Consider the following 57671-nt stretch of genomic DNA (forward strand, 5'->3'; position numbering starts at 1 on the left):
AGAACCGCGCCATGGCCGACTGCTGCGGCGTGCCCACCGGACGCGTGGATATGCTGGCCTTCGGCCTGGGTTCCGGCATTGCCGGGCTGGGGGGCGTGGCGCTTTCACAGCTGGGCAACGTCGGGCCCGAGCTGGGTCAGGGCTATATTATCGACTCCTTCCTGGTGGTGGTGACCGGCGGCGTTGGCCAGCTGGCCGGCACCGTGGTGGCCGCGCTCGGCCTGGGTATCCTCAATAAAGTACTGGAACCGCAGATCGGGGCCGTGCTTGGCAAAATCCTGATCCTCGTGCTGATCGTGCTGTTTATCCAGAAGCGGCCGCAGGGGCTGTTCGCCTTTAAAGGAAGGGTGATTGACTGATGACGCAACCCATGACGCTAACCGTGGCGCAGAAAGCGCCGCGTCTGACCCTCGGGCTGGGGGCGGTGCTGCTGCTGGCTCTGCTGGTGCTGCCGTTCCTCGCGCTGCTGCCGCAGGATAACCCGCTGGCGCTGTCAACCTATACGCTGACGCTGGTCGGCAAAATCCTCTGCTACGCCATTGTCGCCGTGGCTCTGGATCTGGTGTGGGGCTACGCCGGGCTGCTCTCGCTCGGCCACGGCCTGTTCTTCGCGTTGGGCGGCTATGCCATGGGTATGTACCTGATGCGCCAGGCCGCCGGTGATGGCCTGCCCGCCTTTATGTCGTTCCTGTCGTGGAGCGAACTGCCGTGGTTCTGGGCCGGAACGCAGCACTTCGCCTGGGCGCTGTGCCTGATCGTGCTGGTGCCGGGCGTACTGGCGCTGGTGTTCGGCTGGTTTGCCTTCCGCTCGAAGATCAAAGGGGTCTACTTTTCAATTATGACCCAGGCGCTGACCTATGCCGGTATGCTGCTGTTCTTCCGCAATGAAACCGGCTTCGGCGGTAATAACGGCTTCACCGGTTTTACCACCCTGCTCGGCTTCCCGATTACCACCACTGGCACGCGCATCGGGCTGTTTGTCGCCACAGTGCTGCTGCTGGTCATCAGCCTCGGCATTGGCTTTGCGCTGTCCCGCAGCAAGTTTGGCCGCGTGCTGACCGCAGTGCGCGATGCGGAAAACCGACTGATGTTCTGCGGCTACGATCCGCGCGGCTTCAAGCTGTTCGTCTGGACGCTGTCGGCGGTGCTGTGCGGGCTGGCCGGTGCGCTGTATGTGCCACAGGTCGGCATTATCAACCCTGGCGAAATGTCGCCGACCAACTCGATTGAGGCCGCCATCTGGGTCGCCCTGGGCGGTCGCGGAACGCTGATTGGCCCGATGCTGGGTGCGGCCATCGTCAACGGTGCGAAAAGCTGGTTTACCGTCGCCTTCCCGGAATTCTGGCTGTTTTTCCTCGGCCTGATGTTTATCCTCGTTACGCTGTTCCTGCCGCGTGGCGTGATTGGCCTGCTGCGCAGGAGGAAACATGACTGAACAACTGTTTACCCAGCCCCATCCGTCCGATCGCCACCGTGCGCAAACCGATCCGGTCCTCCAGTTGGATAAGATCAACGTTTCCTTTGACGGCTTCCGGGCGCTGACCGACCTGTCATTGCAGATTGGCGTGGGCGAGCTGCGCTGCATCATCGGCCCCAACGGCGCAGGAAAAACCACGCTGATGGACGTGATCACCGGCAAGACCCGACCGGATACTGGTCGGGTTTTCTATGACCAGGATACCGACCTCACCACGCTATCGCCGCCGGAAATCGCCCGCGTCGGCATTGGCCGCAAGTTTCAGAAGCCGACGGTATTTGAGGCGCTGACGGTGTTTGAAAATCTGGAAATCGCGCTGAAAACCGATAAATCCGTCTGGGCCTGCCTGCGGGCAAAGCTGAACGGCGAGCAGCAGGATCGGATCGATGACGTCCTTAAGCTGCTACGCCTCGGCGGCAGTCGGCAGCGCACCGCCGGGCTGCTGTCCCACGGTCAGAAACAGTTCCTTGAGATCGGCATGCTGCTGGTGCAGGAGCCACATCTGCTGCTGCTGGACGAACCCGCGGCGGGAATGACCGATGCGGAAACGGAGTACACCGCCGAGCTGTTCCGCAGCCTCGCCGGAAAACATTCGCTGATGGTGGTGGAACACGACATGGGCTTTGTAGAAACCATTGCCGACCACGTGACGGTACTGCATCAGGGCCAGGTACTGGCGGAAGGATCGCTGCGTCAGGTGCAGGCCAACGAGCAGGTTATTGAAGTCTATCTGGGGCGCTGACATGTTAAAAGTATCGGAACTGAATCAGTACTACGGCGGCAGCCATATTTTGCGCGGACTGTCGTTTGAAGCCCGCCCCGGCGAGGTCACCTGCCTGCTGGGCCGCAACGGAGTGGGGAAAACCACCCTGCTGAAATGCCTGATGGGACTGATCCCCGCCAAATCCGGCACCATCAGCTGGCAGGATAAAGCGATTAACAATCGTAAGCCACACCAGCGGGTGCAGGCCGGGATCGCCTACGTGCCGCAGGGCCGTGAGATCTTCCCCCGCCTGACCGTGGAAGAGAACCTGCTGATGGGGCTGGCGCGTTTTTCCGGCGCGCAGGCCGCCAAAGTGCCGGAGGAGATCTGGCAGCTGTTCCCGGTGCTGCTGGAAATGCGGCAGCGGCGCGGCGGCGATCTTTCCGGCGGCCAGCAGCAGCAGCTGGCAATCGGGCGAGCGCTGGCCTGTAAACCACAGCTGCTGATCCTTGATGAACCCACCGAAGGGATCCAGCCTTCGGTGATCAAAGAGATCGGCGCGGTGATAGCCGGGCTGGCGAAACGCGGTGATATGGCGATCCTGCTGGTGGAGCAGTTCTACGACTTCGCCGCTGAACTGGCCGACAGCTATCTGGTGATGTCGCGCGGGGAGATTATTCAGCGCGGTCGCGGCGAGGATATGGAAGCGGACGGTGTACGCGGGCTGGTAGCGATCTGATGCCCGCCCTGGCCGCGCCTGTGTGCGGCCAGGATTGGCTTTCCGGCAGGTTTGCGTGGAATTTGCGGCGCTATCCTATTGAAGGTACACTCCAAATTGTCTGAAATGGCCAGGTTAATGTTGACCTTTACCGTCATTCGCCACATTGGAAGAACCATCATGGAAACCCGGCGCGACGAGCGCATAAACAAGCTGGCCCAGGCGCTGAAGCGCACCGATAAAATCCATCTGAAAGAAGCCGCCCGGCTGTTGGGCGTCTCTGAGATGACCATCCGCCGCGATCTGAATGAAGGTCCCGGTGCGGTGGTGCTGCTCGGCGGCTATATCGTTGCCGATCCCATCCGCAATCAGAGTCACTATTTTGTCTCCGACCAGATGAGCCAGCACGTTGAACAAAAACGGCTACTGGGTCTGCGCGCGGCGGCGCTGATTAATCCCAATGAGACAATTTACTTTGACTGCGGCACCACTATTCCGTGGATTATTGACGCGATTGACGACGATATGCCGTTTACCGCCGTCTGTTGTGCGGTGAATACTTTCCTCGCCCTGAAGGAAAAACCGGCCTGCCGGGTTATCCTCTGCGGCGGTGAATTCCACCCGGACAACGCCATGTTTACCCCACTGGGTCAGCTGTCGGTGATGGATAACCTCTGCCCGGATAAGGCGTTTATTTCCGCAGCGGGCGTAGATATCAAACAGGGTGCCAGCTGCTATAACCTGAACGAGCTGCCGGTAAAGCTGCTGGCGCTTCAGCGTGCACGCCAGCGGCTGCTGGTGGCTGACAGCAGCAAATTCGGCAAGGTGCTTCCGGCGCGCATCGCCGATCTCAGCGCCTTCGACGGTCTGATTAGCGATGCCGCTCCGCCGCAGGACCTGGGAATTCCGGTGATCTGCCCGTAAAGCGGGCATCCCTCCCGGCAGCCATTTACTCCCTGCACGCTAAAAAGCCTGATTTCCAGGGAGGCTTATCCGCAACTGAAGGTCGCCCCGGCTTTACGGCACGGCGACCGCCAGCCCCTCAGGCGTTAAGATTGATCGTTAAGGATCGCCTCGCCGTCTCGCAGACGGCGCAAATTCTCGCACACCCCGGCCACGATCCCGCTGATTGAAATATCGGTCACGCCACCGATATGCGGCGTAGCGATTACGTTGTGGCGGAACAGCACATCCTGCGGATCGGGCGGCTCCTGCCAGAATACGTCCAGCCCTGCACCGGCCAGCTGCCCGCTATCCAGCGCCGCCAGCAGTGCGCCCTTCTCAATCAATCCACCGCGCCCCACGTTAATCAGGAAGCTGCCGGGCTTCATCTTCGCCAGCGCAGGTTCATCGATAATATGGTGGGTTTCCGGGTTATCCGGCAGGCTCAGCACCACAAAATCAGACTCGGCCAGCAGCTGCGGGAGCTGTTCCATAGTGCCCAGCCAGTCCAGCCGATGGCGGCGGGCAAATTCTGCGTCTACGCTGCGCTTTACGCCGATCGTCCGCATCTCAAACGCCGCCAGCCTCTGCGCCAGCGCCTTACCGATGCCGCCGAGGCCCACCAGGCCCACGGTTTTTCCCTTCAGCCCCAGGCCTATGGGCTGCCCAAGCCGACGATCCGCCAGCATCTGCGGCACTTCGCTGGCTTTACGCGCCAGGCCCAGCATCATCCAGATTGCCAGCTCGGCAACCGAATCCGCATTGCCGGAGATATCGGTCGGCACGTTGGCGACCGCGATGCCGCGAGCGCGGGCGGCGGCGATATCCACCCGCTCCAGTCCGGCACCCGACTGCTGGATCAGCTTCAGCCGATCGGCCGTTTGCAGCAGCGGCTCGCTGACCTGGGTCATGGTCGGGATCAGCGCATCAAACCCGGCCAGGCTCTTCCCGGCCTGCTCTGCGGAAGCGACAAATTCAACGTCGGGCAGCGTCTCTCGTAGCTGCTGGATCATACCGCCCCAGGCATTTTCTTGCGCCGCGATCAGGACTCTCATCGATATCTCCATAATTTATAAGGCAAAAAAATTAGCATAACGTTACATGGTGAGAAATCAAACAGATATCCGCTTGTTGGGGTGATATCGGGATAATCCGCTGCAAGGTGGCTGTGATTAAGTGGGGAAAACAGCTAAACTCCGTGGTTTGAAGGGGCAACAGTGCGCCCTGCTATTAACTCAGACCATAAGAGGCTCAATCTACGTGGCTCAATTCGTCTATAGCATGCATCGCGTCGGCAAAGTCGTGCCGCCGAAGCGTCATATTCTAAAGAACATCTCACTCAGCTTCTTCCCGGGTGCCAAAATCGGCGTGCTCGGCCTGAACGGTGCGGGTAAATCTACCCTGCTGCGCATTATGGCCGGTATCGATAAAGACATCGAAGGCGAAGCGCGTCCACAGCCGGGGATTAAGATCGGCTACCTGCCGCAGGAACCACAGCTGAACCTGGAACACACCGTGCGCGAATCGATGGAAGAGGCCGTTGCCGAAGTGGTTGGTGCACTGAAAGGTCTGGACGAGGTATACGCGAAGTACGCAGAGCCGGATGCAGACTTCGACAAACTGGCCGCACAGCAGGGCAAGTTTGAAGAGATTATCCAGGCGCACGACGGCCACAACCTCAACACCCAGCTGGAACGTGCTGCCGATGCGCTGCGCCTGCCGGACTGGGATGCCAAAATCGCCAACCTGTCCGGTGGTGAACGCCGCCGCGTGGCGCTGTGCCGCCTGCTGCTGGAAAAACCAGACATGCTGCTGCTGGACGAACCAACGAACCACCTGGACGCCGAGTCCGTGGCCTGGCTGGAACGCTTCCTGCACGACTTCGAAGGCACCGTCGTAGCGATTACCCACGACCGTTACTTCCTGGATAACGTGGCGGGCTGGATTCTGGAGCTGGACCGTGGCGAGGGTATCCCATGGGAAGGCAACTACTCCTCATGGCTGGAGCAGAAAGACGCGCGTCTGGCGCAGGAAGCCTCAAGCGAAGCCGCACGCCGTAAATCGATTGAGAAAGAGCTGGAGTGGGTGCGCAAAGGCGCCAAAGGCCAGCAGTCGAAAGGTAAGGCTCGTCTGGCACGCTTTGAAGAGCTGAACAACACCGAATACCAGAAGCGTAACGAAACCAACGAGCTGTTTATTCCACCTGGAGCCCGTCTGGGTGACAAAGTGCTGGAAGTCAGCAACCTGCGTAAATCCTACGGCGACCGCCTGCTGATTGACGATCTGAGCTTCTCCGTACCGAAGGGTGCGATTGTCGGGATTATCGGCCCGAACGGCGCGGGTAAATCCACGCTGTTCCGCATGATGTCCGGTCAGGAACAGCCTGATTCCGGCGAAATCGTGCTCGGTGAAACCGTTAAGCTGGCCTCGGTCGATCAGTTCCGCGACAGCATGGACAACTCCAAGACCGTATGGGAAGAAGTGTCCGGCGGGCAGGATATTATGCGTATCGGCAACACCGAGATGCCAAGCCGTGCCTACGTGGGTCGCTTTAACTTTAAAGGCGTCGACCAGGGCAAACGCGTGGGCGAACTGTCCGGCGGTGAGCGCGGTCGTCTGCACCTGGCGAAGCTGCTGCAGGTTGGCGGCAACATGCTGCTGCTCGATGAACCGACCAACGACCTGGATATCGAAACCCTGCGCGCGCTGGAAAACGCCCTGCTGGAGTTTCCGGGCTGTGCGATGGTTATCTCGCACGACCGCTGGTTCCTGGACCGTATCGCGACCCACATTCTGGATTACCAGGATGAAGGCAAGATCGAGTTCTTCGAAGGTAACTTCACCGAATACGAAGAGTACAAGAAACGCACGCTGGGCGCCGACGCGCTGGAGCCGAAGCGTATCAAGTACAAGCGTATGATTAAGTAAAACGAAACCGGCGGATTCTCCAGGACTCTGCCATTTCAACGCCTTCAAGCCACGGCCTTAGACCGTGGCTTTTTTTATCTGTACCGGAAATCCTTCCCCCTCTTTTGAACATCATCCTGTAAAAATATTTATTACACGTTTTCTGTTTGTAAAAGTTAACGTCTATTTAAGCATTATAAGTATAATCTCAATAATCTCCCATATCGCTGGAGGTGGGGGTCCTGCTAATTATGCGATGTAATCATCTTTAATTCAGCGAATTTTCACTATAAAGAAAGAATAATACACCGCCCCACTCGAACTTCTAACACCACGTAGAGGCATCTCGTTGAATTTAATGAAAAACATATATCGAACATTTCTTTAGTAATATTTCTTATTTTTTTATTTTCTCAAAATTATTAGTAATACAGCTATTGTTTTGCTAATTGAATTGATTTAACATTCTCACCCTAGAAGATTGTTAAATAACACACCTGATTTATTGCAAATCTGCGTATCATATCCAGGGTGCATTTTTAAAAATGGATGTTTAGCTATCTTTTGCTTTGACGTATTTACAGGGAAAGTTTTATGAAGGAAAGATTTTTTGCCTCTTCCCCTTTTATGAAACGCAAAGCCGGATTGCTTGCGTTAACATTATTCTCTCATCCTTTTCAAACATTTTCGGCCGAAGTTGGTTCTGTTAGTGGTCAGTTATTACAAAACAACCCTGTATTAACAACCCCCCCCCCTTTGCCTACAAAAAACACGGAAAAACTTTCTTCACCGACGGAAAAACAGGTTGAGGAAGATGAAGGGGGGCCAACCGTATTTATATCCGAAGTGGTCGTTAAAGATGTATCGGAAAACGCTAAAAGTGATGTTCAACAGTTAGTCGATCGTTACAAAAATAAAAATATGACGTTTCCCGCATTAAAAAACCTCGCTATTAATATTACCAACCTGCTTCAGAAACACGGTGAAAGGTTAAGTTACGCCTATATTCCAGAGCAAAAAATGCAGAATGGAATACTGACAATGAACGTCATGAACGGTCATATTGAAGCCATTAAAATTAATCAGAATAGCTCGCTGGTTAATGATAAAACGGTTAACCGTTATGTTGCACAGATGTATGAATTAAAAGATAAAATTAAAGCATTAGAAACATCCATGTCACGTATTTCCGATCTGCCCGGCGTGGATAATCTTTCATCTTTTCTTAGTGCGGGTAACGAAGCTGGCGGCAGCATATTGGCCCTTGACCTCACTGCCGCGCCGCGTTTCAACGGTACGGTGCTGTTTGACAATATGGGATCACTTTCCAGCGGACGCAGTCGTCTGGGAGTGCAGCTGAACGTCAACAGTCCGTTAGGAATAGGGGACAGGCTCCAGGCTCTGGCCTATGCCGCACCGGACTTTCTGCAGACAAACAACGACAGTAAGCACGGTAATACGCTGATAGGCCGTTTGTCCTATGATGCACCGGTTAGCGTTAAGGGATGGCGTTTAGGTGCCGCCGTATCCCGCGTGAGTTATCGGCTAGGCGGGCCGGTTTTACACGGACTGGGGGATGGCTTTGCCGACGTCGCCTCACTCTATAGTAGCTGGACTCTGTTACGCCGTGAGAGAAGGACGATCAATCTTGGCGCTACGTTTGACTACAAGCGCATGCAGGATAAGTTCTGGGGGATGAAAAACATTCGCCACGCACCGATATTGTCGTTACAGCTTTCCGGTGACAATCAGGGTGAGCTTTGGAACAGACCGAATATTTTGCAGTATCAGTTATCCCCATCCATTGGGAGATTGACCAATCTGGATGACTGGAACGGCAATCATACCCGGGGCCGTTTCGTTAAGCTGACTGAAAATGCCACTTTTATGCAGGCGCTTTACCCCCGCATTAGCTTCACCCTGAATTTTTCGGGGCAGCAAACCAGTAAAAACCTGGATGGGGCTGAACAAATGTCGCTGGGCGGGCCCTACGCCGTTCGGGCATACAGCAACTCTGCTGCCAGCGTGGACAGCGGCTGGGTCGCCTCCCCCGCGCTGAATCTGGCACTGCCCTGGTTCGAGAATGCCAGCCTGAATCTCTTCTACGATTATGGCAAAGGCAAAATTCAAAAATTCGCACCCTCAACGCAAAAAATAGTGCTTAAGGGTTATGGCGTGGGGTTGAATTATCAATTGAATAGCCGGTTCTTTATTAATGCCAGCTATGCATGGCGGCAGGGGAAAGATGAACTTCTCGGCCCACAAAATAAATCCACTGGTTGGATAACCACAGGCATTAATTTCTAAAAGAAAATTTTAGACAAAAAATGCCTTTACTATAAATATGCACAAAGGGAATGTTATGGAAAACAAAAATGCAGTAATCAGACCGCTTGCTTTAGCCGTCGCGCTATCGTTTGTTGGTGGGGCAAGCGCTGTAGGTTCGGGTATTGTGGTTTCCGGTTCAGGCTCCATTATCAAAAATGGAAACCAGGTAAAGGTTCAGCAAAATACTGACAAAATGATTGTTAACTGGAACAACATGAACGTCGGAAAAAATGAAAGCCTGAATTTCAATCAGCCTAACGCAAACGCTGCCGTCCTCAATAAAATCAATAATATTGATCCAACGGTGATTGCTGGTGCCTTGAATGCAAATGGTAAGGTGTTTATTGTCAACCCTAACGGGGTGCTCATCAGTAAAGGCTCATCAGTCAACGTGGGCAGCCTGATTGCATCGTCCCTGGATATCAGCAACAAAGATTTTCTTAGCGGAAATATTAACCTGAAAGGCGATGGAAAAGGAAAAATTGTTAACGAAGGGGATATTACCGCCGCAAAAGAGGTAGCCCTGGTGGGTGGCGGTGAAGTCACGAATAACGGTAAGATTTACAGCAAGTACAACGGTACCGCCCTCGCCTCAGGAAGCGATATCACTCTGTTATTCCCGCAAATGGGTAAGATGTCCGTTAGAGTTAACAAAGGCAGCCTGAATGCGTTAATTAACAACGGCGGCATTATCATTTCTGACAGGGGCAATGTGACGCTCACTGCCTGGGCTACGGATACCTTAACGCGCGGCGTCATTAATAATACCGGCGTACTGGAAGCAAGAGGTTTCCAGTATATTCTTGATGGCGGCGTTTCCCTCTCCACCAACGGCGATATTAACCTTGGCGGACGGGTAACCGCTCAGTATGCCAGGAAAATCGACGCTGTCGGTAAGAATATTAACGTAAGCGATGGGGCTGAACTTAGCGCAGACTCTACCATACTGAGCAGCACCCGCGAAAATGGGTATGTTAAAGTTGGCCGTATCGACTCTAAAAGAGGAACCACTGCGATCTCCGCCGACAACGTCTTGACTACGGCAACAGGCCACCAGTCAGCGTTTTCCGGTGATGTTGAGGTGTATGCACGCACACCAGGCAAAAATATTGACATCGCTGATACCTCGGTAAAAACTGAAAATCAGATCCGTAACGAAAAAGGTGTGGTGAGCGCCGGCTTGATAGAAGCCGTTGCTAAAAGTGGAAATTCGTTAAGAATTCAGAATACCAACGGTGATATTAACGTCAATAATGCTCAACAAGATTACGGCAATCTGACGTTAAATAGTGATAAAACAGTCAATATCAACAGCCAGATGAAGGGTGAAAGTCTTCTGGTTTCTGCACAACAGGTTAATCAGGCCGCCGGTGCAAAAATCAACATGGAGAATTTTACCCAACTGCACAGTGGTTCAGACCTGAGACAGAACGCAGATATTGTGTCTGATAGTATTATCTTAAGTGGCAATAATTTCCAGCAGAGTGAAGGCACCAATACTGTAGGAAATGATGTCAACTATCAAGCAGTTAAGATGGATCTTTCCGGAAATACGCAAGCCGACACGCTGAATGTGTATGCTAGTAAAGCATCAGAAAGCGCGAAGGGAAAAATCTCAGCAAACAGGCTTGAACTGAATAGTGGGGATTATGATTTTAGCGCAGGGAAAAACCGTATTGATACAGTTCGCACCAATGTGAATTCGTTAAACCTGTCAAACACAGAAGATATTTCTTTAGATTTAAACTCATCCGTTGATAAAGATCTTAATATCAAAGGGGATAAGAATGTTTATCTCAATGGTGATAGCAATCTATATGGAAATAGCAATATAACTGCAGCCAAAGATGTCATCGTTAAAGGACGAGTTCAGGTTGGTGGTGACCTCACGGTTTCTGGTAATAACATCACTTCTGAATCTCCATTCGAATGGGATAACGAAGCTTTTGGCTCCCTTAATTCGAATAAAAGCATCACGTTAGTGGCGAAAAATGACATTTTTATGCCAACCATCAGCGTCAATGACGGTAATTACTCATTCTGGGGCGAATCACAAAGTAATGATATTAACAATTTGAATGTCACTGCGAAAAACATTAAACTTGATAGTGTCAATGTTAAAGGAAATACTAACCTGACTGCCACCGATGGCTCAATCACCCTGGGAGATTCTGACCTCAAGGGTAATTTGACCGTAAAAGCATTGGGGGATATGACTCTCAATCAAAACCTGGTAGCGGGGGGTGACATCAACATCAATGCGAAGAATCTGTTATCAGATTTTTCGGAAGGGCCGTATCCGTGGTTACCAAAAAGACTGAGTAGTCTCACCGGTAAAAATGTCAACGTTCAGGTTGACAATGATATTAAGCTTGGCGGGATTACAGCAGACCCTGATGATTATTATTCCACTAAAGATGGTAATGCCTTGATCACCGCAAACAATGTTACTCTGGATAGTTTAAGTACCATGTCCAACCTGACAGTTTCCGCTAAGGATAACGTATCGATAGGAACATTCAGGCCACTCGGATATTCCTTCAATAGCAGCGATAATGGCGCTGTTGCCAAAATCAATGCAAATACTGTCAACATTGATTCGTCCTCTGCCTCTGCTAAGGTTGAGATAACAGCTAACAAAGATATTCATTATAATAACAGTGCAAATACGGAAGGCACTTCGCTGACATCAAAAAATGGCAGCGTGTACCTTGGAAAAGGAAACTATGGCGATGGAGCCAGTCACAAAACGCTGACTATTAATGCTGCGAATAAGGTTGACATTAAAGATAATCTTTCTGTTTTTGGTGACTTATCCGTAACCGCAGGAAAACCCGGCATCTCCCTGCCATATGATTTAAATGTATATGGCAATACTGTCTTCACAACCCCGGGAGATATTACCTCTAGTACTTTCTTTACAAGTCATAATTTCAACGAAAACTTAACGTATATCCTGAGTAAGGACAGTAAAATTACTGCCTATAATCAATATACAAAACCGTGGGTTTTTGGAAAAAACCAAACAATCATTAAAAAATAAGTTAACGAAAGGGCGGGCCATTATGGCCGCCTTTTTTTAAAATGCATAAATCCACTGGTTGGATAACCATAGGCATTAATTTCTAAAAGAAAATTTTAGACAAAAATGCCTTTACTCTGTATAAGCACAAAGGGAATGTTATGGAAAACAGAAATGCAGTAATCAGACCGCTTGCTTTAGCCGTCGCGCTATCGTTTGTTGGTGGGGCAAGCGCTGTAGGTTCGGGTATTGTGGTTTCCGGTTTAGGCTCCATTATCAAAAATGGAAACCAGGTAAAGGTTCAACAAAATACTGACAAAATGATTGTTAACTGGAACAACATGAACGTCGGAAAAAATGAAAGCCTGAATTTCAACCAGCCTAACGCAAACGCTGCCATCCTCAATAAAATCAACAATATTGATCCAACGGTGATTGCTGGTGCCTTGAATGCAAATGGTAAGGTGTTTATTGTCAACCCTCACGGGGTGCTCATCAGTAAAGGCTCATCAGTCAACGTGGGCAGCCTGATTGCATCGTCCCTGGATATCAGCAACAAAGATTTTCTTAGCGGAAATATTAACCTCAAAGGGAATGGAAAGGGCAAAATCGTTAACGAAGGGGATATTACCGCCGCAAAAGACGTTGCCCTGGTGGGTGGAGGTGAAGTCACGAATAACGGTAAGATTTACAGTAAGTACAACGGTACTGCCCTCGCCTCAGGAAGCGATATAACTCTGTTATTCCCGGAAATGGGTAAGATGTCCGTTAAAGTTAATAAAGGCAGCCTGAATGCATTAATTAACAACCGTGGTATTATCATTTCTGACAGGGGCGATGTGACGCTCACTGCCTGGGCTACGGATACCTTAACACGCGGCGTCATTAATAATACCGGCGTACTTGAAGCAAAAGGCGTCCAGAGTCTTCTTGATGGTGGTGTTTCCCTCTCTGCCAACGGTGATATTAACCTTGGCGGACAGGTAACCGCTCATGGCAATAGCAGTATAACCTCGACCAAAGACGTCAACGTCATGGGAAGTGTTAAAGTTGATGGTGACCTCAATGTTTCTGGTAATAACATTATCTCTAAATCTCTGGACAACGGGAACGAACCTCATGGGGCCCTGACTTCCGGTAAAAACATGACGTTAGATGCAAAAAATGAAATTATTATGCCATACATCAACGTCACTGATGAAACTTACTCATACGAGCCACAAAGTAATAACACTAACAATCTAAATGTTAATGCTAAAAATATCACTCTGAATAATGTCAATGTTAAAGGTAATACTAACCTGACTGCTATAAAGGGTTCATCCGAAAAAAATTCCCCATCCGGAAATATCACCCTGGGAGATTCTGATCTTGAGGGTAATTTGACCGTAAAAGCATCGGGGGATATGACTCTCAATAAAGACATGGTGGTAGGCAGTGACGTCAACATTACTGCGAACAATCTTCTATCAAGTTCTTCGGCAGGGGAGTATCCGTGGTCACCAAAACAGTTGAATACTCTCAGCGCTAAAAATGTCAACATTAAAGTTGACAACGACGTTAATATTGGTGCAATTGTAACGACTCTTAAATATAATAATTTTGATACGGACATTAACAGTGGTAATGCCTCAATCACCGCAAAAAATGTTATCCTGGATCGTTTAAATACCATGTCTAACCTGACAATTTCTGCTGATAAAAACGTAACGATAAAACAATTCAATCCACGGGCTGACTATGGTTCCGATATTATCCCTGTTGCCAAAATCAGTGCAGATACTGTCGACATTAATAAGTCTTATGCTTATTCCAATGTTCAGATAACTGCTAACAAAGACATCAATTATAATAATAGCACGAATAATATGCGTGACACTTCGCTGACCTCAAAAAATGGCAACGTGTACCTTGGACGTCTTAATGGCATCGGCGGCACTCACAAGAATCTGACCATCAGTGCCGAAAATGGTTCTATTGACATGAAAGATCAGTTCACTGTAACTGGTGACTTATCCGTAACCGCAGGGAGATTGGGTATGTTCCTGCCATCTTCATTGAGTGTATATGGCAATGCTGTACTTACAACTCCGGGAAGTATTCGGTCTAATGCTTATACTTCTGCACATCTTTTTTTCAACAAGAACTTAACCTATATCGTGAGTAAAAACAGCACAATAGCCCCTAGCTTTATGGGTCCAACCGTTAGAGGATTCACCAGAAAAATTATTAAAAACTAAGTTAACGAGAGGGCGGGCCATAATGGCCGCCCTTTTTTCAAATGCGGTTATCTGTAGACGCATACTGGCAAAATTGTTTTTAATTAGTTGCCAATGCCCCATCCAGAACATTCACTGCCTTCACTAGATGTAGAAAGATTTGAATACCTCAGAATGCATGGCGAATTCAATAAATGAAGCCAGCGCAGGCGTATTCAGTTTACGTCCCGGATACACCAGCCATAATTCATTCCCTTCCACCTCCCACTCAGGTAATACCTGTTTCAGAATCCCTGTATTTATTGCCTCTTCCGTCAGAAAGCGCGGCAGCAGCGTGATGCCGGCATGGTTTATCGTACACTCGCGGGCATAAACCAGATTATCAGTGATATGAGTGGGCGGCAGCAGCCAGCGATAATAGTCATTCCCGCGCTTCAGCCCCCATTCGCTCCAGGCATGATGGGCAATGCAGCGGTGCTCTGAAAGCTGTCCGGGATCGCACAGTGGCGCATGATGCGCAAGATACTCGGGCGAAGCCACCAGCAGCCGCTCACAGTAGCCAATCCGGCGGCCAATCAGCGATGAATCCTGCGGCTGTCCAGTTCTCAGCGCAATATCAAATCCTTCCTGAACCAGATCGCGGATTTGATCGGAGACCAGCACCTCCAGCGTAACGTCGGGGTAAGCCAGCTGAAATGCGGCGTTAAACCGCGCCAGCAGCGTCGCACCGATGCCAGCGGGGGACGTGATGCGCAGCCGACCGCTGGGGTTTTCCCGCAGGCGCTCAATTGCCTGCCCGGCACGTTCACTGGCCTGCAACATCTCCTGACAGTGCACCAGATAGCGCTCCCCGGCAAAGGTCAGATTCAGCTGACGGGTGGTGCGATTAAGTAAGCGCAGGCCCAGCGCCTGCTCTAACTGGCTGATGCGCTGGCTGACGCTGGATTTCGGCAGACCGGCGCGTTTCGCCGCGGCGGTAAAGCTGCCGCATTCGGCCACCAGCGCAAAGAGCGCCATATCCTGAAGCTGTCTGAACATGATTGTTCACCTGAGAAGAACACTGAGTGCGTTATTGTCCATCTTATCATCATCGCGCTGAGCTTCTACACTGGTGTTAACTCACTAAGGAGAACAGTATGACCATTAAAGCGATTGCCATTAACCCGGAAAACCCGCAGCAGTTTATTGAAATTCAGCAGCCGCAGCCGACGCCAGGCGAGTATGATCTGCTGGTGAAAGTGAAGGCCGTCTCGGTTAACCCGGTCGATACCAAAGTACACAAAGGCGCGCAGAAGAACGGCCTGCAGCAGCCGCGTATTCTCGGCTGGGACGCCAGCGGTGTAGTGCTGGCCGTTGGCAGCAAGGTCAGCGGTTTTAACATCGGTGATGAAGTTTATTACGCGGGTGATATCACCCGCCCCGGCAGCAACGCCACGCATCAGCTGATTGACGCACGTATTACTGGCCACAAGCCGCGTAACCTCGACTGGGCGCAGTCGGCGGCGATCCCGCTCACCGCGCTGACCGCGTGGGAAGGTCTGTTCGATCGTCTGCAGATCGACAAGGCAGCAGAAGGTAAAACGCTGCTGATCGTCGGCGGTGCGGGCGGCGTGGGATCGCTGGCGATCCCGTTTGCCAAACTGCACAGCAAAGTCAAAGTGATCGCCACCGCTTCGCGCCCGGATTCCGCACAGTGGTGTAAAGATCGCGGTGCCGACCTGGTGATTGATTACAAAGATATGGCGGCGGAGCTGGAGAAGCACGGCCTCAAATATGTCGATTACATCTTCTGCCTGAACGACACCGACGGCCATTGGTCAGCGATGAGCCAGATCGTCGCGCCGCAGGGGCAGATTTGTACCATCGTGGAAAATGAGAAACCGCTCAGCATGGATCAGCTGAAGCTGAAAAGCGCAGCGCTGCATTTTGAGTTTATGTACACTCGCAGCATGTTCACCACCGACGATATTGCCCGCCAGGGCGAGATTCTGGATGCCACCGCGAAGCTGCTGGATGAGGGTGAAATTGCCACCTCGCTCAGTAAAACGCTGCATGGCCTGAGTGTGGAAACCCTGACCGAAGCGCATCAGCTGGTGCTGGAAGGCCATATGCGTGGCAAAGTGGTGATTGTGTATTGAGTCTCGGCGGGGCCAGCATCCGGATCGCACCAATTGCCGCTCGATAGCTTGATGCCGGGCTCAGTGACAAGTGCATCATGATGCGCAATCCGTCTCTCTCCACCGTTACAGTGCGGTGGAGAGAATTCACGACAGCAGTGACACCCTTCCACCGCCGCCGGTTGCAGCAGGAAACGTTTACAGCCCCTGCCGCCTTTACTGCGCGCCCAGCATCTCCTTCACCAGATCCACACAGCGCAGGAAGCGTTCGTCATAATTATCCTGCTCGACGTGAACAAAGCTGATGCCGTTCTCATTCAGCATCGATACCAGCAGTTCCTGGAACTCTTTGCGATCGACCGAACTGCCCAGGCTGCGCAGGCCGTCGGCCACCCACGGTACATTGTTCTCCACCAGAATCACCAGATCGAAGCGGTACTCATCGATCAGCGCCTGTACAAAGGGATGTTCACGCCCTTCATACTTCTTACAGAAGGCCTGAGTAGTGACAAAATCGGTGTCGATAAAAGCCACTTTATTGGCGTATTTCACCGCGAAATCAATGTACTGAGCCTGCCCCAGCGCAATTTTATCGTAGTCGGAATACTGTAGCGCCATCTCATCGCCGCCAAGGTGCGAGAAGACATAATCGCGGCCAAACTCCCATGCGCTGGTCGTGTTGAAGATGTTCGCCAGCTTGTTGACCAGCGTCGATTTCCCGCTGGACTCGCCGCCGAGGATCGCCACGGTGCGCACGAAGAACGGCTTCACTTCGGTGGGAATGTATTCCCAGTAGCGGAACGGGTCCTGGCGGATCTGCCCGCCGCTGATGCTCATAAACGATCGCTGCGGGTCGATAACCACCGTGTCCACGCCCAGATGCGTTTTAAACTGCGGCGCATCTCCCTCTTCGCTGGTATAGATGCGGTCGGGCACGATACCACGATCGTCCATAAAGGCGCGCACGCCTTCACTCCACACGTCCCAGCCGTGGGGATAAGGCTCCATCCCCTCTTCGTTAAACGAGTGAATGCGAATGTTTTTCTGGTACTTAAAGGTCTGCAACAGCCAGCGCAGGCGGTCGCTGACGGTAGGCTGCTGCGACATCGCACTGTCTTCAAACAGCTTTTTGTCGCGCGGTTCGTCGTAGCCCATGATGATATGCAGCTCGTCCACCTGGCTACAGGCGCGCTGGATCAGATAAATATGGCCGGTATGCAGAGGATAGAATTTGCCGAACACCACGCCGATGGTTTTTTCACGGCGCGGAAACTCCAGGCCAAGGAAGCGGTGCAGCGCCTCCAGCTTTTGCGCGCTGGGGCTTTTAATTTTGGAATTCAGCAGCTGGCTCAGGTAGCCCTTGGTCATGCCGCTGGCGTCAGCAACCTGCTGCAGCGTGCAGCCCTGCTGGCGAATGGCGGTTTTCAGATAATCAAACGACGACACAACATGCCTCCTGCGCGATCGGCGGGCCAGTTCGGCCCGTCCTGTCTCATTATAGGTCGTCAAGAATCGCCAGCGCATCCGCCAGCTTCTTCACTCCGTAAACCTTCATATTTTCCGGCATTTTCTTCGGTACGTTGGCAGCGGGAACGATAGCTCGGCGGAAACCATGCTTTGCCGCTTCAGAAATTCGCTCCTGGCCGCTCGGCACCGGACGGATCTCCCCGGCCAGGCCAACTTCACCGAACACCACCAGATCCTGCGGCAGTGGACGATCGCGCAGGCTGGAGACCATCGACAACATCAGCGCCAGGTCGGCGCTGGTTTCAGTGACCTTCACGCCGCCCACCACGTTAACAAAGACATCCTGGTCGGCCATTTGCAGACCACCGTGGCGATGCAGCACCGCCAGCAGGATCGCCAGGCGGTTCTGCTCCAGACCCACCGCCACGCGGCGTGGATTGCCCATCATCGAGTGATCGACCAGCGCCTGAATCTCTACCAGCAGCGGCCGCGTTCCTTCCCACAGCACCATTACCGAGCTGCCCGAAGTGACTTCATCACCGCGACTGAGGAAAATCGCCGACGGGTTGCTGACTTCACGCAGGCCCTGCTCGGTCATGGCAAACACGCCCAGCTCATTCACCGCACCGAAGCGGTTTTTATGGCTGCGTAGCGTACGGAAGCGTGAGTCGGCATCGCCGTCCAGCAGCACCGAACAGTCGATGCAGTGCTCCAGCACCTTGGGACCGGCCAGCGATCCATCTTTGGTGACGTGGCCGACCATAACGATGGCCACGCCGCGGGTTTTGGCGAAGCGCGTCAGATAGGCGGCGGTTTCGCGCACCTGCGCTACGCTGCCCGGCGACGACTGGATGTCCGCCATATGCATCACCTGAATGGAGTCGATCACCATCAGCTTCGGCTGTTCCTGCTCGGCGATCAGGCAGATCTGCTCGATGCTGGTTTCCGACAGCATATTCAGATTTTCGGTCGGCAGCCCCAGGCGATGCGCACGCATCGCCACCTGCTGCAATGACTCTTCCCCGGTAACGTAGAGGGTTTTCATTCCCTCCGACAGCTTACAGAGGGTTTGCAGCAGCAGCGTACTCTTGCCCGCCCCCGGATTACCGCCGATCAGAATCGCACTGCCCGGCACCACGCCGCCGCCCAGCACGCGGTCAAACTCTTTAAACCCGGTGGTAAAGCGCGGCAGCGCCTCAAGGCTGATTTCCGACAGCTTCTGCACGCGGCTGGTCCCGGCACTGCCGGCGTAGCCTGACAGGCGCTCGTTGCGCGCAGCAGCAGGAGACGCGGCCAGCCGCACCTCGGTGATGGTGTTCCAGGCATGGCAGGCGCTGCATTGCCCCTGCCAGCGCGGATAGTCTGCGCCACATTCATTACAGACAAAGGCGCGTTTTACCGCTTTAGCCAAAACTTCCCCTTAACGCTCTTCGTGAACCAGGCTGCCGCTGAGAATACAGAACACGCCCATCAGATCCGCATGACGAATGGTCACCGCGGCCTGTTCATTAACTTTTGGCTTCGCGTGGTAGGCAATACCCAGCGCGGAGGCCTTAATCATCGGCAGATCGTTCGCGCCGTCGCCCACCGCCACCGTTTGTTCCGGCGCAATGTTAAACCGCTCGGCCAGACGCTTCAGCGTGTCGGCTTTATACTGCGCATCAACGATATCGCCCAGCACTTCACCGGTCAGTTTACCGTCGCGGATTTCCAGCACGTTAGCGGCAACGGCCGACAGGTGCAGGGTGTCGCGCAGGTGCTCGGCATAATAAGTAAAGCCGCCGGAAGCGATCGCCACCTCCCAGCCCAGCGCCTGTAGCTTCTGCACCAGCGAAGTCAGACCCGACATCAGCGGCAGCACATCGCGCACCTGCTTGAGGATATTGGCATCGGCATCTTTCAGCGTGGCCACGCGCTGGCGCAGGCTGGCGGCAAAGTCCAGTTCGCCGCGCATCGCGCGTTCGGTGACTTCGGCCACCAGCTCGCCGCTGCCAGCCAGCTTGGCAATCTCATCGATGCACTCGATTTCAATCGCCGTCGAATCCATATCCATCACCAGCAGGCCCGGCGTTTTCAGATGGGGAATGCGGCCCAGCGGCGCAACGTCCAGACCCAGTTCATGGGCAAGCTTGGTGGCGCGCGGGGTCAGGGAACCCGCCAGGCGCAGCACCTGATAATCTTCCACGCCCCAGGCACTGACGATCACCATCGCCGCACCCAGACGGTGCTGATAGTCCGTCAGGCGGGCTTTGTCGAGCTGACGCCCATACAGCAACCAGCCGGTTTGGCCCGCGCGGTAGTCCAGCGGCATCACTTCATCACCGCTGAGAGAAAGAGGTAACCCCGGCCAGAGAGAGACATCGGAAGGCAGGTCGCACCAGGTCAGACTATTTGGCATTACAGCTCCTGTAGGGACTTAATAACTTCGACAGAACGACGATAAAGCTGGCAAGAGGCTACCCTGTTAGCCCGCCTTCTGGCAACATAAAGCAGGTCTGTCTGTCTATTTTTTGAAGGGTCACGATGGCAAAAGCCAAACTTAAATTCCGCCTGCACCGAACGGTGATTGTGCTGATCTGCCTGGCGCTGCTGGTGGTACTGATGCAGGGCGCATCCTGGTTCAGTCTTGGCCGCCAGATGGCCCGCTCGGGGCAGGTTGAAGAACTGGCCCAGACGCTGACCCGTCAGGTGGCGTGGACCCTGACGCCGCTGATGGAAAACGCTGACGATAATCACCAGAAAATCGTTGATACCCTCGACCAGCTGACCCATGAAAGCCGTATTCTCGACGCGGCGGTCTACGATGATGACGGCAGCCTGATCGCCCGCAGCGGCGAAACCATCAATGTACGCGACCGCCTGGCGCTGGACGGCCAGCGTGCCGGTAGTTACTTCAATCATCAGATTGTCCAGCCGCTGACCAGTAAAGATGGCCCACGCGGCTTTCTGCGCGTTACCCTGGATACCCACGTACTGGTCACCGAAGCCAAGCAGGTGGATAACACGACCAACATCCTGCGGCTGATGATGCTGCTGGCACTGGCTATCGGCATTATTCTCAGCCGCACCCTGCTGCGCGATCGCCGCACCCGCTGGCAGCAGTCGCCGTTCCTGCTGACCGCGAATAATCCCCTCCGTGAAGACAGCGACGGCGATACTGAAAGCGAAACCGAGAGCGATTCTCCCGCCTCCGATGACGTAAAAGACTCACCAAAAGTCCCCACCAACAAATAGAGCTATTCCTCTGGAATAGCTCTTCGTGTCCTGTACAGATTCCCTGTTCCGCAGCATGTTGTTTATCGGTAAGGCGCATAAGCGCCGCCTTTGTGCACCCAGTAAACTTAAGGAGAAACATATGCAACGGAACTCTCTGATCGCCATTCTGATCGCCACAGCAGGCTTGTATTTTTCCAGCTCGGCCTTTGCTGACAGCGTTCCAAAAGGTCTGACCGTCTACGCGACCGAGAAAGAACAGACCTCAAGGTCTGAGGGCGATCTTAACAACTACGGAAAAACCTTCGAGGTCACGTTGGAAAATCTGACGTCAAATTCGGTCGATCTGAACAGTATCTGCCTGCGCGGTTATTCCCACGAGGGCAAAGAATTTCCGGTTGCCCGGGTTCAGGACGTTCTGACCAAAGGGAAGCTTAAACCGCAGAAAAAAGTGACCGGTCTGGCGGTATTCTCCGCGGCTGATGACAGCGTTTTCGATGTCAACCAGTTGAAGATTGCACATAACTGCAGCTAAAAACGCGCAAGAAAATGGGAAACAGCGAGGCTGGCGAATGCCAGCCTCAGCGGGGAATTACTCTTTATCACCCAGCAGAACCGACTCCAGCGCGATCACAACCATATCGCTGAAGGTCGTCTGGCGCTCGGCAGCAGTAGTCTGCTCGTGAGTGCGGATATGATCGGACACGGTACAAATCGCCAGCGCTTTTGCGCCGAACTCGGCGGCAACGCCGTAGATACCGGCCGCTTCCATTTCCACGCCCAGGATGCCGTATTTCTCCATCACGTCAAACATCTGCGGGTCCGGTGTGTAGAACAGATCGGCGGAGAAGATATTCCCCACGCGGGCATCTACGCCCAGCGCCTTCGCTGCATCTACCGCGTTACGCACCATATCGAAGTCAGCAATCGCTGAAAAATCGTGGTCTTTGAAGCGCATACGGTTCACTTTGGAATCGGTGGAAGCGCCCATACCAATCACCACATCGCGCAGTTTAACGTCGGCGCGTACCGCACCGCATGAACCTACGCGAATGATTTTCTTCACGCCGAATTCCGTGATCAGCTCTTTCGCATAGATTGAGCAGGACGGGATACCCATGCCGTGGCCCATTACAGAGATTTTGCGGCCTTTGTAAGTACCGGTGTAGCCCAGCATGCCGCGCACGTTGTTCACTTCTACCGCGTCCTGCAGGAAGGTTTCCGCGATATGTTTCGCGCGAAGCGGGTCGCCCGGCATCAGAACCACGTCAGCGAAATCACCCATCTCAGCGTTAATATGAGGCGTAGCCATATTTTAATCCTTATTTATCAGGCCAGGCTGGTGCCTGGCCGGTTATGAGTAGTATTACGTGTTGCCGCCCGTTGGAGCGACAGCATTACTTCAGCAGGTTTTTACCGTATTCCATCGGCGACAGGCCAAAATAGCTGGCAACCGTCTGACCAATGTCGGCAAACGTATCGCTATAGCCCAGATAGCCCGGCTTCACGCCAGGTCCATAGATCAGCACCGGGATATGTTCGCGAGTATGTTCGGTTCCGGTCCAGGTCGGATCGCAGCCGTGGTCGGCGGTGAGGATCAAAATATCGCCCTCTTTCACCAGCGCCATCAGCTCCGGCAGACGGCGGTCAAACAGCTCCAGCCCGCCCGCGTAGCCCGGAACGTCGCGACGGTGACCCCAGGTGGAGTCAAAGTCGACGAAGTTGGTGAACACGATGCTGTTATCCGGTGCAGTGGTCATTTCCGTCACGGTGGCGTCAAACAGCGCGTCCAGACCGGTGGCTTTCACTTTTTTAGTGATACCAACGTGCGCATAGATATCGGCAATTTTACCCACCGAAATCACTTCTCCCCCCTGCTCATCCACCAGTTTTTTCAGGATGGTTGGTGCAGGTGGCTCTACCGCCAGATCGTGACGGTTGCCGGTACGCTCAAAGTGCCCGGCCTTATCGCCTACAAAGGGACGCGCGATCACGCGGCCAATGTTGTAGCCGCCTTCGGTCAGCACTTCGCGGGCGATTTCACACAGCTCGTAAAGACGATCGAGGCCAAATGTCTCTTCGTGGCAGGCAATCTGGAACACCGAGTCGGCAGAGGTGTAGAAAATCGGCTTACCGGTTTTCATGTGCTCTTCGCCCAGCTTGTCGAGGATCACCGTACCGGACGAGTGGCAGTTACCGAGATAACCCGGCAGGTTGGCTTTTTCCACCAGCAGATCCAGCAGATCCTGCGGGAAGCTGTTTTCCAGATCGCTGAAGTAGCCCCAGTCAAACAGCACCGGCACGCCGGCGATTTCCCAGTGGCCGGACGGCGTATCTTTACCGGAGGAAAGCTCGCTGGCATAGCCGTAAGCGCCGATGATTTCCGCGTCTTTATCCAGTCCCAGCGGGAATTTACCCGTGGAGGCCTCTGCGGCTTTGCCCAGACCCAGTTTGGTCAGATTAGGCAGGTTTAGCGGACCTTTACGCCCTTTATCGGCTTCACCCTTGAAGCACGCCTCGGCAATGTGTCCGAGGGTATCCGAGCCTTTATCACCGAATTTGTCGGCGTCTTTACTGGAGCCTATTCCAAAGGAATCAAGCACCATAATAAATGCACGTTTCATCCTGATCTCCTGCGCGATTTTCGCGATGAGCGTTAAAAAAATGCGATCAGAACAGAATACCGCTTATTGCGAGATTCTGCGATAGATAACCGGTGTTTTCTCGGGCTGCGTCTCAGACAGCGTGACCGCCGCTTTGACGGCGGCAGCGGCTTCCTGCCAGCTCTCTTCGCTGGAAGCGTGGATCACCGCCAGCGGCTGCTGGCCGTCCACCACCGTGCCAAGGGCCGCGACGCCGCTCAGTCCAACGCTGTAGTCAATACTGTCGCTGGCGCGGCGGCGACCACCGCCCATCGATACGACCGCCATGCCCAGCGCACGGGTATCCATGGCGCTGACGATACCGGCCCGATCGGCGTAAACCGCTTTGCTCAGCATCGGCGCAGGCAAATAGCTGTCCATACGCTCGATAAAATCGGTCGGTCCTTTCTGTGCGGCCACCATGCGGGCAAAGATTTCTGCGGCGCGGCCGTTATCCAGCACGGTCTGCAGTTTGGTTTGCGCCTCTTCATCCGACCCGGCAAGGCCACCGGAAATCAGCATCTCGGCGCACAGCGCCATGGTGACTTCCAGCAGGCGTGGGTTGCGGTATTCTCCGGTGAGGAACTGCACCGCTTCACGGACTTCCAGGGCGTTACCGGCGGTCGAGGCCAGTACCTGATTCATATCGGTCAGCAGCGCGGTGGTTTTACAGCCCGCACCGTTTGCTACGCCGACGATCGACTGCGCCAGCAGTTCGGACTGTTCGAAGGTTGGCATAAACGCACCCGATCCCACTTTTACATCCATCACCAGTGCATCCAGCCCTTCGGCCAGTTTTTTCGCCAGGATCGAGGCGGTGATCAGCGGGATCGAATCCACCGTCGCGGTGATATCACGGGTGGCGTAGAAGCGCTTATCCGCCGGGGCCAGCGAGTTGGTCTGGCCGATGATCGCCACGCCAACCTCTTTGATGATCTGCCGGAAACGATCGTCCTGCGGGAAGATATCAAATCCGGGGATCGCTTCCAGCTTGTCCAGCGTGCCGCCGGTGTGGCCGAGGCCGCGACCGGAGATCATCGGCACATAGCCGCCGCACGCGGCGACCATCGGTCCGAGCATCAGTGAGGTCACGTCACCGACACCGCCGGTGGAGTGTTTGTCGACGATCGGGCCGTTGAGGTTCAGCGACTGCCAGTTCAGTACCGATCCGGAGTCGCGCATGGCCATGGTCAGCGCCACGCGTTCCGGCAGCGACATGTCGTGGAAATAGATGGTCATTGCCAGCGCGGCAATTTGTCCTTCAGAGACCGTATTGTCGCGTACACCGTTGATGAAGAAGCGGATTTCTTCTTCGCTCAGCGCCTGTCCGTCACGTTTTTTTCGAATAATTTCCTGTGGCAGAAACACGGTAACCTCCAATAAGTTTAGTGTGGCCGGTATGACGATCGATGCCGATGTCGTTGCCTGCCGGAATAGCGGTCTACGCTGGCTGCCGGTGTCTGTGTCCAGGGCGGGTCCTCGCGCCGCTTTGCGGTGCCTTCACTCCGCTCGTCAGCCTGCCGGACCGGCTCAGACGGCACATCCTTGTGCCGACCGAGCCTTGCGCCCGCGTCCTGCGGGCGCATCCTGGCTTCCTCTCTCCGTTCAGCGCTGCGGATTGCCCACAGACACCGCCAGCCCGCTTAGTTTCGTTAGTGTCGTCTTTGCGAAAACACCGGGTCTGATGTTTGTTTATATGCTGTGTCTGCTGCATCCAGCGTCTATTGCGTTCAATGCTGTGGCCACCAGATTGACACAGCCAGCCCGCGTTGTTCCGTTAGTGTCGTTTTTGTGAAACACCAGACCTGCTGCTTGTTTGAATACTATGTCTGCTGCATCCGGCATCTATTGCGTTCAATTGCTATGCACATCGGATTAACCCGAGCACCAACACCTCCAGCCTGCTTTGTTCCGTCAGTGTCGTCTGCGAAACGCCAGAGCTGATGCTTGTTTGAATACTATGTCTGCTGCATCCGGCATCTATTGCGCTCAATTGCTATGCACATCAGATTAACCCGACCACCGACACCGCCAGCCCGCTTTGTTCCACTGGTTTAGCCGTTGAAAACAGCAATTGGAATGCCTGAGAGTAAAGGGCCTCTGCGGTGGCTTGATGGCAATCCGCAGCGCAGAGGCGAAGGCAGCTGGCCCGGAGACGGCAGCAGGGACGCTGACGTCAGGCAATGCGCGGGCAGGACGCCCGCTCATTGCCGATCCGTAAGGCCGGATGCCGGAGCCGAAGGCACCGCGCAAAGCGCGGCGCGAGGACCGCCATCAAGCCACCGCAGAGGCCCGAAACACCCACGACAACCAAAGCGGCTAAAGCGACTAAAGCGACTAAATCGACTAAACCAACCTTTCGTCCCAAAAGCCTTAACGCTCCAGCCACGACCTGCCGTATCCGCTACGCCAGCAAAACCCGCCCCATCAAAGCGAATACACTATTAATATTTGCTATCGCTGCTCGCCCCGGCAAAACCCGCCGCATTCAGCAGACTGGCCAGCAGGCTCGATGCACCAAAGCGGAAGTGACGCGCGTCAGCCCAGCCGCTGCCGAGAATGTCATCGGCCAGCTTCAGATACAGCGCCGCATCATCGGCAGTGCGCACGCCGCCCGCTGGCTTAAAGCCAACCTGCTGCTGCACGCCCTTCTCGGCAATCACCCGCATCATAATTTCCGCCACTTCCGGCGTGGCGTTCACCGGCACTTTACCGGTTGAGGTTTTAATAAAATCAGCACCGGCATCGATCGCAATCGATGACGCTTTACGGATCAGCGCCGGGTCTTTCAGCTCACCGGTTTCGATAATCACTTTTAACAGCACGCCCGCCGCCGCGCAGGCCTCTTTACAGGCTTTTACCAGCTCAAAACCGACGGTTTCGTTACCGGCAATCAGCGCGCGATACGGGAAAACCACGTCGACTTCATCTGCACCGTAGGCAATCGCAGCGCGGGTCTCCGCCAGGGCAATCTCAATATCATCATTGCCGTGCGGGAAGTTGGTCACCGTCGCGATACGGATTTCAGGAGTGCCCTGCTCACGCAGCGCCTTACGGGCGACAGGAATAAAACGTGGGTAAATGCAGATCGCCGCCGTGTTACCCGCCGGGGATTTCGCCTGATGGCAAAGGGCAATCACCTTCGCATCGGTGTCGTCATCGTTCAGCGTGGTTAAATCCATCAGTTTTAGCGCGCGCAGCGCCTGGGTTTTCACATCGGACATGGTTCTCTCCAGAAATGGGAATTAAGGGTCAGGCCTGACGCAGCAGTCACCCTACAATGTTAGAATAGTAACACTACGATAGAGTAATTTTTGCAGCACAGGTCACAATAAGGCGTTTTATCTTTCAGGATTATTGCATTTAATGTTAGATAAATCACACATTATCCGTGTGCGATCCTTGCCATCGGTCTGTTACAGGCAGCATATCACTGTAATGTTACAATAATAACATTTAGTGTGACGAGGGAAGTGAATTGCGCTGCGCCTGCTATCAGGATAGTTCGTTTACAGGGCAAACAGCGCGCGGGTCGTTTCTCTGATGGTTTCAGCGATCAGTTCGGGGGGTTCAGAACGCAGTTCGCACAGGCTCTGCCAGACGTTTTTCACGCGTTCAGGCCGGTTAGGCTGACCCTGAAAGCCCTGCAGCGGCATATCCGGCGAATCCGTTTCCAGCAGCAGCGAACTCAGCGGCAGGCGAGCGATAGCATTGCGCGTTTTACTGGCGCGGGGATAGGTGATGGTGCCGCCCACGCCGATGGCGTAGCCCGCACGGATAAACGCCAGCGCCTGCTGCTCGCTACCGGCAAAACCGTGGACCACACCACGGCGCGGCACTTCAATGCGGCGCAGATGCTGCGCCAGCCGGTCGTGCGTTCGGCGTGAATGCAGGATCACCGGCAGATCGTAATCACGCGCCAGACGAAGCTGAGCATCCAGCACTGCCTGCTGGCGTTCAAACTGCGGATTCTCAATATACAGATCCAGCCCCATTTCACCCAGCGCCACCAGCTTGCCAGGCCGCTGGCGCAGGATCGCCTCCAGCGCGGCCAGTGCGCTCTCGTCGTGCTCGTCAATCGCCATCGGATGCAGCCCCAGTGCGGCATAGATCGAGGGATGCTCAGCGGCCAGCACCATAACGCGATCGAAGCGCTCGGCTGACACGCTGACGGCGATAATTTTCTCTAAGCCCGCCTCCGCCGCCAGCCGCAGACTTTCCTGCTCATTTCCAACAAACGGAGGAAAGTCAAAATGGCAGTGGGTATCAACAAATTGCAGACTCATGCCAGAGATCCTTTATCCAGTTCGCTGTCAAATCCCGCGGCAGGATCGATGATGATCCCCTGGCGATCGGGTTCGTTTGCCACCGGGGCAGGCGGCACCACGGCTTTCGGATGCAGCTGACTGCCGCCCAGCCACTGGCCGAGCGTGGCGAGGAAATAACGCCCGCAGCGGCGGCCCAGATGATAGTCCTGGTTCAGTGACACCACCCGACTGCCCAGCGCGTTGCTGGCCAGTGCGCGCGGCGGATAAATTTCAATCACACGCAGCCCGCCGGGTGGGGAATCAATAAAGCTCTGGATCTGATGATAGCTATCCTCGTGCAGCTGCAGGATGTTCACCAGCGGCTGGAGCGCACTGTCGCTCAGCCAGCGCTCAATGCGCTTCACCCACTGTGGCGTATAGGTCATCTGCGACGGCACGGTACGGATCACCACAATGGTGTCCGCCCCCAGGCGCGCGGCTTCGCGCACCGGGATCGCATCAGTGATGCCGCCGTCCAGGTAGCTTACGCCGGACAGATCCACCCCATTGCGATACAGGCCCGGGATCGCGCTAGACGCTTTAATAATGTCATGCCAGCTGTCAGCATCGGGCGAAAAGTAGTTCGCCGCGTAGTCGTCGCTGCGGCATGCGCACATATAAAACTCACGGCCGGAGCGGAACAGTTTTTCCCCGGCATCCAGCGCCAGCGGAAACTCCTTGCGGGTGATATCCACCAGCCAGTCGAGATCGATCAGATTGCCGCCGCGCACAAAGCGCAGTGGATTAAAGAACTGGCTGCTGGTGGTGTAGCGGGTGATCACCCGTCGGGCATAGCCGGGCTGACCGCAAACGTAGGCAGAAAGATTCTGCGCACCGGCGGAGGTGCCAAGCAGGAGGTCGAAAGGATTGAAGTGAGCACGTTGGAATTCATCCAGTACGCCAGCGGTGAAGATACCGCGCTGCCCACCGCCTTCACACACCAGGGCCATCGTGCCCGGTCGGAAAGGTTTGAGACCCAGCGGCGCGATGTTGCCGAGGGTTATCGGGATGCGTTTGCCCAAGTCAGGTATCCTCTTAACACAAGAACCTCAGAGGATACCTGGTCTCAGTCACGCCCGTAAGGCGCTTTTTGCTTTTTGTTGCAATTCGATTTAATTGTTTCGGCTGCTAGAGCTTCTTACGTCCGGTAAACAGACTTACCAGGAAGATAATAATACCCACGACGAAGACGAGTTTTGCCGCCCACGCCGCAGTACCAGCCAGACCACCAAAACCTAACGCGGCTGCAATCAGCGCGATAACCAGAAAGATAATGCCCCAACGAAACATAAGCTTCTCCTTACCACCAAAGTTGAAATCGAACGGCTTGCATCTCTTCATCATCCGGCATCGGTTAACCTCCGCCGGAATCAGTCCGGGATGTTTTTCAGCTCAGCAACAGCAGGCTGACTGAATGTCTTCTTTGCTATTTAACGCTCAGATCGTTCTTCACACTTTTTACGCCATCAATGGCTTTGGCAATTCCTTCAGCGCGCTCAGACTGCGCCTGTGTTTTCACCGTACCGGAAAGCTGGACCACGCCGTTGGTGGTTTCAACCTTCACGTTGCGCGACGGCACGATGTCATCAGCTAAAAGTTTAGCTTTAATTTCACTGGTCGTTGCCGCATCACCGGCATAACCACTTACGCTCTGCTTAGTGCTGTCTTTTACATGCAGTTTATCGCTGACGGATTTCACCCCTTCAATTCCCTTCGCAAGCGCGACCGCTTTTTCAGCCTGATCCTGTGAGGACACAAAGCCGCTCAGCGTCACTACGCCTTCATGGGTTTTGACGGAGATATCCGTGCTTTTGATCGCTTCGTCATCTACCAGCGCCGCTTTAACTTTCGCCGTTACGCCGCTGTCATCCATGTAGTTACCGACTTTTTTCATAGAGCTATCGATTTTTGAACCCGCACTGTCGGCTGAGCTTTGCGCTTTGTTCATCATGGACTCTTCCGCCATTGCAGAACCGCCCACCAGCGCAGAACCTACCAGTACAGCCATCAGAGTTTTAGCAATCTTAGTCTTCATCATCGATTCGTTCCTTTTCGTCTTCATCACTCACAACGGTGAGCTTTTCAGCTACAAACGGCGTAGCTGTAGATTTGGTTTCGGTTGTCCATAACCGTCAATCTCGCAGCAGTCGCTGCCGTCCGTTTTGCGTCCTTTAGAAATGAATATAGTCAGGAATCAGGATTTCACCGGATAAGACGGAAGAATTGATGGCTAAAGCAGCAAAATAGCGGGGTTTTAGGAGTAGTCTGTAACGAAAAAGGGGGACGACCTGCTGTGCAGATCGTCCCCCATTATGATGGTTTCCTGCTAACGAGCAGGTGCGCAAATCCCGGGATTAGTGCTCGCGGGTTTTGCGGAACACCACGTCAGGATAGCGCTCCTGGGTGATATTCAGGTTGACCATCGTCGGCGCGATATAAGTCAGATTATCACCACCGTCGAGCGCGAGGTTAACCTCGTTCTTACGCTGGAATTCATCGAATTTCTTCACGTCGCTGCACTCTACCCAGCGGGCGGTAGAGACGTTCACCGATTCGTAAATCGCTTCAACGTTGTATTCGCTTTTCAGGCGCGCAACCACCACGTCAAACTGCAGCACACCCACCGCACCCACGATCAGGTCGTTGTTGTGTACCGGGCGGAAGACCTGCACGGCACCCTCTTCCGACAGCTGAACAAGCCCTTTCAGCAGCTGCTTTTGCTTCAGCGGATCGCGCAGACGAATACGGCGGAACAGCTCCGGCGCGAAGTTCGGAATACCGGTGAACTTCATGTTCTCACCCTGGGTAAAGGTGTCACCAATCTGAATCGTGCCGTGGTTGTGCAGGCCGATAATATCGCCCGGATAGGCTTCTTCCACGTGAGAGCGGTCACCGGCCATAAAGGTCAGCGCGTCGGCAATCACCACATCTTTGCCCAGGCGAACCTGGCGCAGCTTCATGCCTTTTTCATATTTGCCGGACACTACGCGCATAAACGCCACGCGGTCACGGTGTTTCGGGTCCATGTTGGCCTGAATCTTAAACACGAAACCGCTGAATTTCTCGTCGGCGGCGGTGACGGTGCGCTGATCGGTTTCACGAGGCATCGGTGATGGTGCCCACTCAACCAGACCATCCAGCATATGGTCGACGCCGAAGTTACCTAACGCAGTACCGAAGAAGACCGGCGTCAGCTGGCCTTCAAGGAAGGCCTCACGATCGAACTCGTGGGATGCGCCCTGCACCAGCTCCAGCTCATCGCGCAGCTGCGCGGCCAGGTCTTCACCGATGGCGGCATCCAGATCCGGGTTGTTCAGACCTTTGACGATGCGAACTTCCTGAATCGTATGGCCTTTACCGGTCTGATACAGATAGGTTTCATCTTTGTACAGATGATAAACGCCCTTAAACAGCTTGCCGCAGCCAATAGGCCAGGTGATAGGCGCGCAGGCAATTTTCAGCTCGTTTTCCACCTCGTCCATGACTTCCATCGGGTCGCGGATATCACGGTCCAGCTTGTTCATAAAGGTCAGGATCGGCGTATCGCGCAGACGGGTCACTTCCATCAGCTTACGGGTACGATCCTCAACGCCTTTCGCGGCGTCGATAACCATCAGACAGCAGTCCACCGCCGTCAGGGTACGATAGGTATCTTCCGAGAAGTCTTCATGCCCCGGGGTGTCCAGCAGGTTAACCAGGCATTCGCGATACGGGAACTGCATCACGGAGGTGGTGATCGAAATACCACGCTGTTTTTCCATCTCCATCCAGTCCGATTTCGCGTGCTGGCTGGAGCCGCGGCCTTTTACCGTACCGGCAGTCTGGATCGCCTGTCCGAACAGCAACACTTTTTCAGTGATGGTGGTTTTACCGGCATCCGGGTGGGAAATGATGGCAAAAGTGCGGCGGCGGGCCACCTCTTGCATAAAGGGTGCATTAGACATGAAGTTCTTCTGAGCCAATTAATCGTTAATGGCCGGCATTTTCGCCGATTCTGCCGTCAGAAACAATGCAGAACGCCGCTTAATCGCCGGAAAGACTCCCCGCTGCTCAACCAGGCCGTTTCAGCCGCCCTCTTTCTGCTTCGCAGATATCGCGCACGCAGCAGCCCTGAAGGTGGTCATTCACCAGCCCCAGCGCCTGCATCAGCGCGTAAGTGGTTACCGGTCCAACCCAACGCCAGCCGCGTTTTTTTAACGCTTTCGACATCGCTTCCGCTTCCGGCGAAGTGTTATTGCCCTGCCAGTAATGGATATCGACCGTCTGCGGGCGCGCTTCCGGCTTTGGTTCAAACTGCCAGAACCAGGCGGCCAGCGAACCCGCTTCGGCTACCATTTCAATCGCGCGCTGCGCATTGTTGATAGTCGCGAGAATCTTCGCCCGGTTGCGGACGATGCTTTTATCCGCCATCAGCCTGGCGATATCGTCCTCGTTAAAGCCCGCCACGATTTCGAAGTCAAATCCGGCAAAGGCCCGGCGGAAATTTTCCCGCTTGTTGTAGATCATCTGCCACGACATGCCGGAATGAAAACCCTCCAGGCAGACCTTTTCGAAAATCAGCCTATCGTCAGTGACCGGCCTGCCCCATTCCCCGTCGTGGTAATCGGGCATCTGCGGCTGCCAGTAGCAGCAGGTACGGCCTTGTGCATCAACGATCAGGCCCGTTTCATGCTGCGCATCGTTCTGTTCGTGTTTCATCTTCACCTCAATCCATTACGGTGCTCGTTGCGGATAAACGCAACCCGGTTAGCAATGCTATATCTAAGCAGCGAAAAATGCGGCATTTGGCTTTTAGCGCGGCCGTCCGCTATTTTTACTTCACCTGCGGCATCACCGCCGATTCACTTCTTAACAAGGGTATATCGCGTTATGAGCACCAACGACTATCAGCCAGCAAAAGTCTGGAGCGAAAATAAGGCGCTGGGCGGCACCTGGGGCAGCATCAACCGTCCGACGGCGGGCGCACGCCACGAGGCCACTCTGCCAACCGGTAAACATCCTCTGCAATTGTACTCTCTGGGTACGCCTAACGGCCAGAAAGTGACGATTCTGCTGGAAGAGCTGCTGGCTCTTAACGAGCAGGGTGCTGAGTATGATGCGCACCTGATCCGTATTGGCGAAGGCGATCAGTTCTCATCCGGTTTTGTTGCGGTGAATCCGAACTCCAAGATCCCGGCGCTGCTGGATACCTCTACCACACCGGCAACCCGGGTGTTCGAGTCCGGCGCCATTCTGGTCTATCTGGCGGAGAAGTTTGGCCATTTCCTGCCAAAAGATCCGGCCGGACGCACCGAGACGCTGAACTGGCTGTTCTGGCTGCAGGGCGCGGCACCTTACGTCGGCGGTGGTTTCGGCCACTTCTATCACTATGCGCCGGTGAAGATCGAATACGCCATCGATCGCTTTACGATGGAAGCCAAGCGCCAGCTCGATCTGCTGGATAAACAGTTGGGTGAGCATCGTTATATCGCGGGTGACGAGTACAGCATTGCTGATATCGCGATCTGGCCGTGGTACGGCACGCTGGTGCAGGGTCTGATGTATGAGGCGGCGGAGTTCCTGGATGCGGCGTCGTACAAGAACGTGGTGCGCTGGGCGGACGAGATTGCGCAGCGTCCGGCGGTGAAGCGCGGTCGGATTGTGAATCGTACCTGGGGTCCGGAGGATCAGCAGCTGGCCGAGCGCCATGATGCGTCGGATTTTGCGAAGCTGGGGCTATAAGTTGCGGTGAGATCCGTGAACGGGGTGACCGTTTCGGGGCAGGTCGCGGTGGGATCTGCGAATGGGGCTACCGTTACGGGCAGATCGCCGGGTCGCCGTAAACCCCTCCCTGGGGGCTTGGCTGCCGCATCCTTGCGGCAGACACCCGGCTAACCTGTCCCGTAACGGTTCCCCTTTCAAATCATTGCGTTGCGGCCAGAAGAAATCAGTTCCTCCAGCAGCAACACCAAAGCATGCAGGCAATCGGGGGTATCCGGATAAGCGGACCGTCCGAGCACAGGGAGGTGCGAGGCCGAGCGGACAGGGATGTGACAGCGGGTCTGCGTTCCGGCCAGCCCCGATACGCCAGGCGCAGAACATGCAGCGCGTTAATCTACCCGCGATTCGCCAGGCGGTGAAATTGAAGCGTCTTAATCCAACCTTAACTCAATAACTTATCCTGCAACTCACGCAACGACGCCACCTGCCACATCGGATGAATCCCCTCCGGCTGAGCGCGCCCGTCAGCATTCAGCCAGCAGGTCGCCATCCCGGCATTGATCCCGCCGAGAATATCCGAATCCGGATTATCCCCCACCATCATCACCCGATCGCGCGGCGGATTACCCATCTGCGACAGCGCATAATCAAAAATCGCCGGGTGCGGCTTAGCGTGGCCCACTTGCTCGGAAATCACCAGCAGATCGAAATAGCCGAGGAAGCCGGTGCGCTCCAGCCGCGCCTGCTGAAGCGCGGTAAAACCGTTGGTGATGATGCCCATTTTCACCCGGCCCTTCAGCGCATTAAGCAGATCCGTTGCCCCCTCCAGCGGCAGGCAAATCTCAGCCATGGCGGTCAGAAAACCGCTATTCAGATCGTGCGGCGTCACCTGCAAACGATCCGCCCAGCCCTGGAAACGCTGATGCTGCAACTGCAGGGCGCTAATGACGCCATTCTGATAATCCACCCACAACGGCTTGTTAATCGCCTGATAATCATCGAAATCAGCATGGCTGAACTGCACGTCGTATCGCTCAAAAAGCCGCTGTAATCCGGCAAAAGCATCGAAGTGAAACAGCGTGTCGTCAGCGTCAAATAAAATCCAGTCCCATTGGGTAAGCATCGGTCATTCCCGGTTAAATCGTTAAGGCCATAATCACGGCATCTTCTTTGCCGTCTGCGGTCGGGTAGTAGTTGCGTCGGATCGACACCTCATTGAAATCCAGCTGCTCGTACAGCGCGATAGCCGGCCGGTTAGAGGCGCGAACCTCCAGCCAGAGGGTCAGAATACCGCGCTGCTCCAGCTCGGCGATCAGGTGCTGCAACAGCTCACGGCCAAGGCCACGGCGCTGGAATGCCGGATCGACGGCCAGATTAAACAGCGTGGCTTCGTCCAGCACCACCTGCGTGATAGCGAACGCGGCCAGTACGCCATCCACTTCCAGACGGAAGTTCAGATAGCGTTCGCCCTGATTGCTGGCAAAGGTTTTTTCCGACCAGGGAAAAGCGTGACTGCGCTGCTCAATAGCAAACGCGGCATCAAGATCGTGCGTGGTGAGTAAAGAAATCTGATTCATGTTGGCAAATCTGCTGCCATAGCGCCCGTTTGGCACCGGCATTGTGATAAAGCTCCGCCAGCACCGGCGAAACAAGGTGGGTTCCGGCAAGCGTGCCCGGAGCATCTAATCCTAAGCACCAGCTATGGCAGCGGGTGTCATCCGGCAGCATCGCCAGCTGTTCAGGCGTAAGCATCTGCACCTGCGGTTCGCGCAGTTCCAGCGCACGCAGCACATCCGCGACCAGCGGGTCCTGCATAGCGGGTAGCACCTCGGCAATAATTACCAGCCGGGTTTCTGCGGGTAAGGTCACCGCAATCTCTCCCTGCAGGGCACGCGGACGCCGCAGCGTATACTGCGTAATACCCATTTGCTGTAATAACCAGTCGCGTCTGGAAGACATCATTTTTCCTGTCTGGCTGCCCGTGTAACCGGCATAGGGTAACAAAGCCTTCGAAACTGCGCCAACAAACAACTATAATCGCCGCTCTGATTTTTAAGGAGTGACCGATGTCCGCATTTACCCCGGCCAGTGAAGTGATACTGCGCCACAGTGATGAATTTTCCCAACGCCGCGTGCTGTTTGCTGGCGATCTGCAGGATGACCTGCCCGCACAGCTGGAAACCGCACAGAGCCGGGCGCATACCCAGCAATATCATCACTGGCAGATCCTGAACCGTGCGATGGGTGAAAACGTTCTTTTCGGTCTGGTGGCTACGGCAGAGATCGCCGAGGGCTGCGACACCCTGGTGTACTACTGGCCGAAAAACAAGCCGGAAGCCCAGTTCCAGCTGCAAAACCTGCTGGCCCTGCTGCCGGTTGGCAGCGACATCTTTGTGATTGGTGAAAACCGCAGCGGCGTGCGCAGCGCGGAACCGATGCTGGAAAACTGGACCAAACTGGAAAAAATCGACAGCGCTCGCCGCTGTGGTTTATACCACGGCCGCCTGGAGCAGCAGCCAACGTTTGATGCCGACGGTTACTGGGAAGATTATGCACTGGGCGATCTGACCATCAAAACCCTGCCGGGCGTATTCAGCCGCGATGGACTGGATGTCGGTAGCCAGCTGCTACTCTCCACGCTGACGCCACACACCAAAGGCAAAGTGCTGGATGTAGGCTGCGGCGCAGGCGTGCTGTCCGCCATGCTGGCCAGCCACTCTCCTAAAGTTCGACTGACGCTGACCGATGCCAGCGCCAGCGCCGTGGCTGCCAGTGAAGCCACGCTGGCCGCCAACGGCCTGGAAGGCACCGTGGTTGCCGGTAACGTTTATTCCGGCATTAGCGGGCGCTTCGATCTGATTATTTCCAATCCACCGTTCCACGACGGCATGCAGACCAGCCTGGATGCGGCACAGACGCTGATCCGCGGTGCGGTCACTCATCTGAACACCGGCGGCGAGCTGCGCATTGTGGCTAACGCCTTCCTGCCGTATCCGCAGGTGCTGGATGAAACCTTCGGCAGCCATGAAGTGCTGTTGCAGAACGGCCGCTTCAAGGTATATCGCGCCGTTAAAGGCCGCGCGCCGAAAGCATCACGTTAATAGCCACCAGGGGGCCGTAGGGTCCCCTGAAAGCACCTTAAAACCGCCAAAAACCTCTCATTCGCTGTTTTTTCATGCGATTGATCCAGCAATAAAAAATAACTGTTGACGTACCTGGTAAAATCTCTAGAATGCGCCTCCGTGGTTGCGATACAACGTTGTTGTCTTGCGGGTATGCGAAGGTGGCGGAATTGGTAGACGCGCTAGCTTCAGGTGTTAGTGTCTTAACGGACGTGAGGGTTCAAGTCCCTCTCTTCGCACCAAAAACCATGTTATTCATATTACGCAGCATCTGCGCGAAGGTGGCGGAATTGGTAGACGCGCTAGCTTCAGGTGTTAGTGTTCTTACGGACGTGAGGGTTCAAGTCCCTCTCTTCGCACCAAATGCGGTGATGTGAATAAGAAAAATCGACAGGACGCGAAGGTGGCGGAATTGGTAGACGCGCTAGCTTCAGGTGTTAGTGTTCTTACGGACGTGAGGGTTCAAGTCCCTCTCTTCGCACCATGTTGATTGCCTCTCTCTGAAAAATCCCAGCAGTTATTCCCAGAAGCCTCTTATTCACTCCCGGTTTTATTCATTTATTCTCAGCAATACTTAATCTTTGCAGTGATATATCCATCGTCCCTGATGGTGCTGATTATCCGCTTATTGCGTACTGAAATTAACGGTAATCGCCGCAAGCCCGCCCACCAGCGCAATACACGACGGCAGCAGCATATAGTGGCGCAGACGCTTGTGAAACAGCATCACCACGGTTGCCAGAAACGCCACGACCATCAGCATCCGCCATTCGGTGAACGACAGTTCCATCATCGCCATCAGCGGCATAACCGTGCAGGGCAGCAGAACGCCCCAACCGCTATCGAGTCTTTTACCCATCATCCAGCTTACCCCCCATAGTCCACACGCAGTGATCATTGCGGCTACCATAGCTGTGTCCACACAATTTCAAATGATAATGATTACCAATATCATATGACACTTTTTATCACTTTGCAGCAACATTGTTGAAACTTTATTCTGGCGGATGACAGCCTGATTGATAAATGTTAGATTGACTCGGATCACAATTCAGAAAAATCAAATAATAACAGCTCTAAACTATTCCAGTTGATAAGCATCTGTCGTCTGCAGCGAGCCATGCTTTGATATTCCAGGGCAGTCACGAGTATATAAAATGCAAACTAAAATCTATGATGAATTGCTTAACAGCAAGCGTCGCCTGTCGTTGATGCTATTTCTTTTTTTAAATATTGTTACCGCTTTATTTTTGTCGCTTCGCGCCACCAGCCATACGCCACTCACGGCCTGCGCCCCCACGTTACTTATTGCGATATTCAGCGTGGCATTGCTAGCAAGATTGCTAATAAATCCGGCGGCGCAAATACAGCGTCTGAATAGTGTGGCTTTATTTACCGGCCTACTTTGGGCGTGGCATATATTCTCCCGCTATCATTATCAGTTCTATATCGCCGATAATTACCTGTTGGTTGCCCTGGTCAGCGTCTTCTTTATTAGCGCCATTGCACTGGGGGATCATCTGCTGGCATTTTGCCTGCACGCCCTACCGACCGCGGCAACCGTACTGATCCTGGATGCCGGCCGCAATACGCTGTTAATGCTGTTCACCGTTACGCTGCCGCTGGTCGGCTTCACCCTTCATCATCTGATGCTGCGGCGGCTGGATAATTTCACCCGTCGTCTGCTCAGCCAGCTTTATGCCGAAAAAGAGTCCTACAGCGATCTCAGTATGCTGGACCCGCTCACCGGCTTATATAACCGCCGGGGCCTGCATAACCGCCTGCAAAGCATTCTTGAAAAACACTCGGGCAGCCACTTTGTCCTGCTGCTGGATATCGACAATTTCAAGGCCTACAACGACAACTACGACCACACTATGGGCGATCAGGCGTTAATACGCGTTTCTACTGCCATTCGTGACGCGGTGCGCTCGCGGGATGTCGTTACCCGCTTTGGCGGCGAAGAGTTTCTGGTGCTGCTGACTAATGTCAATGAAACTATCGCCATGCAGCTGGCGGAGCGCATTCGTCAGTACGTGGTTAATCTGGAGATATCCCACCGCTTTAACGACAAGGTATCGACCCACGTCACCCTCAGCGCCGGTATCGCCCCGCTGGAGGGCGACGATTTTAACACCGCACTGACCAATGCTGACCGCGCGCTGTATCTGGCCAAGAACCAGGGGCGCAATATGCTGCTGTCCTGGCAGGACCTGATGAACAGTACCCAGCCACAGGCCGCCGATCCCCAGAATGTCTTTACCGGCGGAAAATAAAGGAGAATTAACATGAGTCTGGAATCCGTACGGCAGTTTTTTGCCGAGCGCGCGCCCGAAATCGCCATTATCGAACTGGAAGAGAGCACCGCCACCGTCGATCTGGCCGCGCGTGCCCACAAGGTTGAACCGGGGCAGATTGCCAAAACGCTGTCGCTGAAAGTGAAAGATCGCGTGGTGCTGGTCGTCACACGTGGCGATGCGCGGCTGGATAACCGCAAGCTGAAGCAGGCCCTGGGGGCGAAAGCCCGCATGCTCAATGGCGAAGAAGTGGTGAGCTGGACCGGCCATCCGGTTGGCGGCGTTTGCCCGTTCGGTCTGGAAAACCCGCTCACCGTTTACTGCGATGTGTCGCTACGTGACTATCAGGAAGTGCTGCCCGCGGCGGGCGCTATACACAGCGCGGTGCGCATTGCACCGGAGTATATGGCCACCCTGACCGACGCCGAATGGGTCGACGTCTGCCAGCCGCCTGAATGACTTACCGACGACGGCCCGGGCTGTCGTCCCTTCACCGATTTTCCGCTGCGCCCTGCCCCCGGACCCCACTACCTGAAATTTTAACGCCCTGGGTTTCACGCCCAAAGGCAACAATCAGGCAGATCAGCACGGCCACCGTTCCCGCAACGATCGCCATCGCCAACCCGTAGTTATTGCCGTGCGCTTCGGCAATTTTTGACTGCAGCGTGGCATTCACCGACGCAATCAGATTCCCCAGCTGATAGACAAACCCCGGCAGTACCGCACGTGCATTGGCCGGAACCAGTTCGGTCAAGTAAGTCGGCACCACGCCCCACGCGCCCTGCACCATAAACTGCATCAGAAATGCCCCGCAGCCAATCATCCACGAACCGCTGGAAAACGCCCACAGCGGCAGCACCGGTAGCGCAAGGAAAGCCGCAATCATCATCGCCTTCTTGCGGCCGATTTTCTCCGACAGCGAACCGAAGAATATGCCGCCCAGCATTGCCGCAATGTTATAGCAGATGGCGATGATGCTGACGATGTGCGGATCGAAGCCGTGCTGCACTTTCAGGAAGGTAGGATAGAGATCCTGGGTCCCGTGGCTGAAGAAATTAAAGCAGGCCATCAGCAGCACCAGATAGATACACAGCTTCCAGTGGCTGCGCAGCACCGGCATCAGCGCCGCGCTCTCCTTACGTTCACGGGCGGCCAGCCATACCGGCGACTCCGGTACTTTGAAATAGATAAACGGCAGCAGCAGGATCGGCAACACGCCAATCAGGAACATCCCGCGCCATCCCACCATGCTGTAGCACAGGCCGAAGATAATTGACGCCAGCAGATAGCCGCAGGGATAGCCCGCCTGAAACACGCCGGACATCAGTCCGCGCGAGCGATCGGGAATGGTTTCCATCGCCAGCGAAGAGGCCACGCCCCACACGCCACCCATCGCAATGCCGTAGATCACACGGAAGATCAGGAACCACTCCAGCGTCGGTGACCAGGCGGAAAGCAGCTCAAACAGCGAGAAGATGATGATGTTGGTCATCAGGATCGGGCGTCGCCCGTACTTTTCCGCCAGACGGCCAAACAGCAGCGCGCCAATCGGCCGGACCGCCAGCGTCAGCATGATTGCCAGCGAGACATCGGAAATTTCGGTGTGGAAATTGGCGGCAATATCGCTCAGCACAAAGACCAGAATAAAGAAGTCGAACGCATCCAGCGTCCAGCTGGCAAAGCTGGCGAACGCCACATTGCGCTGGGTAGAAGTCCAGTTAAGCATGGGGATGTCCTGTAGGGGATATTTGTTATTTATTTGTTTATAGCATGTGAACAACAAGCCCAAGGGAACCCTTTTGTCAGGCTTATCATCAGGGTGTAAGCGGAAGTTTCAGTTTGTTGCAAGAGTAATTATTAGGCAGGTAATCATCGAGTAAGGGCCAAAACCGCGCCGAGATCAGGTAGTGCCAGGCCGCTTTTGAACGAGTGAGGAAACCGGTGCATATTCACCAGGCTCCCGGCAAAGGAGGGAAATAGCGCGTACCGGCCTGCACGATAAAAGTCAGAGGATACTGATGCATCGGCCTCGATCTTGTGCAATCGAAAGACCATGCTGCATCAGCCTCACGCTTTCATCGATTCAGGGAATTACAGGTTGGGTCATCGCCAGATACTTCTCCAGCATCGCTAACAGCAGATCGTTATCCACGGACTGCAACACGTGGATCAGTCCCCCCTCGGGCTGGTCAATCCCGACATCCAGCCGCAGCGGCGGGCGGTAGCGCCAGGATTTACCGCGCGTCATGCCCGGCCGGAGTTCAACATCGACGTAGTAATCCGCCGCACGGGCAACATCCTGATTAATCAGCCACGCGACCACCAGCGCATCGTGTATCCAGCAGCCAGGCAGGCGACGGGTCTGCATGGAGTAATCAATCCACGGTCGCAGTGTTTCACTGACAAATTCGGCCAGTGGCCCGGGTAGCTGGGCAATACGATCCAGATCGCCGTGGGTCATCATCGTTTTGCTGGTGACGTCCATCGGCACCAGAGTGATATTCGCGCCGCTGGTCAGCACCTGATGCGCCGCCTCTGGATCGATACCGAAGTTGGTGTCCTTAATAAAATCATCCAGCGCGAACACCCCGCCCATAATGGCAATCTCCTGTACCGCCTGCGCCATCTGTGGATAGCGCTGGAGTGCAAGCGCAACGTTGGTCAACGGACCGATCGCCACCAGGGTAATTTCACCCGGGTTGTCGCAAATCAGCTGGCCGATCGCATCCGCCGCTTCCTGCTGCGTGGGTTCAAAGCTGGCGGGCTGACGTACCCCCTGCCACAGATGTCCCAGTTGATTACTGTGCACCCGACGATCCAGCACTTCGCGCCACGGCCCGGCAGGTTCATACAGCGCCATGTCGGCCCCTTTCACCACCGGCACCGGCCTGCCGGTACGCTGCATCAAATCTTTCGCCACGCTGTATCCCACCTCGCTGGGGGTATTTCCCGCCACCGTTGTGATCAGCTCCAGTGAAAGCGACGGAGCCGCCAGCGCCAGTGCTATCGCCAGCCCGTCGTCTACATTGGCTCCGGCAATCCCGTTGCCGGGATCGCAGTCAATAATTAATCTCTTCATAACTCGCTATCGGAATAAGGGGCTGCCTGACAGCCACAGGATTCACCAATCTCCAGCCGGTGGGAAAACTCGCGCAGCATGGCTTTACCGTTCCATTCTGCCAGCATGACGATCGCCGCTTTGGCTATCTCGGCCACCGGCTGCCGAACGGTGGTCAGCGAAGGCACGTGATAGGCCGACTGCTGCGTGCCGTTGAAACAGACCAGCGCCACATCCTCCGGTACCTTCAGCCCCTGCTCGCTCAGCGCGCGGATACAGCCAATTGCCTGCGCTTCGTTGGTAGCAAACAGCGCACGCGGTACCGTCGCCCCCTGTAACATTTTTTTCGCCGCCAGATAGCCACCTTCGCGGGTGTAGGGCGTGCTAAAAATCCACTGCGGATTCTCCTGCACGCCGTGCTCTGCCAGCGCCTCCCGCCAGCCGAGCAGGCGCTCCTGCGTATTCAGCATCTCCAGCGGACCGCAGATAATCCCCGCCTCGTCGTAGCCATGGCTTAACAGGTGAGCAGTCACCTGACGGGAAGCCTCCCGCTCATCCACCCGCAGTACGCTGACCTGCAGTGCCGGATCGACACTGTCCAGCATCACAAATGGCGTGCCGCTGGTCCGCAGTAAATCGGTATAAGGGTGGCGATCCACGCTGATATAAAACAGCCCGCTGACTTGCTGGCTGAGCATATTATTAATCAGCTGCAGCTCGCGCCTGCGGCTGTCACCCGAATCGCCTAACAGCATCACCATATCGTTGGCCAGCGCCTCCTGCTGAAGCGCATGGGCCAGCGAAGCGATAAAGGCGTTATCAATATTCGGTACGATCAGGCCCCAGGTTTTGGTGGTGCCGGAGGCCAACGCCCGCGCCACATTATTGGGGCGATAGCCGGTTTTCTTGATCGCCGCCAAAACGCGTTCGCGCGTGGTCGCCGCCACCGGACGCGGGCCGTTATTGATCACATAGCTGACCACCGCTACTGAGGTTCCGGCTTCTCTGGCAACATCGGCACGCGTGGCTCGATGAGGGTTTTGCATTGCGGCCGCCGACTTCGTCAGATTATTTACTGCCATTCAGCCGCTATCCTTATTTTGTCGTTAAATTGCGTCGTCGGGATCGTTAAGATCGCGCCCGCGCGTTTCCGGTGCAACAAACGTTGTCATCAGCCCAATCGCCGCCATCGCCGCGAAGTAGGTAGCAATCGGCCACCAGTGCCCGGTCCAGGAGAGCAGCGCCGCAGCCACCAGCGGTGCCGTACCGCCGGAGAGAATCGATCCCAGCTCTTTCGCCGTGGCCATTTTCGTGTAGCGATGCGTCACGCCGAACAACTCTACTCCCCACGCCGCCTGTACGCCAAAAATCCCCAGCGATGCCAGCCCCATTCCGGTGACGATAGTGGCAATCACCACGGCAGGCTCGCGGGAATCCAGCAGCATAAAGGCCGGGAAGGCATAGAGGATCAGTAGCAGGCAGAAGCAGCGATAGGTAATCCGGCGGCCAAAGCGGTCCGACAGCCAGCCCGCCAGTGGAATAATCAGGAAGCCAAGCAGCGAGGCAATAAACACGGCGGTCGTCGCCACGGATTTATCTACGGCCAGCACCTTCACCACATAGCCGATGATAAACCCCTGAGCCAGATACGAGGGACCGTTTTCACCAATTCGCAGGCCGACCATCACCAGAAAAGCACGGCTGCGCTGCCAGAATCCACGACGGTCGGTGGCTGCCGATGTGCTTTTCACCTGCGAGCGCTGCTGCTGTAGCGCCTGTTTCTGACGTTCGAACACCGGCGTTTCGCGTAAATGGCGGCGTATCCACAGCGCCACCAGTGCAATCAGCGAACTACACAGGAAAGGAATACGCCAGCCCCACTCCTGTAGCGACTGCTGATCCATCTGCACCACCGCCAGCCACACCAGCGACGCGACCAGCGTGCCGCTGTTGGAACCGAGCGCAATAATTGAGGATACCAGCCCACGCCGCTGCGCCGGGGCATATTCACCGAGCATCACCGTACCGCCGGAAAGCTCCGCCCCGGCTCCGAACCCCTGAGTAAAGCGCAGGATCACCAGACAGGCGGGTGCCCACAGTCCGATGGATGCATAAGAAGGGATCAGGCCGATTAGCGTCGTTGAAACGCCCATCAGAATAATGGTGGAGACCATGACGATTTTTCGGCCACGGCGATCGCCCAGCCAGCCGAAGAACAGTGCGCCGATGGGGCGGGCAATAAAGCCAACCGACCAGGTGGCGAAGCTGGAGAGCAGCGCCATCGCAGGACTGGCTTCGGGGAAAAAGACATCGCCGAAAATAATACCGGCGGCCAACCCGTACAGCGCAAAGTCAGCGTACTCCATGGCTGTACCCAGCCAGCAAGACAGGGTCGCACGCCAAAAATCCTTACGCCCTTCTTCGGTGGTTAAACGTTCATCGGCCGCTGCGGTAGGTGGCACCGTGTCGGGTTTGGCAACGCTATTAGGTTGAGACATAGACAAATCCTGATTTGAAAATCCATTTAAGGCCCCTGCCGTGAGCTTCCTGCATGAGGAAAAAACACGGTCGGGGGAGAGAAACATAAAGCCCTGTAGCAAAGATCGGTAACGGGTTCCCTGGTGTTGGAACATGTTTTTCGTTCCGCGCTCGCCGGTTCAAAAGCGACCAGTCATATAAGTAACGCGAAACAAAATTGACCTTCACGTGGCCGCCGGATTTCCCACGCCGTGAATTTTCACACAACACGCATTCTATCTACGCGTGTAGATAAATCAAGGCAGCAGGACTAACTCATTAATTAATCTTGATATTCATCACGAATAACCAATGGAATTACAAACAAAATCAAGGGGATAAAACAGGTTAAAAATTCAACTTTTTCTATCGCACCAAAGCCCGGCAGATGCGCAACGTTTTCCACCCAGCCGAATAGTGCAGCCCGATTTTTAACGGGAAAATATTGCAGAAAAATGAAGGTCAGGAAGATTTATGGAAGCACATTGCGCAGGTCAGCCATGGGGGATCGTTCTATCGTCGTGCTCAAACTGTCTGTAATTCAACCAGTTCCGGGCTGTCGTAGTTTGCCTGGAAAATAGACATACAAATGGTAAACGCTGGATCGCTGCGCGCAGTTCCATTATAATCCTGCGCCTCAGGCCCCTTAGCTCAGTGGTTAGAGCAGGCGACTCATAATCGCTTGGTCGCTGGTTCAAACCCAGCAGGGGCCACCAAATTTTAGCTTTGAAATCATATAATTAAGCCACTCTAACGAGTGGCTTTTTTGTTTAGTGTTATCATCGTGTCGCAAAAGTGTCGCGTTGTTTTTGTGATAATGGTTTTGTATAGAACCTGCTCGACCTTTTTCATCTATAAAAAAACCCGCACTAAGCGGGTCATATCTACAGCCACAATGTTCTTTGCCCTCCTGTTGAGGGGTGTGGAGGTGCGGGTATAATCACCCCTGGAGTTACAATAAATCGCTCAACAGATTCCATTGTCACAAATGTGCAACTGCAATTGATGTTTGTGCATTGGTGGTAACGTTCTTTAGTATTTTCACTTAGATAACGACTGGTACGTGCATGTGCCGCATGCTGACACTTTGGACAATGGAACATAGCTCCCCCAAACAACAACCTTAAGTGAATAAATCATACACAAAATTCACTTAACGTGAAATAGGTATTCATAACTCATAGATAAGGACGCCTCATGAAACTCATCAAAACAACTCTTTTATGCTCCTCCATAGTTTTTTCCTACAATGCATTCGCTCAAAGCATTGATATGCAAACATTAAATAAAAGTTTAAAGCCGTGGCAACCTGCTGAGATTGTCCAAACATCAAATAGCATTAAGATCACGTTACCAGCCAATAAAGTTTCATCGGAAGCATATGAAGCCTTGATATCATCCGGAGTTTGCACTCCTATCTGGCTTAAAGATGCCCCTACATCTTTCCTCAAAACAACGGCAGAGATACACGTCGTTAATAAGTTTTCCGCACTTGGTTATACATTTGAACACCCTTTGACTACATGTAAAAAAATGGGCGAACTAATGGATGACCAAGCCAAAAGCCTGATGTACGGAAATACGCGCACCTACACATCAAAATAAAATTTAACAACCCGACTCTATACGGGTTGTTTTTTTAATCTGCAACTGCCTCATACTCAACATCCGACAGCCTCACCTCAAGCTCTAATCTCGTCGTGAATCCGCCGTTACTCAAAGAGTGCATTACCTTAGTAATTGTCCACGATTGCTCGTCTATGACGCGCTTAAAGCCTGCAACCTGTACCGGCGTCTCAGGGTAAAGGTCTGCGCGCCCCGTCGCCAGCCTGATAGAAAACTCAGCAACACCACGTTGCAGTTTGTCCCATTTGGCCTGGGCGGCTCGCATGGCCTGGGCTTTGGTTGAAAATATTGTCGTCAGGGCAAACACGTTGTCATCCTCGCCGACCATGTATTCACCCTCCCTGGCTTCCGGCGTCTTCACCGTTTTTTTCTTCGTTACCGGTTTGGCTTTGGGGTGCTGTAGCGCGCGTAAATGCTGCTCTTTTGGTTTGCGTTTTAACGTAACCTTTTGTTTTTGTGGCTTCGGGTCTTTGGTGTGCAACCACTTTGCCGTAACGCCGGTATATGCCCCACGGTCAGCAATAGAAAACTGATGGCGGTCGCCATCGCTGCGGGTGATCGTGACCTGCGGAATGGCTTTTCCGCTGGCTGTAACCCCACGACCGGCTTTGAGGAAAAGTAACTTTCCAGCTTTTACCGAAACCTCACCGCCGTTTCGCTCGGCGAGCCGTGTCAAAAATTTGGCATCCGATTCCTGTGACTGGTCGATATGCGGAATTTTTATTCCGGCCAGCTCAGGTATAACGCTCGATGTCAGTTTGTTACGTGTCGCTATCGCTGCCACGATCTCGCCGAGCGTCTTGTCATGCCAGGACTCTTCCCGACGTGAGTTAAGCGTCCCCCGAAAATCGGCGCTACGGGCGCGGATTGTCACCGTATCTGGCGCGCCATGATGTTCAACCTCATCGACGGTAAAACTTCCCTTACCAATCAACGCAAAGCCTTTCCACCCGAGGTAAAGCGTCAGTACGGCACCGCGTAACGGCAGCTCGACCAGCCCGTCAGCATCATCAAGTTCGATATCGAGTTGGTCGGCCTCGAATCCGCGATTGTCTGTCATGGTCAGGCTCATCAACCGGTTGCTGATGTTGCCGGTAATATCTTTGCTGTCGAGCATCAGCATAAAATCGGGCGTCAGTACGCCACCCGCATTAAGATTAAGCATATCCAGCATCAGCTAATCCCCACCATGCCAGCCACTGACGAGGCCATATTTCCCGCCTTGCCAATCAGTGATTTTGCCTGTTCGCCGATATCGCCATACAGCGCCGCAAGGGATTCATCCACCCGGGTGAGTGTCAGCGTAAAATCAATTTTACGCGCCGTGCCGTCCGCAAAAAACAGGCTTCCTGTCTCGCTGATATTATTGATGACGTACATACCGTAAATCGTGCCAGTACCATCCAGTAACGGCCAGGCTCGCCCCTGGTCAGCCATCAGACGAATAGCCGTCATCGTCAGCTTTCCGCCGGTCAACTCAGGGTAAAGCGTCCCGGCCAAGGTAATTTTTTCCTCACCCGGCCCCAGATACTGGAAAGAATCCCGCTTACCTACGCGGGAGTTTGACGGCCACCGATATTCGGCATCGCGTTGCATCGTCTGGTGTGGCAACGTCTGGCGCATAAAAACAAACATACCGAGTGCGAGCATCATTTTTCGTCACCTCCTATCCGTCGTGGTTCATGCTGGCACGCTGGCGGGCGCGTTTTTCACGCTCAAATTTTTCGAGCGCATCTTGTAGCTGGCGATCGAGCTGAGTGCCGTTACCGCCACCATCAACGGAAATGTGATACTCGCTTTTACTCTGGTCGATGTAAGAACGTCCGGCGGGTGCAGTGACGGGTTGATATGCCTGATAGCCGCTATAAGTACTAGTAGCCGGGATATAAGAGTTACCCTGCGTGGCTGCATTTGCTTTTGCAGCAGTCTGGTCAAGCGTGCTGGACTCTTTGTTGATTATGCCGAGCTTTTCAAGCACCCAATCGATACCGCTGCGCAGCTTATTGAATGCTGTAAGCGGTAACGTAAGAGCGTCAGCCAGGCGCTGACCAAACAACACACCGGCATCTCGAAAACTGTTCAAGGTTTCCTGCGATGATTTGACCGGCGCGATCAGGTTGTTAAACCAGTCCCATGCGGCTTTCAGTTTTCCGCCCAGCCAGTCAAACATCGGTTTAAGCGGTGCAAATAGTTCTGCTACTGGCGCAAAGACCGTGCGCAATCCTTCCATCACGCCGCCAAAAAACGCGCTGATGGGTTCCCAATATTTACGGATGAGCAATGCCCCGGCCACTATTGCGGCCACGACAGCAACAACCGGCCAAGAGATCGCGCCAATTGCAGTAACGACGCCACCGGCCACCGTAGTAAATACGGTACCGAGCGCCGTCGCAGCGGCGATGATGGCATTTACACCGGTTATTACCGGCCAGGCAATCAGCCCAATAGCCCCAATCATCCCCACGACCCCGATCGCCACAGCGGTAATCACCCCCAGCGTCTGCGCGAGCTCTTTATTTTGCTGGATCCATTTATCAAGTTTGAGCACGTAGCCGGTAGCTGTTTGCACCAGTTTTCGTAAGGAGGACTCCTGCTGGTCAAAAAGGTCAGTACCTACAGCCTCATATGCCGACTGAAACTCTTTAAAGTCGCCGCCGAGGTTGTCCTGCATAACCTTAACTAGTTCCTCCGTCTTACCGTCAGAGGCTTTAAATGCAGCAGTGAGCTTGTCCAGCTTTCCTGATTGAGCCGCGTTCATCAAAACAGCGGCGGCAGAGCTGGCCTCTTCACCGAAGATCGTTTTCATGTATTCAGCGCGCTGACCGGTACCCAGCTTATTTTTTTCAAAACTGGCCTGCATTTCCTTCAGGATGGTAAATATCGGGCGGGTATTCCCTTTACTGTCTGCCGTTTTAACCCCAAGCTCTTTAATCGCCACGTAGGCTTGCCCGGTCGGTGCCTGTAATCGACTTAAAATAGCGCGGCTACCCGTACCAGCCATTGACCCCGTAATTTTCGCATCATGTAGGGCGCCAACCATTGCAGCGGCTTCCTCAATACTGACACCGGCATTTTTAGCCACCGGCGCAGCATATGTCAGCGCATCACTAAGCCCGTCAAAATCTGCGGCGGTTTTATTCATTGTCATCGACAGGACATCACCGATGTGAGAGACCTGATCATTAGTTAGCTGGAACGCTGATTTCATCCCCATCAGCAAGCCGGCGTTCTCTTCCATCGTCCGACGGTTAGCGAGCGCCATATTAAGCGTGACGGGGGTCGCCGCCTGGATTGCTGCCGCATCTCCGCCCGCTTTCGCAATGATAATTTGAGCGCCTGCCGCATCATCAGCAGAGGCGGCGGTATTGTCGCCGAGCTGTCGGGCCTGCTTTCGCAGTGCCATCATTTCGGCTGATTCTTTCGCCACGCCGAGCACGGCCTGTAACTCGGAGTTTTTTTGAGCAAAATCATATCCCGGCTTCATAAGCGCCACACCGGCCAGCGTTCCGGTCGTTGCCATACCAACACCAGCGGCCCCCATTGCCGCCGCGTTTCCGGCTAGCTCTTTACCGGCCTGATATCGCTGCTTAACCGCGTTGAGCTTTGCCTGTTGTGCGCTGACCCGCGCCAGTGCTTCACGCTGGCGATTGAGCTGCGCCGTTGTTTCGCTGATGCTGGTTTTTAACCGGCGCTCGTCTGCCGCCAGGGTGCGGGTATTAATTCCCGCCTGGCTGAGTTCCTGCCGCTGGCGTTGTACGGCCTGCCGCAAGCTATTGTGTTTGAGCTGGAGTGCGGCGGCGCTTTTACGTGCGGCATCCATTGCCTGCGCCTGCGCGCGCGTCGGCTGTTCGGTATTTCTAAACTGGATCGCCAGCGCGGCGGCTTCCTGTTTCGCTTTCTTCAGCTCCTGACCGGTAACGGCAAGTTGCGCGCTGGCCTTGCGAAACCCGTCAATACGGGACGCCTGGCCATTCAGCTCACGCAGTGATTTTTGAGTGTCCCGGATATCTCCAGACAGCGTTTTGCTCGCTGTCTGGATGGATTTAAACGGGCGGGTCGCCTGGTCAACAGCCTTGAGTAATACCTGCAATTTAACGTCGTTACTCATTCGTGTTTCCGCTTCGCTGTAGCGCCTTTTCGCGCCAGGTGGTGAGCTCGGTCAGGCTCATGGGATATAACTCTGATGGCGGCCAGTGAAAAATCACCGCGATATCCGCCATCAGGTCATCGACCGACAGGTCTTTCGGGAAATTTAATCCGCCAAATTCGGCGACAAAAAACCGATCACCTTTGTTGCCAGCGCCATCAAATCGGGTAAATCCATCATGACGACATCCGACTCGGTGAGTGATGGGCTGGTCATACGCGGCAGCACTTTAATCAGGGCGTCGACTTCAGAGCGCGCAACGTCGGCCAGGCTGACACCGCGCAGGGTTCCGGCGTTGGGCTTCATCAGGGTGATTTTTTCGATGACCTGCTCGCCGCGTTTGATGGGGTTTTCCAGGGTGACGATGTTTTCTTTGCTCATGATTTTCTCGCTGTTTACGGATTCGGGGTTAACCGGCCAGGCGTGCTGGCCGGGGTAAAATTACAGGCCGATATTGCGGCGGTGCTGGTCGAGTCGGTCGACGCCGTTCACCTTCTCAATCATGTTGAGGACGTCGATTTCTACCAGCTCTTTACCGTTCATGGTCAGCTTGTAGTACGAGCAGACCAGCGATAATTTGCTGCTGGTATCCTCGCCCTGTTTGCTCTCGCCGTTATCGACTTCCTTCACCTTGAAACGGGTCTCAACTTCCACCGCCACGGTTTCGCCGGTATCGTCCCGCTGGTAAGAGCCTGCGTAGCGCAGTAGCGTCCCGGTACCGACGGCACCATAAAGCGACCAGATCGCATCATCAGGGAAGCCGCCGAGGGAAATCTCCATCGCCAGCGCGTCATCGTCGAGGCCGAAATCGACCGGGGCCGAGCCTGACATCCCGCCGCCCCGGTAGTTTTCCAGCTTACGGGTCAGCTTTGGCAGAGTGACGGACTCGATAACGCCGAGATAGCTGACGCCATCTAAAAACGTGTTCAGGTATTTGAGCTTGCGCGGCATTGCCATTGGTCAGGGCTCCTTAATTGCTGTTAACCGATGACACCAGATTCGCCAGGTATTTATCGGTAATGCGCTGGCGTAGCGTCAGGTTTTCGAGAGGGGGAACCGGCGTATAGTCGTAATCGATATACAGTTTCCCGGCTTTGAGGGTCGCCGCGTCGTTGGCCGATTCATCAAACCAGCAGGTCGCATCGACGATATAGCCCGCCGTTTTCATCTCGCGGAATTTCGCATTGATACCCGCAACGATGTCCTTAATCAGCGTGGCAGTGATCGGCTTGTCGACCGCCCACATGTGACCAGCGGCCATTGTGTCAGCGATAACCTGCGCGGTGCGGGTGTAGTTCTCAAACAGGAACAGGGGGTCATCTGAACAGCAGCGGTTACCCCAAAATCGAAACCCGTCTTTGCGAATCAGCGTGGTGACGCCAGCCTCGTTAAGCAGGTCGGCATCGGTGCCGGATTCCTGCAAATCCCAGAAGACCGACGCGCTGATGCCGGTGACGCCATTCACGCCAACGTTTGACAGGGTTTTATGCCAGCCGGTGTCCTGGTCGATTTTGGCGCGCAGGCCCAGCGCGCGGGCAGTCGCCCAGGCGGTTTCGGTCGCGTTCGCCGTGGTATCCCATGCCAGAAAATCGGGCCAGATAACCATCAGCTCACGCTGGCTGAAATTCTCGCGATAGAGCATCGCCTCGGAAATGTTCTGGCAATCCCAGGCGCTGACATAGCCAAAGGCGCGCAGCTTCTGGCAAATCGGCGCGAGCGCGGTAGCAACCTCAAGTGAATCGAGACCCGGCACGCCAAGGATGCGCGGTTTAACGCCGGTGACAGCCTCCGCTGTGAGCAGCGCTTTCAGCCCGGTGTAATTGCCGCTTTCGTCAGTGCCGCCGATGATATTAGAGATAGTCTGCGCTTCGGCATCGTCGCCGGTACCTTCGGCAACGCGCACAACGACAATGACCGGTTTCGACTGGTCGGCGATTGCCTGGAGGGATGCGGCCAGGGTGCCTTTTGTACCCGCTTTCGCAATGGCGCTTTGCACGCTGGTAATCAGTACGGGCTTATTGAGTGGGAAGGTGGCGGCATCGGCATCGCTGGCCGTACAGACCATGCCGATAATCGCCGTTGATACGGTGGAAATGACGCGGGTGCCGTCGTTAATCTCGACAACCTGGACGCCGTGATGAAAATCGCTCATCCGTTTAACTCCGTGGTTAAGTGTGAGCATTATTTTCAATCGTGGGGGAAGGGGTGACGAGTCATCCCCGCTGTAACAGGGACGGTACAACAGGAATGACCGTCACAGGGTCAGGCGACGCGGCTCCAGCACATAAGCAGGGTGTGCGCTTCCACCACGCTGAACGATTTTCCTTCGCCGAGGTTGGCGGTTTTGCCGGTGGTCGTATGTTTATGCGGCGGTACTGTGACTTCATGGTCGTGCTCTCCGGCATCATCTGTCACGCCCAGCTCTTTAGGGTTAAAGAGCTGACGCACATCGCCGCCGATTTCCCAGGGGTCATCTTTACCGGCCACCCCACCATGATTGTGAACACCGCCGCGCGTGGTCTTCAGTTTCTCCTCTGCCTGTTCGCTGGTTTCGCCACTCACATCAATCTGAACGGCGGGCAGGTTGGCCTTCTGGAGCGTGACGGTATCGCTACCACCGGTCGTCCCGACGTTCGAGCCATCGGCTTTCGCAACTCGAATCGTTTTGTTTTCGCCGGTGTACAGCCATTGCGACCAGGGCCACTTTTCATTCGGGTTGACGTTCTGATTAAAAAATCGCGTGGTGCCGACGGGGTTATCGTCTTCCCAGAAATCACGCTTTGCCGCCGTTATCGCATCAGCAATCACCTGCTGAATATCCGTGTCGAGCTGCCCTGCAACATTATCGGCATAATCCTTTGCCTCATTTTTTGCCCGCTCAACCTCAGCGACTGAGGCAACAATAACGGCCGGGTCGGTCATCAGCTGCACATCGGCGGTATTGTTAACCGCAATCCACAGATTTAGCGCCTGCTGTCTGCCCGAGCCTTCCGCCAGTAGCGGTTTATACGACGGCGGCAGGTTTGCCACCGCCAGACACACGCCCTCATCGTCATAGAGCGCCGCTTCGCGCAGCCAGAATCCGCCAACCTGGGGAAACATCACCATTTCGGCCCGGATAATATTTGCACCGCTGTCAGCGATAACAAGCCTGTTAAGCGGTGCGCGGTACAGTTCGTTAATCAACCCCGTCTGCGTGGCGTAGGGTTGAGGCAGCGTCCCGCCGCCATCGCCGACGCCCATATGGGAGAAGCCTACAGGCTCACCTGATAACGCCGCCTCCGCCATTTTCCTTTCACCTTCAGCGGTCAGGATTGCCATAAATTTTGGCGTGCCCATTTTCACCCCCGCTTAAATGTCCAGCCCATGAACGCCCAGGTAGTAGCGCTGAATCTGCTGATACTGCGCGGTGATTTCATCATCGGTTAAAACGCGGTTCCATACCGCCATCGCCAGCACCCGCGCCCCCGCATAGGTCACGGCATCCATTTCAGAGCCAATCAACAGGCCGGGTAAACCGGAACCCGCCTGCGTGAATGACGTGGTGACGTTATTCTTCGCTCCACCTTTCAGGTGCATGATGACAACCTTCGTCTCATCCAGATTCGAATAGTCCACCGTTCCGGCAAAAGCCATCGGTACATTATTTTTAATGGCGGCAGCAATGGCTGCGGTTGCAACGGCGTTTGCGCCATCACTGCTTTGCTTTCCGCCCATCTGAATACGCAGGTTTTGCACTCCGGCAGTAGCTGAAGGCTCCGAATAGACCGAAAAGCCGATAGGCCGCGTGGTGCTGGCATTAGAAATCGCATAGGCCCGGCTGTCACTGGTCGGGCAAAACACCCCCATGACAGTCATTTTTGCCGACTGAGGAACGCCGGTCTTAATATATGATTCATGGGATGTGCAAATCACCCCCTGAGACATGCTCCCTACCACCGGCTCGCCAATTACGCGGGCAGGTAAACCGCCGTCGGCCAGATTTCGCCCCTGACCAACATCACCGCCAAAGAAGTTAATAAACTGTAGCCCTTCAGGAACGACTGCGGAATAACCGATATTCTGCTGCGAACCGTCAATGCCCTTAATAATTTGTCGAAGTCCCATATCAGATATCCTCACATTTAATTCGAAATGCCACACAAAAGTTATTTAACGGATAAGGTTTATTCACAAGTGCGGCGATATTTGCCGATGCATACTGTCCGCTGCCAGCGCGATATTCGTAGTTGTAAGGGGCCACAGTGAAATCGCTGTCACAAAGATTTCCGTTTCCCCGATAGGTAGTACCCGGCGCGTACCAGAGATAAACTTCACCCACCGGCACGGAACTCAACAGCACGGACACAACGGACTGTCCCACAATGGATACGGACTCAATACCCACCACGCCGTTTGCATCCTTTACCAGAAATCCCTTATTCGGATACTGCGTGGAAATATTCACCACGTAGCTTTCTTTAAATTGCAGCGGCGGCGAGGGAGTCAGGAAACTCACAATAATTTCTTTGTCAGAATACCGGACAGCTTTAATTGGCTTGAGTGGTTTCCAGTCCATACCCCTGTCGAGAATACGGTGCAGAACTTTGCCAAATTGCATCCCGGCCCAACGATAACCGTTAGGGTCGAGATGCCCGTTTTTGTCTGTTACCGGATAGACCGGCGTCGCCATCCAGCACCCCGGCACGGTATCAGCCATGTCGATTTGTGCCATGCCGATGGCTAAATCCTGCGTATCAACGGTATAGCCTGCACCGGTCTGATAAGTCACCCAGGCAGGAGGCAGCGATTGTCCGCAGATACCGTAGGCGCAGTCAGAAATCAGATCAGTGCGCAGTTTTTTTGTCAGCTCAAGAAATGTCGCCCGGTCATGCGTACCTGAGCCATCAACCCAGTAGTTCCACTCTCCCTGGGCATAAAGAATAGCGGTGATGCCTACACTTGCCGCCGGGTACTGATTCGCGATACAGGCTTTTACCTTTGTGACGGCCTCAATCACCCGGTTATAGTGATTCAATGCATTACCTTTTGAGAGCTGCTCAACCGTTCGCCCCTGCACGCCGCAGTTCAGCACGACAATTTTCCGTTCCGGGTTAACGCTGACACCCCGGAAATCGTTCTGCAACTTGCGCCAGAAATTGACAGCACCTACATCAAAAGTTTCGCCTTCATTCGTTGCCCCTGGAGCCAGGCTCGCCACTTCCTCTGCGGTCAGGATACCGCTGCCGCCTTTGGTCTGAGTGACGGCAATCAGCGGCTGAAGTTTTTCCCCGCCCATCGGCACCCACTTACTGCCGCCGGTGTCACGGTCTGTTGTAGGTCGAACGGAATCACCAAACATCAGCACATTTTCAGATTCGACAGGTAATACCGACAGTGCCGGCCAGCCTTCCGTTCCGGTTGATAACGACTGACCGTAAGTGATAATCAGATTAAAATCGAACACCGGGCGCTGAATGCCTGTTACCAGACGGTTATATATGGAAGAGGAACCCGCCAGCGCGAGATTATCCATACTGGCAATAAAAGCGGCACGGGTAGCCCCTGTATCCTGCGGCTCTGTCGGCGCGCCTGCCTTCATCGCAGAAAATATATGAAATCCGTACTCATCTTCAATAACGACATCATTGTTGCGGGATGTTTTGTATTTTCCGCTGATATCTTCGCGGGCATCAGCGGTGCGACGTTCGATAATAAACCCGTACTCATCCTCAAGCGTCTTTTCTTCCCGTTGTGATGCTGCATATTTCCCGCTGATATTCTCAATATCACCGGAAGAGCGTTTTTCCAGAACAAACCCGTACTCATCCTGCGTAATATGCTCGCTGTTGGCATTCTCTTCAAAAGCCAGAATATCCATAGACAGACCTTTAGCACCCACCTCAAAATCGGTAGTTTTCAGTGCGCCATTATCAAGCCAGGCCAGCACAAAGCCGCCCTCCGACTCCCATTGTGCAATTCGCGGCACTTCAGGGGCGTCAGAAATAGTCTGTTTGATTTTTTCCACTGCGGCATTAGATGGCGAGTACGCAACAGCTTCCGCCACGCCGTCGTTATTCAGATAATAAATAAATGCAGTATCTGAACTTAAACCCTGAGCAACTCGGTATAACTGGCCACTTGTAGTGGCAGCGTTTCCGGTAATAGTTCCATCTGGATCATTATCCGTCCTGAAGAAGGTCAGATTTTTAAAGTCCACACTGCCTTCCAGCAACACTTTCAGGTATGCAGTCCTGTTTGCAAGCTGGGTCGCCTGAATATTTGCAGCCCCATCCCTTCCGCCCTCAACTTTGTCATTACGCCGGATAAGGTAAATACCTTCTTCCCATTTTACGAATTCATTTATATTCATATTACTTTCCTGAGAAATGATAATGCTCGTCGTACAGGGCTGCGCCATCAAAATAAATACTGTCGTCTGGTTCGTACCCCGGCGGATATACCGTTATCGTTTCACCATCCACGACACCCACACCGATATAAGCGGCACCATATACGCTCGCCGAAAGTGTCAGCTGCGATATATGGCGGCTGACTGGTTTTGCATCGCCAATAATTCGCTCAAGCTCTTTAATCATCGTTTCAGTGATGCCGATGTCATTGAGGTCAATCTCAAGGCGGAATGTCCCGGCGGGGTCGGCCACCTCCCACCATTCCTGGAGCGTCATACTGTAGCCCAGCGTTTCAATAACCCGGCGAACGGCGGCAACGGTGCCTTTGCGTTGGTGGATCCAGAAAGCTTCACTGACCGCCTGGCGTTTCTCTGTTTCCGACCAGTTTTCTTCCCAGCGGTCGACAGAAAACGCCCACGCAAGGTAGGGCAGAAACTTTACCGGGCATCGCCAGGGGTTCCATAAATCTCGCAGCGGCACGGATAAATCGCTGATGACGGCGCACGCTTCGGCGGCTCGTTGTTCCAGCACCGACGAACCGGTCGCCATCAGCGAATTACTCATCGGAGCCCCCGATCACGACGCTGGTTTCTGTGCAGTACGCGGCCTTTGTTTTGTCGAGCACGACGTCGGCCAGCGGTTCGCGCAGTTCGACGCGCTGGACACCCTGCACATGCAGCGCGGCATAGATGGCAGATAGTCGAATATCGCGACCGAGGCGGCGCTGCTCTGTGATATAGGCGGTTAACT

Annotated in this window: 53 protein-coding genes and 4 tRNA genes (2 of these 57 only partly in view); 21 read left to right on the forward strand and 36 right to left on the reverse strand. The window is 54.4% G+C overall.

From position 1 onward, the window contains the following. From urtB to deoR, 5 genes are all read left to right on the forward strand, one after another. Positions 1 to 359 carry the final stretch of an urea ABC transporter permease subunit UrtB gene (gene urtB / locus OMR58_RS14400; RefSeq protein WP_264546262.1) on the forward strand. 1201 nt of this gene lie to the left of the window's left edge, so 359 of the gene's 1560 nt are visible here — the last part of the coding sequence; its start codon lies beyond the left edge, outside the window; the stop codon is at positions 357 to 359. Next, complete coding sequence (gene urtC / locus OMR58_RS14405; RefSeq protein WP_264546263.1) at positions 359 to 1435, forward strand: urea ABC transporter permease subunit UrtC; 1077 nt, start codon at positions 359 to 361, stop codon at positions 1433 to 1435. Before urtB ends, urtC begins: the two co-directional genes overlap by 1 nt. Continuing rightward, complete coding sequence (urtD, locus tag OMR58_RS14410; RefSeq protein ID WP_264546264.1) at positions 1428 to 2219, forward strand: urea ABC transporter ATP-binding protein UrtD; 792 nt, start codon at positions 1428 to 1430, stop codon at positions 2217 to 2219. The genes urtC and urtD overlap by 8 nt, the downstream gene beginning before the upstream one ends. A 1-nt stretch (position 2220) precedes the next feature. Next, a complete protein-coding gene (gene urtE, locus OMR58_RS14415) occupies positions 2221 to 2919 on the forward strand; it encodes an urea ABC transporter ATP-binding subunit UrtE (RefSeq protein WP_200561991.1) in 699 nt (232 codons plus the stop codon). A 159-nt stretch (positions 2920 to 3078) separates the two neighbouring features. Further along, positions 3079 to 3822: a DNA-binding transcriptional repressor DeoR gene (deoR, locus tag OMR58_RS14420; protein ID WP_200562068.1), complete on the forward strand. Its 744-nt coding sequence runs from the start codon at positions 3079 to 3081 to the stop codon at positions 3820 to 3822. Between the two features lie 125 nt (positions 3823 to 3947). Here deoR and OMR58_RS14425 read toward each other — a convergent pair whose 3' ends face one another. Then, positions 3948 to 4895 carry a 2-hydroxyacid dehydrogenase gene (locus OMR58_RS14425; protein WP_105594805.1) on the reverse strand — a complete coding sequence of 316 codons (948 nt, stop codon included), beginning with the start codon at positions 4893 to 4895 and terminating at the stop codon, positions 3948 to 3950. Positions 4896 to 5100: 205 nt separating this feature from the next. On the opposite strand from OMR58_RS14425, the gene ettA reads away from it, so the two are divergent. From ettA to OMR58_RS14445, 4 genes are all read left to right on the forward strand, one after another. Continuing rightward, complete coding sequence (gene ettA, locus OMR58_RS14430; RefSeq protein ID WP_264546265.1) at positions 5101 to 6768, forward strand: energy-dependent translational throttle protein EttA; 1668 nt, start codon at positions 5101 to 5103, stop codon at positions 6766 to 6768. Positions 6769 to 7341: 573 nt separating this feature from the next. After that, positions 7342 to 9054: a ShlB/FhaC/HecB family hemolysin secretion/activation protein gene (locus OMR58_RS14435; protein ID WP_200561987.1), complete on the forward strand. Its 1713-nt coding sequence runs from the start codon at positions 7342 to 7344 to the stop codon at positions 9052 to 9054. 55 nt (positions 9055 to 9109) lie between these two features. Then, positions 9110 to 12118, forward strand: coding sequence for a two-partner secretion domain-containing protein (locus OMR58_RS14440; RefSeq protein WP_264546266.1), 3009 nt, complete (start codon positions 9110 to 9112; stop codon positions 12116 to 12118). 140 nt (positions 12119 to 12258) lie between these two features. Continuing rightward, positions 12259 to 14337 carry a two-partner secretion domain-containing protein gene (locus OMR58_RS14445; RefSeq protein ID WP_264546267.1) on the forward strand — a complete coding sequence of 693 codons (2079 nt, stop codon included), beginning with the start codon at positions 12259 to 12261 and terminating at the stop codon, positions 14335 to 14337. 123 nt (positions 14338 to 14460) lie between these two features. On the opposite strand, the gene OMR58_RS14450 is transcribed toward OMR58_RS14445, so the two are convergent. Further along, positions 14461 to 15357, reverse strand: coding sequence for a LysR family transcriptional regulator (locus tag OMR58_RS14450; RefSeq protein ID WP_264546294.1), 897 nt, complete (start codon positions 15355 to 15357; stop codon positions 14461 to 14463). A gap of 95 nt (positions 15358 to 15452) precedes the next feature. Between OMR58_RS14450 and OMR58_RS14455 the strand changes: the two genes are divergently transcribed. Continuing rightward, positions 15453 to 16454 (forward strand): zinc-binding alcohol dehydrogenase family protein, encoded by a 1002-nt coding sequence (locus OMR58_RS14455; protein ID WP_264546268.1) that lies wholly within the window; start codon positions 15453 to 15455, stop codon positions 16452 to 16454. Between the two features lie 195 nt (positions 16455 to 16649). Here the strand turns inward: OMR58_RS14455 and nadR are convergent, their stop codons facing one another. From nadR to serB, 3 genes are read right to left on the reverse strand one after another with little or no spacing between them, the layout of a single operon-like run. Further along, positions 16650 to 17879 carry a multifunctional transcriptional regulator/nicotinamide-nucleotide adenylyltransferase/ribosylnicotinamide kinase NadR gene (gene nadR, locus OMR58_RS14460; RefSeq protein WP_347710571.1) on the reverse strand — a complete coding sequence of 410 codons (1230 nt, stop codon included), beginning with the start codon at positions 17877 to 17879 and terminating at the stop codon, positions 16650 to 16652. Between the two features lie 49 nt (positions 17880 to 17928). Further along, the gene (radA, locus tag OMR58_RS14465; protein ID WP_105594809.1) at positions 17929 to 19311 is read right to left on the reverse strand and encodes a DNA repair protein RadA; all 1383 of its coding nucleotides are present in this window, start codon (positions 19309 to 19311) and stop codon (positions 17929 to 17931) included. 9 nt (positions 19312 to 19320) lie between these two features. After that, a complete protein-coding gene (gene serB, locus OMR58_RS14470; protein ID WP_264546270.1) occupies positions 19321 to 20298 on the reverse strand; it encodes a phosphoserine phosphatase in 978 nt (325 codons plus the stop codon). Between the two features lie 125 nt (positions 20299 to 20423). Between serB and OMR58_RS14475 the strand changes: the two genes are divergently transcribed. Then, positions 20424 to 21134, forward strand: coding sequence for a YtjB family periplasmic protein (locus OMR58_RS14475; RefSeq protein ID WP_264546271.1), 711 nt, complete (start codon positions 20424 to 20426; stop codon positions 21132 to 21134). Positions 21135 to 21255: 121 nt separating this feature from the next. After that, the gene (locus tag OMR58_RS14480) at positions 21256 to 21648 is read left to right on the forward strand and encodes a DUF4354 family protein (protein WP_264546272.1); all 393 of its coding nucleotides are present in this window, start codon (positions 21256 to 21258) and stop codon (positions 21646 to 21648) included. 57 nt (positions 21649 to 21705) lie between these two features. On the opposite strand, the gene deoD is transcribed toward OMR58_RS14480, so the two are convergent. From deoD to OMR58_RS14530, 10 genes are all read right to left on the reverse strand, one after another. Next, positions 21706 to 22425: a purine-nucleoside phosphorylase gene (deoD, locus tag OMR58_RS14485; RefSeq protein WP_105594813.1), complete on the reverse strand. Its 720-nt coding sequence runs from the start codon at positions 22423 to 22425 to the stop codon at positions 21706 to 21708. Between the two features lie 85 nt (positions 22426 to 22510). Then, a complete protein-coding gene (gene deoB / locus OMR58_RS14490; protein ID WP_264546273.1) occupies positions 22511 to 23737 on the reverse strand; it encodes a phosphopentomutase in 1227 nt (408 codons plus the stop codon). A 63-nt stretch (positions 23738 to 23800) separates the two neighbouring features. Then, complete coding sequence (deoA, locus tag OMR58_RS14495; RefSeq protein WP_264546274.1) at positions 23801 to 25123, reverse strand: thymidine phosphorylase; 1323 nt, start codon at positions 25121 to 25123, stop codon at positions 23801 to 23803. Between the two features lie 1076 nt (positions 25124 to 26199). Next, positions 26200 to 26979, reverse strand: coding sequence for a deoxyribose-phosphate aldolase (gene deoC, locus OMR58_RS14500; RefSeq protein WP_200545106.1), 780 nt, complete (start codon positions 26977 to 26979; stop codon positions 26200 to 26202). A 285-nt stretch (positions 26980 to 27264) separates the two neighbouring features. After that, on the reverse strand, positions 27265 to 28041 hold the full coding sequence (locus tag OMR58_RS14505) for a TatD family hydrolase (RefSeq protein ID WP_264546275.1): 777 nt from the start codon (positions 28039 to 28041) through the stop codon (positions 27265 to 27267). Further along, positions 28038 to 29084 carry a patatin-like phospholipase family protein gene (locus OMR58_RS14510; RefSeq protein ID WP_264546276.1) on the reverse strand — a complete coding sequence of 349 codons (1047 nt, stop codon included), beginning with the start codon at positions 29082 to 29084 and terminating at the stop codon, positions 28038 to 28040. The genes OMR58_RS14505 and OMR58_RS14510 overlap by 4 nt, the downstream gene beginning before the upstream one ends. Positions 29085 to 29190: 106 nt before the next feature. After that, complete coding sequence (locus OMR58_RS14515; RefSeq protein ID WP_105594818.1) at positions 29191 to 29352, reverse strand: DUF1328 domain-containing protein; 162 nt, start codon at positions 29350 to 29352, stop codon at positions 29191 to 29193. 136 nt (positions 29353 to 29488) lie between these two features. Then, positions 29489 to 30100, reverse strand: coding sequence for a molecular chaperone OsmY (osmY, locus tag OMR58_RS14520; protein ID WP_200545103.1), 612 nt, complete (start codon positions 30098 to 30100; stop codon positions 29489 to 29491). Between the two features lie 316 nt (positions 30101 to 30416). Beyond that, positions 30417 to 32006, reverse strand: coding sequence for a peptide chain release factor 3 (prfC, locus tag OMR58_RS14525; RefSeq protein WP_264546277.1), 1590 nt, complete (start codon positions 32004 to 32006; stop codon positions 30417 to 30419). Positions 32007 to 32112: 106 nt separating this feature from the next. Beyond that, complete coding sequence (locus OMR58_RS14530; RefSeq protein ID WP_264546278.1) at positions 32113 to 32760, reverse strand: DNA-3-methyladenine glycosylase I; 648 nt, start codon at positions 32758 to 32760, stop codon at positions 32113 to 32115. A 171-nt stretch (positions 32761 to 32931) separates the two neighbouring features. On the opposite strand from OMR58_RS14530, the gene yghU reads away from it, so the two are divergent. Then, positions 32932 to 33783 carry a glutathione-dependent disulfide-bond oxidoreductase gene (gene yghU / locus OMR58_RS14535; protein WP_105594822.1) on the forward strand — a complete coding sequence of 284 codons (852 nt, stop codon included), beginning with the start codon at positions 32932 to 32934 and terminating at the stop codon, positions 33781 to 33783. Between the two features lie 421 nt (positions 33784 to 34204). On the opposite strand, the gene yjjG is transcribed toward yghU, so the two are convergent. From yjjG to OMR58_RS14550, 3 genes are read right to left on the reverse strand one after another with little or no spacing between them, the layout of a single operon-like run. Continuing rightward, on the reverse strand, positions 34205 to 34885 hold the full coding sequence (gene yjjG, locus OMR58_RS14540) for a pyrimidine 5'-nucleotidase (RefSeq protein ID WP_200562285.1): 681 nt from the start codon (positions 34883 to 34885) through the stop codon (positions 34205 to 34207). Between the two features lie 13 nt (positions 34886 to 34898). Next, positions 34899 to 35339, reverse strand: a complete 441-nt coding sequence (gene rimI / locus OMR58_RS14545; RefSeq protein ID WP_105595806.1) for a ribosomal protein S18-alanine N-acetyltransferase — start codon at positions 35337 to 35339, stop codon at positions 34899 to 34901. Next, complete coding sequence (locus OMR58_RS14550) at positions 35302 to 35724, reverse strand: DNA polymerase III subunit psi (protein ID WP_105595805.1); 423 nt, start codon at positions 35722 to 35724, stop codon at positions 35302 to 35304. The genes rimI and OMR58_RS14550 overlap by 38 nt, the downstream gene beginning before the upstream one ends. A gap of 104 nt (positions 35725 to 35828) precedes the next feature. On the opposite strand from OMR58_RS14550, the gene rsmC reads away from it, so the two are divergent. From rsmC to OMR58_RS14570, 4 genes are all read left to right on the forward strand, one after another. After that, positions 35829 to 36863 carry a 16S rRNA (guanine(1207)-N(2))-methyltransferase RsmC gene (gene rsmC, locus OMR58_RS14555; RefSeq protein ID WP_200562287.1) on the forward strand — a complete coding sequence of 345 codons (1035 nt, stop codon included), beginning with the start codon at positions 35829 to 35831 and terminating at the stop codon, positions 36861 to 36863. A gap of 176 nt (positions 36864 to 37039) precedes the next feature. After that, positions 37040 to 37126, forward strand: a tRNA-Leu gene (locus tag OMR58_RS14560). Between the two features lie 33 nt (positions 37127 to 37159). Then, a tRNA-Leu gene (locus OMR58_RS14565) sits at positions 37160 to 37246 on the forward strand. Positions 37247 to 37281: 35 nt separating this feature from the next. Continuing rightward, positions 37282 to 37368, forward strand: a tRNA-Leu gene (locus tag OMR58_RS14570). Between the two features lie 141 nt (positions 37369 to 37509). On the opposite strand, the gene OMR58_RS14575 is transcribed toward OMR58_RS14570, so the two are convergent. Then, a complete protein-coding gene (locus OMR58_RS14575) occupies positions 37510 to 37794 on the reverse strand; it encodes a DUF1435 domain-containing protein (RefSeq protein WP_105595803.1) in 285 nt (94 codons plus the stop codon). A gap of 247 nt (positions 37795 to 38041) precedes the next feature. On the opposite strand from OMR58_RS14575, the gene OMR58_RS14580 reads away from it, so the two are divergent. Both OMR58_RS14580 and OMR58_RS14585 read left to right on the forward strand, forming a co-directional pair. Further along, positions 38042 to 39160 carry a GGDEF domain-containing protein gene (locus tag OMR58_RS14580; protein WP_264546279.1) on the forward strand — a complete coding sequence of 373 codons (1119 nt, stop codon included), beginning with the start codon at positions 38042 to 38044 and terminating at the stop codon, positions 39158 to 39160. Positions 39161 to 39172: 12 nt separating this feature from the next. Next, positions 39173 to 39640: a YbaK/EbsC family protein gene (locus OMR58_RS14585; RefSeq protein ID WP_200562291.1), complete on the forward strand. Its 468-nt coding sequence runs from the start codon at positions 39173 to 39175 to the stop codon at positions 39638 to 39640. Positions 39641 to 39671: 31 nt separating this feature from the next. On the opposite strand, the gene OMR58_RS14590 is transcribed toward OMR58_RS14585, so the two are convergent. The 4 genes from OMR58_RS14590 to OMR58_RS14605 form a co-directional block, all read right to left on the reverse strand. After that, on the reverse strand, positions 39672 to 40907 hold the full coding sequence (locus tag OMR58_RS14590; RefSeq protein ID WP_200562292.1) for an MFS transporter: 1236 nt from the start codon (positions 40905 to 40907) through the stop codon (positions 39672 to 39674). A gap of 357 nt (positions 40908 to 41264) precedes the next feature. Then, positions 41265 to 42260, reverse strand: coding sequence for a nucleoside hydrolase (locus tag OMR58_RS14595; RefSeq protein WP_200562294.1), 996 nt, complete (start codon positions 42258 to 42260; stop codon positions 41265 to 41267). Beyond that, on the reverse strand, positions 42257 to 43321 hold the full coding sequence (locus tag OMR58_RS14600; protein WP_264546280.1) for a LacI family DNA-binding transcriptional regulator: 1065 nt from the start codon (positions 43319 to 43321) through the stop codon (positions 42257 to 42259). The genes OMR58_RS14595 and OMR58_RS14600 overlap by 4 nt, the downstream gene beginning before the upstream one ends. Positions 43322 to 43345: 24 nt before the next feature. Beyond that, the gene (locus tag OMR58_RS14605) at positions 43346 to 44737 is read right to left on the reverse strand and encodes an MFS transporter (RefSeq protein WP_200562296.1); all 1392 of its coding nucleotides are present in this window, start codon (positions 44735 to 44737) and stop codon (positions 43346 to 43348) included. Positions 44738 to 45396: 659 nt separating this feature from the next. Here OMR58_RS14605 and OMR58_RS14610 point away from each other — a divergent pair. Next, positions 45397 to 45472, forward strand: a tRNA-Ile gene (locus OMR58_RS14610). Between the two features lie 168 nt (positions 45473 to 45640). Here the strand turns inward: OMR58_RS14610 and OMR58_RS14615 are convergent. Next, a complete protein-coding gene (locus OMR58_RS14615) occupies positions 45641 to 45859 on the reverse strand; it encodes a DNA-binding transcriptional regulator (RefSeq protein ID WP_032454093.1) in 219 nt (72 codons plus the stop codon). A 94-nt stretch (positions 45860 to 45953) separates the two neighbouring features. Here OMR58_RS14615 and OMR58_RS14620 point away from each other — a divergent pair, with 94 nt between their 5' ends. Then, entirely contained in the window at positions 45954 to 46361 is a 408-nt protein-coding gene (locus OMR58_RS14620; protein WP_072143322.1) for a hypothetical protein, read from the forward strand. A gap of 34 nt (positions 46362 to 46395) precedes the next feature. Here the strand turns inward: OMR58_RS14620 and OMR58_RS14625 are convergent, their stop codons facing one another. From OMR58_RS14625 to OMR58_RS14680, 12 genes are all read right to left on the reverse strand, one after another. Next, entirely contained in the window at positions 46396 to 47556 is a 1161-nt protein-coding gene (locus OMR58_RS14625; protein WP_264546281.1) for a phage late control D family protein, read from the reverse strand. Beyond that, positions 47556 to 48035, reverse strand: coding sequence for a phage tail protein (locus OMR58_RS14630; protein WP_064159021.1), 480 nt, complete (start codon positions 48033 to 48035; stop codon positions 47556 to 47558). Before OMR58_RS14630 ends, OMR58_RS14625 begins: the two co-directional genes overlap by 1 nt. A gap of 13 nt (positions 48036 to 48048) precedes the next feature. Further along, positions 48049 to 50490 carry a phage tail tape measure protein gene (locus OMR58_RS14635; RefSeq protein WP_264546282.1) on the reverse strand — a complete coding sequence of 814 codons (2442 nt, stop codon included), beginning with the start codon at positions 50488 to 50490 and terminating at the stop codon, positions 48049 to 48051. Beyond that, the gene (locus tag OMR58_RS14640; protein ID WP_014343413.1) at positions 50483 to 50602 is read right to left on the reverse strand and encodes a GpE family phage tail protein; all 120 of its coding nucleotides are present in this window, start codon (positions 50600 to 50602) and stop codon (positions 50483 to 50485) included. Before OMR58_RS14640 ends, OMR58_RS14635 begins: the two co-directional genes overlap by 8 nt. A 32-nt stretch (positions 50603 to 50634) precedes the next feature. Continuing rightward, positions 50635 to 50910 carry a phage tail assembly protein gene (locus OMR58_RS14645; RefSeq protein ID WP_004195711.1) on the reverse strand — a complete coding sequence of 92 codons (276 nt, stop codon included), beginning with the start codon at positions 50908 to 50910 and terminating at the stop codon, positions 50635 to 50637. 60 nt (positions 50911 to 50970) lie between these two features. After that, a complete protein-coding gene (locus tag OMR58_RS14650; RefSeq protein ID WP_032697532.1) occupies positions 50971 to 51486 on the reverse strand; it encodes a phage major tail tube protein in 516 nt (171 codons plus the stop codon). A gap of 13 nt (positions 51487 to 51499) precedes the next feature. Beyond that, positions 51500 to 52681, reverse strand: coding sequence for a phage tail sheath protein (locus tag OMR58_RS14655; protein ID WP_032697531.1), 1182 nt, complete (start codon positions 52679 to 52681; stop codon positions 51500 to 51502). A 110-nt stretch (positions 52682 to 52791) separates the two neighbouring features. Then, the gene (locus OMR58_RS14660) at positions 52792 to 53850 is read right to left on the reverse strand and encodes a phage tail protein (protein WP_264546295.1); all 1059 of its coding nucleotides are present in this window, start codon (positions 53848 to 53850) and stop codon (positions 52792 to 52794) included. Between the two features lie 30 nt (positions 53851 to 53880). Then, entirely contained in the window at positions 53881 to 54636 is a 756-nt protein-coding gene (locus tag OMR58_RS14665) for a hypothetical protein (RefSeq protein WP_108451774.1), read from the reverse strand. Between the two features lies 1 nt (position 54637). Then, positions 54638 to 56881 (reverse strand): hypothetical protein, encoded by a 2244-nt coding sequence (locus tag OMR58_RS14670; RefSeq protein WP_264546283.1) that lies wholly within the window; start codon positions 56879 to 56881, stop codon positions 54638 to 54640. A 1-nt stretch (position 56882) separates the two neighbouring features. Next, positions 56883 to 57470 carry a phage tail protein I gene (locus OMR58_RS14675; RefSeq protein ID WP_264546296.1) on the reverse strand — a complete coding sequence of 196 codons (588 nt, stop codon included), beginning with the start codon at positions 57468 to 57470 and terminating at the stop codon, positions 56883 to 56885. 7 nt (positions 57471 to 57477) lie between these two features. Beyond that, positions 57478 to 57671: the 3' end of a baseplate assembly protein gene (locus OMR58_RS14680; RefSeq protein WP_264546284.1), read on the reverse strand. It continues 715 nt past the right edge of the window; only the last 194 of its 909 coding nucleotides appear in the window; its start codon lies beyond the right edge, outside the window — the gene reads right to left on this strand; the stop codon is at positions 57478 to 57480.

Source organism: Erwinia sp. INIA01 (assembly GCF_025947915.1).
Taxonomy (GTDB): domain Bacteria; phylum Pseudomonadota; class Gammaproteobacteria; order Enterobacterales; family Enterobacteriaceae; genus Erwinia; species Erwinia coffeiphila.

Coding starts and splice junctions, on each gene's coding strand:
- deoB (WP_264546273.1), bottom strand. CDS start 23,737: ATGAAACGTGCATTTATTATGGTGCTTGATTCCTTTGGAATAGGCTCC.
- OMR58_RS14605 (WP_200562296.1), bottom strand. CDS start 44,737: ATGTCTCAACCTAATAGCGTTGCCAAACCCGACACGGTGCCACCTACC.
- OMR58_RS14575 (WP_105595803.1), bottom strand. CDS start 37,794: ATGGTAGCCGCAATGATCACTGCGTGTGGACTATGGGGGGTAAGCTGG.
- OMR58_RS14550 (WP_105595805.1), bottom strand. CDS start 35,724: ATGATGTCTTCCAGACGCGACTGGTTATTACAGCAAATGGGTATTACG.
- OMR58_RS14650 (WP_032697532.1), bottom strand. CDS start 51,486: ATGGCAATGCCGCGCAAGCTCAAATACCTGAACACGTTTTTAGATGGC.
- OMR58_RS14585 (WP_200562291.1), top strand. CDS start 39,173: ATGAGTCTGGAATCCGTACGGCAGTTTTTTGCCGAGCGCGCGCCCGAA.
- OMR58_RS14675 (WP_264546296.1), bottom strand. CDS start 57,470: ATGGCGACCGGTTCGTCGGTGCTGGAACAACGAGCCGCCGAAGCGTGC.
- urtC (WP_264546263.1), top strand. CDS start 359: ATGACGCAACCCATGACGCTAACCGTGGCGCAGAAAGCGCCGCGTCTG.
- OMR58_RS14580 (WP_264546279.1), top strand. CDS start 38,042: ATGCAAACTAAAATCTATGATGAATTGCTTAACAGCAAGCGTCGCCTG.
- OMR58_RS14530 (WP_264546278.1), bottom strand. CDS start 32,760: ATGAAACACGAACAGAACGATGCGCAGCATGAAACGGGCCTGATCGTT.
- OMR58_RS14625 (WP_264546281.1), bottom strand. CDS start 47,556: ATGCTGGATATGCTTAATCTTAATGCGGGTGGCGTACTGACGCCCGAT.
- OMR58_RS14645 (WP_004195711.1), bottom strand. CDS start 50,910: ATGAGCAAAGAAAACATCGTCACCCTGGAAAACCCCATCAAACGCGGC.
- deoR (WP_200562068.1), top strand. CDS start 3,079: ATGGAAACCCGGCGCGACGAGCGCATAAACAAGCTGGCCCAGGCGCTG.
- OMR58_RS14435 (WP_200561987.1), top strand. CDS start 7,342: ATGAAGGAAAGATTTTTTGCCTCTTCCCCTTTTATGAAACGCAAAGCC.
- OMR58_RS14640 (WP_014343413.1), bottom strand. CDS start 50,602: ATGGCGGATATCGCGGTGATTTTTCACTGGCCGCCATCAGAGTTATAT.
- rsmC (WP_200562287.1), top strand. CDS start 35,829: ATGTCCGCATTTACCCCGGCCAGTGAAGTGATACTGCGCCACAGTGAT.
- yjjG (WP_200562285.1), bottom strand. CDS start 34,885: ATGCTTACCCAATGGGACTGGATTTTATTTGACGCTGACGACACGCTG.
- rimI (WP_105595806.1), bottom strand. CDS start 35,339: ATGAATCAGATTTCTTTACTCACCACGCACGATCTTGATGCCGCGTTT.
- osmY (WP_200545103.1), bottom strand. CDS start 30,100: ATGATGAAGACTAAGATTGCTAAAACTCTGATGGCTGTACTGGTAGGT.
- OMR58_RS14665 (WP_108451774.1), bottom strand. CDS start 54,636: ATGGGACTTCGACAAATTATTAAGGGCATTGACGGTTCGCAGCAGAAT.
- urtE (WP_200561991.1), top strand. CDS start 2,221: ATGTTAAAAGTATCGGAACTGAATCAGTACTACGGCGGCAGCCATATT.
- yghU (WP_105594822.1), top strand. CDS start 32,932: ATGAGCACCAACGACTATCAGCCAGCAAAAGTCTGGAGCGAAAATAAG.
- OMR58_RS14480 (WP_264546272.1), top strand. CDS start 21,256: ATGCAACGGAACTCTCTGATCGCCATTCTGATCGCCACAGCAGGCTTG.
- OMR58_RS14445 (WP_264546267.1), top strand. CDS start 12,259: ATGGAAAACAGAAATGCAGTAATCAGACCGCTTGCTTTAGCCGTCGCG.
- OMR58_RS14660 (WP_264546295.1), bottom strand. CDS start 53,850: ATGGCAATCCTGACCGCTGAAGGTGAAAGGAAAATGGCGGAGGCGGCG.
- deoC (WP_200545106.1), bottom strand. CDS start 26,979: ATGTCCGATGTGAAAACCCAGGCGCTGCGCGCGCTAAAACTGATGGAT.
- deoD (WP_105594813.1), bottom strand. CDS start 22,425: ATGGCTACGCCTCATATTAACGCTGAGATGGGTGATTTCGCTGACGTG.
- OMR58_RS14425 (WP_105594805.1), bottom strand. CDS start 4,895: ATGAGAGTCCTGATCGCGGCGCAAGAAAATGCCTGGGGCGGTATGATC.
- OMR58_RS14475 (WP_264546271.1), top strand. CDS start 20,424: ATGGCAAAAGCCAAACTTAAATTCCGCCTGCACCGAACGGTGATTGTG.
- OMR58_RS14595 (WP_200562294.1), bottom strand. CDS start 42,260: ATGAAGAGATTAATTATTGACTGCGATCCCGGCAACGGGATTGCCGGA.
- OMR58_RS14590 (WP_200562292.1), bottom strand. CDS start 40,907: ATGCTTAACTGGACTTCTACCCAGCGCAATGTGGCGTTCGCCAGCTTT.
- OMR58_RS14620 (WP_072143322.1), top strand. CDS start 45,954: ATGAAACTCATCAAAACAACTCTTTTATGCTCCTCCATAGTTTTTTCC.
- OMR58_RS14505 (WP_264546275.1), bottom strand. CDS start 28,041: ATGAGTCTGCAATTTGTTGATACCCACTGCCATTTTGACTTTCCTCCG.
- OMR58_RS14670 (WP_264546283.1), bottom strand. CDS start 56,881: ATGAATATAAATGAATTCGTAAAATGGGAAGAAGGTATTTACCTTATC.
- OMR58_RS14455 (WP_264546268.1), top strand. CDS start 15,453: ATGACCATTAAAGCGATTGCCATTAACCCGGAAAACCCGCAGCAGTTT.
- OMR58_RS14600 (WP_264546280.1), bottom strand. CDS start 43,321: ATGGCAGTAAATAATCTGACGAAGTCGGCGGCCGCAATGCAAAACCCT.
- OMR58_RS14440 (WP_264546266.1), top strand. CDS start 9,110: ATGGAAAACAAAAATGCAGTAATCAGACCGCTTGCTTTAGCCGTCGCG.
- OMR58_RS14655 (WP_032697531.1), bottom strand. CDS start 52,681: ATGAGCGATTTTCATCACGGCGTCCAGGTTGTCGAGATTAACGACGGC.
- OMR58_RS14515 (WP_105594818.1), bottom strand. CDS start 29,352: ATGTTTCGTTGGGGCATTATCTTTCTGGTTATCGCGCTGATTGCAGCC.
- serB (WP_264546270.1), bottom strand. CDS start 20,298: ATGCCAAATAGTCTGACCTGGTGCGACCTGCCTTCCGATGTCTCTCTC.
- OMR58_RS14615 (WP_032454093.1), bottom strand. CDS start 45,859: ATGTTCCATTGTCCAAAGTGTCAGCATGCGGCACATGCACGTACCAGT.
- OMR58_RS14635 (WP_264546282.1), bottom strand. CDS start 50,490: ATGAGTAACGACGTTAAATTGCAGGTATTACTCAAGGCTGTTGACCAG.
- urtD (WP_264546264.1), top strand. CDS start 1,428: ATGACTGAACAACTGTTTACCCAGCCCCATCCGTCCGATCGCCACCGT.
- prfC (WP_264546277.1), bottom strand. CDS start 32,006: ATGTCTAATGCACCCTTTATGCAAGAGGTGGCCCGCCGCCGCACTTTT.
- OMR58_RS14630 (WP_064159021.1), bottom strand. CDS start 48,035: ATGATGCTCGCACTCGGTATGTTTGTTTTTATGCGCCAGACGTTGCCA.